At 68.5% G+C, this 55,162-nt stretch carries 59 protein-coding genes, 1 tRNA gene and 1 other RNA gene (2 of these 61 only partly in view); 40 read left to right on the forward strand and 21 right to left on the reverse strand.

Annotated elements, in window-relative coordinates; all coding sequences use genetic code 11:
• From rpsO to FSY98_RS14645, 3 genes are all read left to right on the forward strand, one after another.
• Positions 1–158, forward strand: the 3' portion of a protein-coding gene (gene rpsO, locus FSY98_RS14635) for a 30S ribosomal protein S15 (protein ID WP_144877366.1). Its footprint begins 112 nt before the window's first position; only the last 158 of its 270 coding nucleotides appear in the window; its start codon lies beyond the left edge, outside the window; it ends in the stop codon at positions 156–158.
• Between the two features lie 156 nt (positions 159–314).
• Positions 315–1,193, forward strand: coding sequence for a hypothetical protein (locus FSY98_RS14640; protein ID WP_144877367.1), 879 nt, complete (start codon positions 315–317; stop codon positions 1,191–1,193).
• Entirely contained in the window at positions 1,186–1,518 is a 333-nt protein-coding gene (locus tag FSY98_RS14645; RefSeq protein ID WP_144877368.1) for a transcriptional regulator, read from the forward strand. The genes FSY98_RS14640 and FSY98_RS14645 overlap by 8 nt, the downstream gene beginning before the upstream one ends.
• Positions 1,519–1,527: 9 nt before the next feature.
• Here the strand turns inward: FSY98_RS14645 and FSY98_RS14650 are convergent, their stop codons facing one another.
• Positions 1,528–2,532, reverse strand: a complete 1,005-nt coding sequence (locus FSY98_RS14650; protein WP_144877369.1) for an isopenicillin N synthase family oxygenase — start codon at positions 2,530–2,532, stop codon at positions 1,528–1,530.
• Between the two features lie 161 nt (positions 2,533–2,693).
• Between FSY98_RS14650 and efeU the strand changes: the two genes are divergently transcribed.
• Genes efeU through efeB form a run of 3 tightly spaced genes read left to right on the forward strand, consistent with a single transcriptional unit; the run spans position 2,694 to position 6,205 of the window.
• Positions 2,694–3,647 (forward strand): iron uptake transporter permease EfeU, encoded by a 954-nt coding sequence (gene efeU, locus FSY98_RS14655; RefSeq protein WP_144877370.1) that lies wholly within the window; start codon positions 2,694–2,696, stop codon positions 3,645–3,647.
• Positions 3,644–4,876, forward strand: a complete 1,233-nt coding sequence (efeO, locus tag FSY98_RS14660; RefSeq protein WP_144877371.1) for an iron uptake system protein EfeO — start codon at positions 3,644–3,646, stop codon at positions 4,874–4,876. Before efeU ends, efeO begins: the two co-directional genes overlap by 4 nt.
• Positions 4,877–4,897: 21 nt before the next feature.
• Complete coding sequence (gene efeB, locus FSY98_RS14665) at positions 4,898–6,205, forward strand: iron uptake transporter deferrochelatase/peroxidase subunit (protein WP_144877372.1); 1,308 nt, start codon at positions 4,898–4,900, stop codon at positions 6,203–6,205.
• A gap of 9 nt (positions 6,206–6,214) precedes the next feature.
• On the opposite strand, the gene FSY98_RS14670 is transcribed toward efeB, so the two are convergent.
• Together FSY98_RS14670 and FSY98_RS14675 are read right to left on the reverse strand one after the other, a co-directional pair.
• Complete coding sequence (locus tag FSY98_RS14670; RefSeq protein WP_144877373.1) at positions 6,215–7,078, reverse strand: serine hydrolase; 864 nt, start codon at positions 7,076–7,078, stop codon at positions 6,215–6,217.
• Entirely contained in the window at positions 7,075–8,223 is a 1,149-nt protein-coding gene (locus tag FSY98_RS14675) for an acyltransferase family protein (RefSeq protein WP_144877374.1), read from the reverse strand. The genes FSY98_RS14670 and FSY98_RS14675 overlap by 4 nt, the downstream gene beginning before the upstream one ends.
• A 110-nt stretch (positions 8,224–8,333) precedes the next feature.
• On the opposite strand from FSY98_RS14675, the gene FSY98_RS14680 reads away from it, so the two are divergent.
• Complete coding sequence (locus FSY98_RS14680) at positions 8,334–9,557, forward strand: LLM class flavin-dependent oxidoreductase (RefSeq protein ID WP_144877375.1); 1,224 nt, start codon at positions 8,334–8,336, stop codon at positions 9,555–9,557.
• A gap of 1 nt (position 9,558) precedes the next feature.
• Positions 9,559–10,203: an FMN reductase gene (locus FSY98_RS14685; protein ID WP_144877376.1), complete on the forward strand. Its 645-nt coding sequence runs from the start codon at positions 9,559–9,561 to the stop codon at positions 10,201–10,203.
• Positions 10,204–10,225: 22 nt separating this feature from the next.
• Here the strand turns inward: FSY98_RS14685 and FSY98_RS14690 are convergent, their stop codons facing one another.
• The gene (locus tag FSY98_RS14690; protein WP_144877761.1) at positions 10,226–10,918 is read right to left on the reverse strand and encodes a response regulator; all 693 of its coding nucleotides are present in this window, start codon (positions 10,916–10,918) and stop codon (positions 10,226–10,228) included.
• A complete protein-coding gene (locus FSY98_RS14695; RefSeq protein WP_144877377.1) occupies positions 10,915–12,192 on the reverse strand; it encodes an ATP-binding protein in 1,278 nt (425 codons plus the stop codon). Before FSY98_RS14695 ends, FSY98_RS14690 begins: the two co-directional genes overlap by 4 nt.
• Positions 12,193–12,351: 159 nt before the next feature.
• Here FSY98_RS14695 and FSY98_RS14700 point away from each other — a divergent pair, with 159 nt between their 5' ends.
• Positions 12,352–13,791, forward strand: a complete 1,440-nt coding sequence (locus FSY98_RS14700; protein ID WP_144877378.1) for a cation:dicarboxylate symporter family transporter — start codon at positions 12,352–12,354, stop codon at positions 13,789–13,791.
• Positions 13,792–13,844: 53 nt separating this feature from the next.
• On the opposite strand, the gene FSY98_RS16795 is transcribed toward FSY98_RS14700, so the two are convergent.
• Entirely contained in the window at positions 13,845–14,021 is a 177-nt protein-coding gene (locus FSY98_RS16795) for a DUF5302 domain-containing protein (protein WP_186307703.1), read from the reverse strand.
• A 210-nt stretch (positions 14,022–14,231) separates the two neighbouring features.
• Here FSY98_RS16795 and FSY98_RS14705 point away from each other — a divergent pair, with 210 nt between their 5' ends.
• From FSY98_RS14705 to FSY98_RS14730, 6 genes are all read left to right on the forward strand, one after another.
• Complete coding sequence (locus tag FSY98_RS14705; protein WP_260857461.1) at positions 14,232–16,157, forward strand: GDSL-type esterase/lipase family protein; 1,926 nt, start codon at positions 14,232–14,234, stop codon at positions 16,155–16,157.
• A gap of 301 nt (positions 16,158–16,458) precedes the next feature.
• Positions 16,459–18,735: a polyribonucleotide nucleotidyltransferase gene (locus tag FSY98_RS14710; protein WP_144877380.1), complete on the forward strand. Its 2,277-nt coding sequence runs from the start codon at positions 16,459–16,461 to the stop codon at positions 18,733–18,735.
• A gap of 216 nt (positions 18,736–18,951) precedes the next feature.
• Positions 18,952–19,977 (forward strand): aldo/keto reductase, encoded by a 1,026-nt coding sequence (locus FSY98_RS14715; protein WP_144877762.1) that lies wholly within the window; start codon positions 18,952–18,954, stop codon positions 19,975–19,977.
• Between the two features lie 80 nt (positions 19,978–20,057).
• Positions 20,058–20,660 (forward strand): histidine phosphatase family protein, encoded by a 603-nt coding sequence (locus FSY98_RS14720; protein ID WP_144877381.1) that lies wholly within the window; start codon positions 20,058–20,060, stop codon positions 20,658–20,660.
• Between the two features lie 58 nt (positions 20,661–20,718).
• Positions 20,719–21,459, forward strand: coding sequence for a 4-hydroxy-tetrahydrodipicolinate reductase (dapB, locus tag FSY98_RS14725; protein WP_144877382.1), 741 nt, complete (start codon positions 20,719–20,721; stop codon positions 21,457–21,459).
• Positions 21,459–21,893 (forward strand): hypothetical protein, encoded by a 435-nt coding sequence (locus tag FSY98_RS14730; RefSeq protein WP_144877383.1) that lies wholly within the window; start codon positions 21,459–21,461, stop codon positions 21,891–21,893. The genes dapB and FSY98_RS14730 overlap by 1 nt, the downstream gene beginning before the upstream one ends.
• 11 nt (positions 21,894–21,904) lie before the next feature.
• Here FSY98_RS14730 and FSY98_RS14735 read toward each other — a convergent pair whose 3' ends face one another.
• The 3 genes from FSY98_RS14735 to FSY98_RS14745 all read right to left on the reverse strand — a co-directional run bounded on the left by FSY98_RS14735 (position 21,905) and on the right by FSY98_RS14745 (position 23,368).
• On the reverse strand, positions 21,905–22,330 hold the full coding sequence (locus FSY98_RS14735) for an OsmC family peroxiredoxin (RefSeq protein WP_144877384.1): 426 nt from the start codon (positions 22,328–22,330) through the stop codon (positions 21,905–21,907).
• A 106-nt stretch (positions 22,331–22,436) separates the two neighbouring features.
• Positions 22,437–22,937, reverse strand: coding sequence for a DUF4395 domain-containing protein (locus tag FSY98_RS14740; protein WP_144877385.1), 501 nt, complete (start codon positions 22,935–22,937; stop codon positions 22,437–22,439).
• A gap of 20 nt (positions 22,938–22,957) precedes the next feature.
• Entirely contained in the window at positions 22,958–23,368 is a 411-nt protein-coding gene (locus FSY98_RS14745) for a thioredoxin family protein (protein WP_144877386.1), read from the reverse strand.
• A gap of 96 nt (positions 23,369–23,464) precedes the next feature.
• On the opposite strand from FSY98_RS14745, the gene FSY98_RS14750 reads away from it, so the two are divergent.
• Genes FSY98_RS14750 through FSY98_RS14760 form a run of 3 tightly spaced genes read left to right on the forward strand, consistent with a single transcriptional unit; the run spans position 23,465 to position 25,508 of the window.
• Positions 23,465–24,274: a thymidylate synthase gene (locus FSY98_RS14750; RefSeq protein WP_144877387.1), complete on the forward strand. Its 810-nt coding sequence runs from the start codon at positions 23,465–23,467 to the stop codon at positions 24,272–24,274.
• Positions 24,271–24,747: a dihydrofolate reductase gene (locus FSY98_RS14755; RefSeq protein ID WP_144877388.1), complete on the forward strand. Its 477-nt coding sequence runs from the start codon at positions 24,271–24,273 to the stop codon at positions 24,745–24,747. The genes FSY98_RS14750 and FSY98_RS14755 overlap by 4 nt, the downstream gene beginning before the upstream one ends.
• Entirely contained in the window at positions 24,747–25,508 is a 762-nt protein-coding gene (locus FSY98_RS14760; protein ID WP_144877389.1) for an SDR family oxidoreductase, read from the forward strand. The genes FSY98_RS14755 and FSY98_RS14760 overlap by 1 nt, the downstream gene beginning before the upstream one ends.
• Before the next feature lie 12 nt (positions 25,509–25,520).
• Here the strand turns inward: FSY98_RS14760 and FSY98_RS14765 are convergent, their stop codons facing one another.
• The gene (locus FSY98_RS14765; protein WP_144877390.1) at positions 25,521–26,063 is read right to left on the reverse strand and encodes an NUDIX hydrolase; all 543 of its coding nucleotides are present in this window, start codon (positions 26,061–26,063) and stop codon (positions 25,521–25,523) included.
• 36 nt (positions 26,064–26,099) lie between these two features.
• Here FSY98_RS14765 and FSY98_RS14770 point away from each other — a divergent pair, with 36 nt between their 5' ends.
• The 15 genes from FSY98_RS14770 (at position 26,100) to dapF (ending at position 40,646) form a co-directional block, all read left to right on the forward strand.
• Positions 26,100–26,519: an EF-Tu/IF-2/RF-3 family GTPase gene (locus tag FSY98_RS14770; protein ID WP_144877391.1), complete on the forward strand. Its 420-nt coding sequence runs from the start codon at positions 26,100–26,102 to the stop codon at positions 26,517–26,519.
• A 27-nt stretch (positions 26,520–26,546) separates the two neighbouring features.
• Positions 26,547–27,524, forward strand: a complete 978-nt coding sequence (gene dapA, locus FSY98_RS14775; protein WP_144877392.1) for a 4-hydroxy-tetrahydrodipicolinate synthase — start codon at positions 26,547–26,549, stop codon at positions 27,522–27,524.
• A 69-nt stretch (positions 27,525–27,593) separates the two neighbouring features.
• Positions 27,594–29,270: a ribonuclease J gene (locus FSY98_RS14780; protein ID WP_144877393.1), complete on the forward strand. Its 1,677-nt coding sequence runs from the start codon at positions 27,594–27,596 to the stop codon at positions 29,268–29,270.
• Between the two features lie 77 nt (positions 29,271–29,347).
• Entirely contained in the window at positions 29,348–32,086 is a 2,739-nt protein-coding gene (locus FSY98_RS14785; protein ID WP_144877394.1) for a DNA translocase FtsK, read from the forward strand.
• Positions 32,086–32,661 (forward strand): CDP-diacylglycerol--glycerol-3-phosphate 3-phosphatidyltransferase, encoded by a 576-nt coding sequence (pgsA, locus tag FSY98_RS14790; RefSeq protein ID WP_144877395.1) that lies wholly within the window; start codon positions 32,086–32,088, stop codon positions 32,659–32,661. Before FSY98_RS14785 ends, pgsA begins: the two co-directional genes overlap by 1 nt.
• Positions 32,658–33,137 (forward strand): CinA family protein, encoded by a 480-nt coding sequence (locus FSY98_RS14795; RefSeq protein WP_260857465.1) that lies wholly within the window; start codon positions 32,658–32,660, stop codon positions 33,135–33,137. Before pgsA ends, FSY98_RS14795 begins: the two co-directional genes overlap by 4 nt.
• A 141-nt stretch (positions 33,138–33,278) precedes the next feature.
• Entirely contained in the window at positions 33,279–33,587 is a 309-nt protein-coding gene (locus FSY98_RS14800) for a helix-turn-helix domain-containing protein (protein ID WP_144877397.1), read from the forward strand.
• Between the two features lie 20 nt (positions 33,588–33,607).
• Positions 33,608–33,832: a DUF3046 domain-containing protein gene (locus FSY98_RS14805; RefSeq protein WP_144877398.1), complete on the forward strand. Its 225-nt coding sequence runs from the start codon at positions 33,608–33,610 to the stop codon at positions 33,830–33,832.
• Positions 33,833–34,096: 264 nt separating this feature from the next.
• Entirely contained in the window at positions 34,097–35,143 is a 1,047-nt protein-coding gene (gene recA, locus FSY98_RS14810; RefSeq protein WP_144877399.1) for a recombinase RecA, read from the forward strand.
• Between the two features lie 542 nt (positions 35,144–35,685).
• Positions 35,686–36,126, forward strand: coding sequence for a regulatory protein RecX (locus FSY98_RS16965; protein WP_260857468.1), 441 nt, complete (start codon positions 35,686–35,688; stop codon positions 36,124–36,126).
• A gap of 95 nt (positions 36,127–36,221) precedes the next feature.
• Positions 36,222–37,769 (forward strand): tRNA (N6-isopentenyl adenosine(37)-C2)-methylthiotransferase MiaB, encoded by a 1,548-nt coding sequence (gene miaB / locus FSY98_RS14820; protein ID WP_144877401.1) that lies wholly within the window; start codon positions 36,222–36,224, stop codon positions 37,767–37,769.
• Positions 37,766–38,704: a tRNA (adenosine(37)-N6)-dimethylallyltransferase MiaA gene (gene miaA / locus FSY98_RS14825; protein ID WP_144877402.1), complete on the forward strand. Its 939-nt coding sequence runs from the start codon at positions 37,766–37,768 to the stop codon at positions 38,702–38,704. Before miaB ends, miaA begins: the two co-directional genes overlap by 4 nt.
• Before the next feature lie 54 nt (positions 38,705–38,758).
• Positions 38,759–39,301 carry a dihydrofolate reductase family protein gene (locus FSY98_RS14830; RefSeq protein ID WP_144877403.1) on the forward strand — a complete coding sequence of 181 codons (543 nt, stop codon included), beginning with the start codon at positions 38,759–38,761 and terminating at the stop codon, positions 39,299–39,301.
• A 9-nt stretch (positions 39,302–39,310) separates the two neighbouring features.
• Entirely contained in the window at positions 39,311–39,751 is a 441-nt protein-coding gene (locus tag FSY98_RS14835; protein WP_144877404.1) for a GNAT family acetyltransferase, read from the forward strand.
• Between the two features lie 22 nt (positions 39,752–39,773).
• On the forward strand, positions 39,774–40,646 hold the full coding sequence (gene dapF, locus FSY98_RS14840; protein ID WP_144877405.1) for a diaminopimelate epimerase: 873 nt from the start codon (positions 39,774–39,776) through the stop codon (positions 40,644–40,646).
• 23 nt (positions 40,647–40,669) lie between these two features.
• Here the strand turns inward: dapF and FSY98_RS14845 are convergent, their stop codons facing one another.
• Positions 40,670–41,323 (reverse strand): class I SAM-dependent methyltransferase, encoded by a 654-nt coding sequence (locus tag FSY98_RS14845; RefSeq protein WP_144877406.1) that lies wholly within the window; start codon positions 41,321–41,323, stop codon positions 40,670–40,672.
• Positions 41,324–41,391: 68 nt separating this feature from the next.
• On the opposite strand from FSY98_RS14845, the gene hflX reads away from it, so the two are divergent.
• Entirely contained in the window at positions 41,392–42,900 is a 1,509-nt protein-coding gene (gene hflX / locus FSY98_RS14850; protein WP_144877407.1) for a GTPase HflX, read from the forward strand.
• Positions 42,901–42,934: 34 nt separating this feature from the next.
• On the opposite strand, the gene FSY98_RS14855 is transcribed toward hflX, so the two are convergent.
• Positions 42,935–43,585, reverse strand: coding sequence for an SIMPL domain-containing protein (locus FSY98_RS14855; RefSeq protein ID WP_144877408.1), 651 nt, complete (start codon positions 43,583–43,585; stop codon positions 42,935–42,937).
• A gap of 141 nt (positions 43,586–43,726) precedes the next feature.
• Here FSY98_RS14855 and ssrA point away from each other — a divergent pair.
• Positions 43,727–44,096, forward strand: a transfer-messenger RNA (tmRNA) gene (gene ssrA, locus FSY98_RS14860).
• A 392-nt stretch (positions 44,097–44,488) separates the two neighbouring features.
• Here ssrA and FSY98_RS14865 read toward each other — a convergent pair.
• From FSY98_RS14865 to FSY98_RS14880, 4 genes are all read right to left on the reverse strand, one after another.
• Positions 44,489–45,352, reverse strand: a complete 864-nt coding sequence (locus FSY98_RS14865; protein WP_144877409.1) for a transposase — start codon at positions 45,350–45,352, stop codon at positions 44,489–44,491.
• Positions 45,353–45,362: 10 nt separating this feature from the next.
• Positions 45,363–45,710 carry an ATP-dependent DNA ligase gene (locus FSY98_RS14870; protein ID WP_144877410.1) on the reverse strand — a complete coding sequence of 116 codons (348 nt, stop codon included), beginning with the start codon at positions 45,708–45,710 and terminating at the stop codon, positions 45,363–45,365.
• Between the two features lie 179 nt (positions 45,711–45,889).
• Positions 45,890–46,459, reverse strand: coding sequence for a hypothetical protein (locus tag FSY98_RS14875; RefSeq protein WP_144877411.1), 570 nt, complete (start codon positions 46,457–46,459; stop codon positions 45,890–45,892).
• A 14-nt stretch (positions 46,460–46,473) separates the two neighbouring features.
• Positions 46,474–47,271 carry an inositol monophosphatase family protein gene (locus tag FSY98_RS14880; protein WP_144877412.1) on the reverse strand — a complete coding sequence of 266 codons (798 nt, stop codon included), beginning with the start codon at positions 47,269–47,271 and terminating at the stop codon, positions 46,474–46,476.
• A gap of 147 nt (positions 47,272–47,418) precedes the next feature.
• On the opposite strand from FSY98_RS14880, the gene FSY98_RS14885 reads away from it, so the two are divergent.
• Positions 47,419–47,491: transfer RNA gene (locus tag FSY98_RS14885), tRNA-Lys, on the forward strand.
• Between the two features lie 73 nt (positions 47,492–47,564).
• On the opposite strand, the gene FSY98_RS14890 is transcribed toward FSY98_RS14885, so the two are convergent.
• The 4 genes from FSY98_RS14890 to FSY98_RS14905 are packed head-to-tail and all read right to left on the reverse strand — an operon-like array spanning position 47,565 to position 50,562.
• Positions 47,565–48,038 carry a YbaK/EbsC family protein gene (locus tag FSY98_RS14890; protein ID WP_144877413.1) on the reverse strand — a complete coding sequence of 158 codons (474 nt, stop codon included), beginning with the start codon at positions 48,036–48,038 and terminating at the stop codon, positions 47,565–47,567.
• A gap of 34 nt (positions 48,039–48,072) precedes the next feature.
• Positions 48,073–49,302, reverse strand: coding sequence for an MFS transporter (locus FSY98_RS14895; protein WP_144877414.1), 1,230 nt, complete (start codon positions 49,300–49,302; stop codon positions 48,073–48,075).
• The gene (locus tag FSY98_RS14900; RefSeq protein ID WP_144877415.1) at positions 49,299–49,736 is read right to left on the reverse strand and encodes a MarR family winged helix-turn-helix transcriptional regulator; all 438 of its coding nucleotides are present in this window, start codon (positions 49,734–49,736) and stop codon (positions 49,299–49,301) included. The genes FSY98_RS14895 and FSY98_RS14900 overlap by 4 nt, the downstream gene beginning before the upstream one ends.
• Before the next feature lie 37 nt (positions 49,737–49,773).
• Positions 49,774–50,562: an IclR family transcriptional regulator gene (locus tag FSY98_RS14905; protein WP_144877416.1), complete on the reverse strand. Its 789-nt coding sequence runs from the start codon at positions 50,560–50,562 to the stop codon at positions 49,774–49,776.
• Positions 50,563–50,667: 105 nt separating this feature from the next.
• Between FSY98_RS14905 and FSY98_RS14910 the strand changes: the two genes are divergently transcribed.
• From FSY98_RS14910 to FSY98_RS14920, 3 genes are read left to right on the forward strand one after another with little or no spacing between them, the layout of a single operon-like run.
• On the forward strand, positions 50,668–51,441 hold the full coding sequence (locus FSY98_RS14910; RefSeq protein ID WP_144877417.1) for a CoA transferase subunit A: 774 nt from the start codon (positions 50,668–50,670) through the stop codon (positions 51,439–51,441).
• A gap of 1 nt (position 51,442) precedes the next feature.
• Positions 51,443–52,090 (forward strand): 3-oxoacid CoA-transferase subunit B, encoded by a 648-nt coding sequence (locus FSY98_RS14915; protein ID WP_186307704.1) that lies wholly within the window; start codon positions 51,443–51,445, stop codon positions 52,088–52,090.
• 39 nt (positions 52,091–52,129) lie between these two features.
• Complete coding sequence (locus FSY98_RS14920; protein WP_144877418.1) at positions 52,130–53,332, forward strand: acetyl-CoA C-acetyltransferase; 1,203 nt, start codon at positions 52,130–52,132, stop codon at positions 53,330–53,332.
• Positions 53,333–53,467: 135 nt separating this feature from the next.
• Here FSY98_RS14920 and FSY98_RS14925 read toward each other — a convergent pair whose 3' ends face one another.
• Positions 53,468–53,743 (reverse strand): hypothetical protein, encoded by a 276-nt coding sequence (locus FSY98_RS14925; protein ID WP_144877419.1) that lies wholly within the window; start codon positions 53,741–53,743, stop codon positions 53,468–53,470.
• A 222-nt stretch (positions 53,744–53,965) separates the two neighbouring features.
• Here FSY98_RS14925 and FSY98_RS14930 point away from each other — a divergent pair, with 222 nt between their 5' ends.
• Positions 53,966–55,162, forward strand: partial view of an MFS transporter gene (locus tag FSY98_RS14930; protein ID WP_144877420.1) — the 5' portion only. 72 nt of this gene lie beyond the right edge of the window; only the first 1,197 of its 1,269 coding nucleotides appear in the window; it begins with the start codon at positions 53,966–53,968; its stop codon lies off the right edge, out of view.

A 55,162-nucleotide genomic window follows, 5' to 3' on the forward strand; every position in this document is an offset into this window, starting at 1 on the left:
ACCTCACCGAGCACCTGAAGGAGCACAAGCACGACCACCACTCGCGTCGTGGTCTGTTCCTGCTCGTGGGTCAGCGCCGTCGTCTGCTCGGCTACCTCCAGGGTGTCGACATCGAGCGTTACCGCTCGCTGATCGCACGCCTTGGTCTTCGCCGATAAGGCACTACGGACCCAGCGTTCAATCGCGCAAAACATTCTTGAGAAGGCCGTCCCAGGTGTGGGGCGGCCTTCGTCATGTCCGGCTGACTTCGGGGCGGTCTGTCGACTTTCCTCATGGAAAGTCGTAGGCTTTCCAAAAGGAAAGCGAGATGCATCATGTCGGACATCCCTCAGAGAGCAGTCGACGGTCAGGAGCCGCTGAGCCCTCCTGACCCGGTCATGGCCCAGCGCTACCTCGACCACGTCGGCGAGGTGACCGATCGCCGGAATGGCGCGGTCGACAGGCGTGCCCAAGCGTGGCTGCAGATCGCGAACGCCGTCGCGACGGCGATCTACCTCCTCGTGTTCTCGTTCGTGATGCGCAGCGACGCGACCGTGGAAGCCCAGGCGCTGGTGTTCGTGTTCCTCATCTGGGCGCAGATCGTCGTGGGGATCACGCAACGGCACGGGATGCAGCGCAAGCTCGGTCGTGCGCAATGGCCGCTCATCGTGGGAGGGATCGTGCTGCTGGTCGCCACGGTGGTCTTCCTGCTCCTGAACGGCTTCGTGCCGGGTTTCCCCGTCATCGGCATGTTCGTACCGTCGGCGATCGCTCTCCTCGCTCTCGGCGGGTACGGGCTGTGGCTGTTGCGGCGTGCATCGGCGGACCCGCTGCCGTCACGGCTGCCGCGTGTGCGGCTCGACCGAGGCGCCCAGGTGGGGACCATCCTGGTCGGCACAGGTCTCGGCGTGATCGTGGCGCTCATGGGAGCGCCTGCCGGGGTCCTCCGCTCAGCCCTCCTGCTGATCGTCATCCTGGGGGTCGTCGTGTGGATGTTCGCGACGAACTCGGCATTCGGCCTGCCCGCTATCGGCGAGGCATGGAGGTGGCCGCACCTCGTCGCCTTCGCCCTGGGGGCAGCGATCCTCGTGGGAGTGGTGCTTCCCGGGTCCCCTCTGACGTCGCCGTCGGTCGTGCCGCCGCTGCTCGGACTCGGAATCCTCGCGGCATTCGTCGGCGCTTCTCTCGTCCCGGGGTACGTCCACCGTGGCTGAGGCGCAGCGTTCTCCGCATCCGCGGATCCGCCTCGACGACAACTTCGCGTCACCGATCCGATTCTCGCTCGTCGCCTCCCTGGGAGAAGGCATCGAGCTGGACTTCGCGACCCTGCGCGACATCCTCCAGTGCGGCGACTCCGCGCTCAGCAAAGCGCTCGCGCACCTCCAGGCCGCCGGCTACGTCAGGGCGAGGCGAGCGGCCGTCGGCGGACGCCAGCGGACGTGGGCCAGCTCCACTCCCGCAGGGCGGGTGGCCTTCGCGGGTCACCTGGACGCGCTGCGCGAGATCGTCGCCCTCGGCGGTGGCGCTGAATCGCTCTGACGACCGTCGTCAGGCCGGAGGGCCGACGAGGTCGGGGTGGTGGATCGCCGCCACGTCGGGGTGGGCCCGCAGGCGGGACTTCATCGCGTTCTCGCCGTAGGTCGCGTGGATCGGGTTCGTGGGGTCGTCGGTGATGCCGGTCGCCTCGGCGGCGAGGTCGGCGGGCAGCTCGAGGAGCGGCAGCTGCTGATCGAGGGCCGGATTGAAGAAGAACGGGATCGAGATGCGCTCCTCGGGAGCCTTCGGTGAGATGACGCGGTGGTTGGTCGCCTTGAGGTACCCGCCGGTCGCGTACTCCAGCAGTTCGCCGATGTTGACGACGAAGGCGCCGGGAACCGGGGGAGCGGACACCCATTCGCCGTCGCGCTCGACCTGGAGCCCGCCCTTGCCCGGCTCCACCCAGAGCAGCGTCAGCACGCCCGAGTCCTTGTGGGCGCCGACTCCCTGCTGCGGTTCGGGCTCGTTCGTACCGGGATAGCGGACGATCTTGATCAGAGTCGACGGATCGCGGAACGGCTCATCGAAGTACGTCTCCTCGGCGCCGAGCGTGAGCGCCCACGCGCGGAGGAGCTTGCGAGCGATCTCGGTGAGGGTGTCGTGCCACTCGGTGACGACCTCCTTCAGCTCGGGCTGAGCCGCAGGCCAGAGGTTGGGGCCCGTGAGGCGGTTGAAAGAGGGGCCGCCCTCGACGGGTTCGCGCTCCGGGCCGATGTCGATCTGCTCACGCCAGTCGACCTTGCCCTGCGTCCGCTCGCCCCCGATGCGGGTGTACCCGCGGAAGTGCGGACTCTTGACGTTCTCGATCGCGAGCTTGTCCTCTTCGGGCAGGGCGAAGAAGTCCAGTGCGGCGCGGTGCAGGCGTGACTCCAGCTCGGCGGAGATGCCGGTCCCCGTCAGGTAGAAGAACCCGACGTCATGGGTGGCGGCGCGCAGCTCGTCGCGGAACCGTGCTGCGGCCTCGGGGCCGGCGTCGAGCTGGGAGAGGTCGAGGATGGGGAGCGAGAGATCAGCCATCCCCCGAGCGTAAATCGCGGTGTCGGGGGTGCGGACCAGTATTGCGCAGAGTTACCCGAAGCCTGTCGTCGAGCATCCCGTCGAAACAATCGGCGTCGTGGTGCTAATGTCTCCTTCGGGTAAGGGATGCCTTACCTTTGTTTCGTCAGAGAGTTCTCTCCGTGCTCGCCACTTTCCTCATCGGCCTCCGCGAAGGCCTCGAGGCCGCGCTCGTCGTCGGCATCCTCGTCGCCTACCTCCGCCGACTCGGTCGCGCGGATGCGCTTCCCCGGATGTGGGCGGGAGTCGGCCTCGCGATCGCCCTCGCGCTGGGAATCGGCGCGATCCTGACCTTCGGCGCCTATTCACTGACGTTCGAGGCGCAGGAGCTCATCGGCGGACTCATGTCGCTGCTGGCCGTGGGCATGGTCACCTGGATGATCTTCTGGATGCAGAAGGCCGGGCGCACGATGAAGGCCACGCTCGAGGGCGGCCTCGATCGGGCGCTCACCCAGGGCGGTGTCTGGGCGCTCGTGGCGATCGGCTTCGTCTCGGTCGCACGCGAGGGCATCGAGACCACGCTGCTGCTGTGGTCGATGGTGCAGTCGTTCGGCGATGCGCCGACGGCGCTGCTCGGTGCCGTGCTCGGTCTCCTGGCCGCCGTCGTGATCGGGTGGCTCCTGGCCCGCGGCGCCGTCCGCCTCGACCTGCGACGGTTCTTCACCTGGACGAGCGGCTTCCTCGTGATCGTCGCCGCAGGCGTCCTCGCCTACGCGGTCATGGATCTGCAGGAGGCCGGAGCGCTCCCCGGGCCCTTCACGGCTCTGGCCCCGGTCGACTCGCTCACCGGCGCCGTCGCGACCGGCTGGGCGGCTTTCCCCTTCGGATGGGCGTTCGACGTGAGTGCCGCCGTCGCGCCGGGCGGCACGCTCGCCACGATCCTGCAGGCGACGGTCGGATTCATGCCACGCATGACCTGGATGCAGGTCGCGGCCTGGACCGTCTACCTCGTCGTCGTCGGGTTCCTCTTCGTCCGCGGGCTCCGCTCACGCCGACCGGCCACACCTCGTACGACACCATCGTCCGCAGATGCGGACGCACCGGAGCAGTCCCTCACCGATCAAGGAGCAGTATGACTACCACCCGCCGAGTCCTGGCATCCGTCGCCGCCGCCGGTGCGGCCGTCCTCGTGCTGAGCGGGTGCGTCGCGAAGAGCGACGCCGCCGCGGGTGCCGCGTTCGACGTCGCCTCCACCGACTCCGACTGCGCAGTGTCCGGTGCGACCGCGACGAGCGGCACCCTGACCTTCGACGTCACGAACGACAGCGGGCAGACGTCCGAGTTCTACCTGCTCGCCGAAGACGGTCTGCGCATCGTCGGCGAGGTCGAGAACATCGCCCCCGCCGCGTCGCGCACGCTCACCGTGGTCGCCCAGCCGGGGAAGTACTACACGCTCTGCAAGCCCGGGATGATCGGTGACGGCGTCGGGAAGGCCGAGTTCACGGTGACGGGTGACCGGGTCGCGGTCGCCGGCGAGGACTCGGAGCAGAAGCAGCAGGCGGTCGACCTCTACGCGGCGTTCGTCAAGGATCAGGTCGGCCAGCTCGTGCCTGCGGTGGAGGAGCTCGTCGCCGCGTACGAGTCGGGCGACGACGAGACCGCACGCACGGAGTTCCCGCAGACGCGTGCCTTCTACGAGCGCATCGAGCCGGTCGCCGAGGCACTGGGCACGCTCGACCCCCGCATCGACTACCGGGAGGTGGATGCCGTCGCCGAAGGCCTCGATTGGACGGGCTTCCACCGCATCGAGAAAGACCTCTGGGTTCCGGCTCAGGACGCCCTGAACGCCGACGGTGAGACGCCCGCGTGGCAGGACTGGGCGCCGTCGACGCCCGAGGAGCGCGCCGGCTACGGCGATCAGCTGCTCGCCGACGTCCAGGAGCTGTACGACTACGTGCACTCCGACGACTTCACGACCGCGCTGGAGGACCAGGGGATCGGCGGCATCTCGAACGGGGCGATCGCCCTGCTCGACGAGGTGGCGACGGGCAAGATCTCCGGTGAGGAGGACTGGTGGTCCGGCACCGACCTCTACGACTTCGCCGCCAACGTCGAGGGGTCGAAGATGGCGTTCTCGCTCGTGCAGGACTTCGCTGCGGCGCAGGGGGAGGACGGAGAGGCGCTCGTGGGCGAGATCGAAGTCGGCTACGCGGCTCTCGAGGCCTCACTCGCCGCCCACGGGTCGCTCGCCGACGGCTTCGTCGGCTACTCGGAGCTCACCGATGCCGACAAGCGCGAGTTCACCGACCTCATCAACGCGCTGGCCGAGCCGCTCTCGCAGCTCACCGGGACCGTTCTCGATTGATCGACGGGTACGATCACGCAGGTGAACGACAGCACTGACGACGCCGCCGCAGACGCCCAGGACGCGTCTGCGGCGGCATCCGTCCCCGCGGGACTCAGCCGCCGGGGACTCCTCGGTCTCGCACTCGGCGGCGGAGCGGCATCGCTCGCGGTCGGACTCGGCGCCGGTCTCGCGGGCGGCGTGGCCCTCGGGCGTGCGCGGGCGGCGGAGGACGCGGAGCACGCCTACTCGTTCTTCGGCGAGCACCAGGCCGGCATCACCACGCCGGTGCAGGAGCACCTGCACTTCGCGGCGTTCGACATGATGCCGCGGACCGACCGCGACGACCTCGTGACGCTGCTGCAGGATTGGAGCTATGCGGCATCCCGACTGACCCAGGGGCTCGACGTGAGTGCGACGGGTGCGGTGGGCGGCGACGCCGAGGTGCCGCCGGACGACACGGGGGAGGCCCTCGGTCTGCCGGCCGCCGGCCTCACCATCACGATCGGCTTCGGACCGACCCTCTTCGACGGCGAGGACGGCGACCGGTACGGCATCGCCGCGCAGCGCCCCGCCTCGCTCCAGCGGCTGCCCGCCTTCCTCGGAGACGACCTCGTGCCGCAGCTGTCCCACGGCGACCTCTGCATCCAGGCGTGCGCGGATGACCCGCAGGTCGCGGTGCACGCGATCCGCAACCTCAGCCGTATCGCCTTCGGTCGAGCGAAGCTGCGCTGGTCACAGCTGGGCTTCGGCAAGACCTCGCGCACGACGGCCGACCAGGCGACGCCGCGCAACCTGTTCGGCTTCAAGGACGGCACCGCCAACATCCTGGCCGACGACGGCCCCGCCCTGGAGAAGAACGTCTGGGTCGCGGCATCCGACGATCCGGAGTGGATGGCCGGCGGCTCGTACCTCGTCGCTCGGAAGATCGCGATGCTCATCGAGACGTGGGACCGGGTGCGTCTGTCGGAACAGGACACGATCATCGGACGTGACAAGGGACGCGGTGCTCCGCTCTCCGGCGGAGACGAGCTCACCACCCCTGACTTCTCGTCGCCCCGCATCGACGCGAACTCGCACGTGCGTCTCGCGCATCCGGAGCAGAACGACGGGATTCGCATCCTCCGCCGCGGCTTCAACTACGTGGACGGCAACAACGACCTCGGGCGCCTCGACGCCGGGCTGTTCTTCCTCTCCTATCAGCGGGATCCCGCGCAGTTCATCGCGCTGCAGCGGAAGCTGTCGACCGATCGCATGAACGAGTACATCCGGCACGTGGGGTCGGGGATCTGGGCGATACCAGCCGGGGCGCGGCAGGGGTCGTTCGTCGGAGCCGCGCTGTTCGACTGAGGCCGGATGTCAGGTCGAGACGAGGCGAACCGCTGCCGCGGCGAAGGCGTCGGCTCCGAGATGGTCGTCGGCGGAGACCGTGATGACGGCATCCCCGCGCAGGATGACGAGTTGCCCGTACGCGCCGTGCAGTCGCCACGCATCGCCGGGTCCGTCCCATACGCCGAGGCCGTAGCGCTGATATCCCTCGTTCGTCCCGGCGGACACCCAGTCCGTGTGCATGGCGTCGATGACGGATGCCGGCACCATCCGCTCTCCGTCCCACGCGCCGCGGTCGCGGAGAAGCCGCCCGATCCGCGCCATCTCCTCTGTCCGCAGCGACAGACCTTCGCCGGCGAGCACGTGCCCGAGCGGGCACCGTCGCCATTCGACGTCGTCGAGCCCGAGCGGAGCGAAGAGCCGAGGTCGCAGGTACTCCTCGATGTCGCCGACCACGCGTTCGAGGAGGCGCATGGCCGTGTACGTGCCGGCGTTGGAGTACTGGAACACCCGGCCGCGTGAATCGCGACTCAGGAACTCGGCGGCGAGGTCGGGCCAATCCGTCATCAGGGTCGGAGACCAGGGCAGATCGATGCCGCTCGACATGGAGAGCAGGCGGCGGAGCGTGACGCGGTCGACGTCGCGGCCGAGGGGCGTGTCACCTGTCAGGAGCGAGATCGGCTCGCCGAGTGACACGAGACCCTCGGCATCCGCGATACCCGCCGCGAGGACGCTCACGCCTTTCGCGACCGAGTGGATCTCCCGTCGCTCGTCAGCCGCCCAGCGGTGCTCCGCGGTGGCGTCGCCGATGCGCACATGCAGACCGTGGGCTCCGAAGCCGCTCGCCTCGACCTCCTCGACGAGGCGATCCGCGAGCTCCGCCGCCCGGGTCATCGGCGGATCCCGGGAATCGGTCGGGGTCGTCTCGAGCCCGTCGGGTCGCTGCGATGCCCCTGTCGACCGGCGAGCTCCGGATCGCTGAACAGCCACTTCGGGCGTGGCTCCACCAGTGGACGGAACACCCAGCGCACCGGCTTGGTGGCGAGGGCGAGAGCCAGCAGCACCGAGAGCAGCGTGACGAGCGGCAACCACACCCAGGTCGGATCCAGATCGCGCAGCACGCCGCTCTCGCGGAACGGGTACAGGGCGAACGAGTGCAGCAGGTACACGTACATCGTGTACTGGCCGAAACGCGTCCACCAGTACGTGCCGCGGGGGACCAGCACGAAGAAGGCGGCACTCAGCACCAGTGCCAGGACCATCAGCGCCAGCCGCACGCCGCCCGCCCACCACTGCTCGCCGCCGAGGTCGGCATAGGCGTCTTCGTAGAACAGCCACTGGCGCAGGTCGATCTTCTCCCAGAGGTCGACCCAGTGCCAGGCGGCGAAGCCCGCCGCCGCGAGGATCGCGACGGCGCCTGCCCTGAGCCACCAGGGGCGGGCATCGAGCAGGCGCAGTCGGGCGACGACGTCGCGGTCGCGCAGCCACCAGCCCAGGGTGAAGAAGGGCAGCAGACCGAGCGTCCGCGACAGCGAGAAGGTGCTGTCGACGTTGGGCAGGTAGCCGACTCCGACCGAGATCACGACGGTCCACAGCAGCGGCCAGCGGAGCAGGGCGAGATAGGGGAGCACGAGGCGGAAGATGCCCAGTGCGAGCAGGAACCACAGGGTCCACGACGGTTTGGTGAAGTTCGGCTCGGCCTGCCCCTCGACGAGCCACTTCGTGAGGGTCCACAGGAACTCGAAGATCACGTACGGCACGAGGATGTCGGTGATCACGCGCGCCATCTGCACCTTCGTGGGCGACCCCGACTTCGAGAAGTAGCCCGAGATGATCGCGAACGCGGGCATGTGGAAGGCGTACAGCGCGAGGTACGCCGCCAGAGCGATGTCGGAGTCGTAGGTGAGACGCTGGATGGCGTGCCCGAGGACGACGAGCACGATGCAGGCGTAGCGCGCGTTGTCCCAGAAGGGGACGCGGCGGCGGGGCTTCGGTACGGCCGAGGTGACGGGGTTCGGGTCGGCTCCGACACTGTTCATGATCCGAGGCTACCGCCGGGAATAAAGTTGGTTCGATCGCGTTGTCTCAGATACATTCAAATGAATAGAACCGGATGCAGGGCACCCGATTCGGAGAAGACGGAGCAATCATGAGCGAGCAGACAGGCACGCAGATGCAGTTCGGCATCATGTCGGTCAGCGACATCACCCGCGACCCGACGACCGGCATCACGCCCAGCGAGCAGGAGCGGATCAAGGCGACCCTCGCGATCGCCAAGCACAGCGAAGAGGTCGGCCTCGACGTCTTCGCGATCGGCGAGCACCACAACCCGCCGTTCTGGTCCTCCAGCCCGACCACGTTCCTCGCGGCCCTCGCCGCGCAGACCGAGCGTCTCGTCGTGTCCACATCGACCACGCTGATCACCACGAACGACCCCGTGCGCATCGCCGAGGAATACGCGATGCTGCAGCACGTCTCGGACGGGCGCATGGACCTGATGCTCGGGCGCGGCAACACCGGTCCCGTGTACCCGTGGTTCGGCAAGGACATCCGCCAGGGGCTGCCGCTCGCCATCGAGAACTATGCGCTGCTGCACGAGCTGTGGCGCGAGGACGTCGTCGACTTCGAGGGCAAGTTCCGCACCCCGTTGCAGGGCTTCACCTCGACGCCGCGCCCGCTCGACGGCATCGCTCCGTTCGTGTGGCACGGCTCGATCCGCACGCCCGAGATCGCCGAACAGGCCGCGTACTACGGCGACGGCTTCTTCGCGAACAACATCTTCTGGCCGAAGGAGCACTACCAGCGTCTCATCGAGCTGTACCGCCAGCGCTACGCGCACTACGGCCACGGCACGCCGGAGCAGGCGATCGTCGGCCTCGGCGGGCAGGTGTTCATGGCGGCCAAGTCGCAGGACGCCGTGACGCAGTTCCGTCCGTACTTCGACAACGCCCCGGTGTACGGGCACGGCCCCAGCATGGAGGACTTCACCGAGATGACACCGCTGACGGTGGGGTCGCCCCAGCAGGTGATCGACCGCTACGCCGGCATGCGCGAGCACTTCGGCGATTACCAGCGCCAGCTCTTCCTCATCGACCACGCGGGTCTGCCGCTCAAGACGGTTCTCGAGCAGCTCGACATCCTCGGCTCCGAGGTCGTGCCGGTGCTCCGCAAGGAACTCGCGAAGGATCGCCCCGAGACGGTTCCCGACGCCCCGACCCACGCCGCGCGCGTGCGGGCGGAGTACGGTGACGGGCCGACCCGTCAGGCGCGCCCCGGTGCGAACCGCGGCGACAACCTGACCGGCGATTCGCCCTACGCCGACACGCCGGCGCCCGCCGGTTCCGCGTTCGGTCTGGCCCGCAAGGGGGCGTGAGATGACCACTCGCCGCATCGCCGTGATCTCGGCTGGGCTGTCGAATCCGTCGTCGACCCGCATGCTCGCCGATCGCCTATCCACCGAAACGGTCAAAGCGCTCGCCGCGCGCGACATCGACGCCACGGTCGACGTGATCGAACTGCGCGACTACGCGCACGACATCACGAACAACCTGCTGACCGGCTTCGCCCCCGCAGCCCTCGAGACGGCCGTGAACACGGTCGTGTCGGCGGATGCGCTCATCGCGGTCACCCCGATCTTCTCCACGAGCTACTCGGGTCTCTTCAAGTCGTTCATCGACGTGCTCGACCCTGATTCGCTCACCGGGAAGCCGGTGCTGATCGGGGCGAACGCGGGTACCGCCCGGCACTCGCTCGCGATCGACTACGCGATCCGCCCGCTCTTCGCCTACCTGCACGCGGATGCCGTGTCGACGGGCGTGTTCGCCGCATCGAGCGATTGGGGCGGAGCCGGCGACGACGTCGCCCCGCTCGCTCGGCGGGTCGAGAAGGGAGCCAGGGAGCTCGCGGATGCGATCGCGCAGCGCGACGCGGCTACCGTCGCAGACCCGTTCGACCCGTCGACCTACCTCGGCGAGGGGCGCTCGTTCGGGCACATGCTCGGCGGTCTCGCGGGAGAGTGAATCGCCTGCCGTCCCTCCGGCGTCATCCGCCCGGGCGTGAACGCTGCCAGGAGTACTCGGTCTCGGGGCGCCCCCGCGCACCGTATCGAGCTGCTTTCGCAACGGCCCCCTCCGCGGCCAGATGCTCGAGGTAACGGCGCACCGACACACGTGACATGCCGAGGCGCTCAGCGGCCTCGGTGGCCGAGAGCGGACCTGCCGCGCGCAGCTCGTGCGTGACGGCCTCCAGTGTCGCGGCCGACAGACCTTTCGGCAGAGCGATCGTCCCGGTCGCCCTGCCCAGCAGCGCGTCGATCTCGGCTTGAGTCGTCTCCCCGTCGGTCTCGACCGCGCGTGCGCGATGCTCGCGGTACGCCGTGAGGCGTTCGCGGAAGACGGCGAACGGGAACGGCTTCACGAGGTATTGATAGACGCCGAGCGCCGCCATCTGCCGCACGGTCTCGGCGTCGCGCACACCGGTGATCGCGATGACGTCGATCGCAGCGGCACGGGCACGCAGCGTGCGGAGGACGTCGATGCCGGATCCGTCGGGCATGGTCACGTCGAGCAGCACGAGGTCGAAGCGGTCGGCGCTCTCCGCACCCAGCACGGCGTGAAGAGCGGCGCGAGCGCCTGTGCACTCCGCTCCGACGACGAAGCCGTCGATGCGCTCGAGGTAGGTGCGATGCAGCTCGAGGGTGAGAGCGTCGTCATCGACGATCAGCGTGCGGATCACCATGGCCTCCGTCCCCTCGGCGGCAGAGTCACAGAGAAAGTGGTCGGATCGGGCCGCACCTCGACCGTGCCGCCGGCGTCGAGCACGACAGACCGTACCAGCGCCAGCCCGATCCCGCGACCCTCCGCGCCGGTGGGCTTGGTCGAGAACCCCTGCTCGAAGATGCGTTCCCCGAGTTCGACAGGCACGCCGGCGCCGCTGTCCGAGACCTCGAGCAGGATCCCACCCTGTTCGGAAGGCTGGAGCACCACCTCCACCCATCGCTCGGCGGCGTCGGTCACGGCATCCATCGCGTTGTCGACGAGGTTGCCGAGCACCGCGACGCTGTCGACGGCCGACAGAGGTGAGGCCGGTGTGTCCGGCTCGATGCGGATGCGCCAGTCGATGCCCCGCTCCCGTGCTTGAGAGGCCTTGCCCAACAGCAGTGCAGCCACGGCGGGGTCGCCGGCGCGGCGGGCCGTGACCTGATCGACGAGCGACTGGCTCTGACGCGAGGTCTCGGTGAGGATATCGATCGCCTCATCGCTGCGCCCCAGTTCGAGCAGCGCCACCGCGGTGTGCATGCGGTTGCCGTGCTCATGGGTCTGCGCGCGGAGTGCGTCGCCGAGGGTGCGCAGCGACTCGTACGACGAGACCGCATCACGCAGCTGTCCGGGCGGCAGGTCGCCTGCGATCCTCCGCGTCGTCCTCCGAGCGACCCAGGCGCCCAGCGCCCCCAAGGCGGTGAGACCGACCGTGATGACCAGGGAGAGGGGCAGCCGACGCAGCAGCGTGTCGGAGATCGACTCGATCGTCACCCCGGCCGAGACCCAGCCGATGAGCTCGCCGCCTTCGGCGATGACGGGGACGATCGTGCGCACCGACGGTCCCAGCGTCCCGGTGAACACCTCGGTGAGCTGCGACGGACGGTCGGGGATCGTGCCGAGGTAGCGTCCGCCGAGCTGGTCGACGTCCGGGTGGGTGACGCGCACACCGGCGGGGGTCATGATCGTCACGAAGTCGAGGTCGGTGGCGGCGATGACGTCGAGCGCGTACGGCTCGAGCGTTCTGGTCGCCGCATCCGTGTCTCCCGATGCCAAAGCGACCGTCACGATCGGTGACGTCGCGAGCGTCACGGCCGTCGCCGCGGTCACCCGCTCCGCCTCGGCATGCGTCGCGCGCTGCGCCTCCACGACGAGGAACACGGCGACGAGTGCGCCGACGACGAGCGCGGCCGCGAGGACGACGAGGAAGACCGCGGAGGCGGTGCTTCGCGTTCCCCTGGCGTGTCGCATCGGTGCCTTCCGGTCGTCGGTGATCGTGAGGGTGGGATCTCGTCAGTGACCAATACGACCACAAATATCGGGGGAGCGGGAAGTCGGGAAGTGTGAACACACCGCGGGCGATGACGCCGGCGCAGACGGACGACGACGTTCACGATCAAGGAGGATGCCATGGCCATCACGACGGGGTTCACCCTTCCCGGATTCCACTGGCGGCGGGGCAAGCAGTCGTGGGACAGGCACACCTGGCTGTACGTGTCGGTGATCATCGCCGTCGTGCTCGGCGCTCTCGTCGGCCTCATCTGGCCCGAGGTCGGTCAGAGCCTCGAGCCCATCGGCAAGGGCTTCGTGTCGCTCATCAAGATGATGATCGCGCCGATCATCTTCTGCACGATCGTCGTCGGAGTCGGGTCCATCGCGAAGGCGGCCACGGTCGGCAAGATCGGCGGGCTCGCGCTGCTGTACTTCATGGTGATGTCGACCTTCGCCCTCGCGATCGGCCTCGTCGTCGGCAACATCATCCACCCCGGTGCGGGCCTCGACATGGCGTCGGCGAGCTATGACGCGACCGACACCGAGGCGAAGACGACGACGGAGTTCGTGCTGGGGATCATCCCGACCACCTTCTTCTCCGCCTTCACGGGGGAGAGCGTCCTGCAGGTGCTGTTCATCGCGCTGCTCGTCGGCTTCGCCCTGCAGGGTCTGGGCGAGAAGGGCGCGCCGATCATGGATGCCGTGAAGAATCTGCAGAAGCTCGTCTTCCGCATCCTCGGCATGATCCTGTGGCTGGCACCGCTCGGCGCCTTCGGCGCGATCGCGGCCGTCGTGGGCAAGACCGGGATCGCGGCCATCTGGAGCCTCGGCATCCTCATGATCGCCTTCTACATCACCTGCATCGTCTTCATCGTGGTGGTGCTGGGCGTGATGCTGTACGCAGTGACGCGGGTCAACATCTTCAGCCTCATCAAGTACCTCGGTCGCGAGTATCTGCTGATCGTCGGAACGTCGTCGTCGGAGTCGGCTCTGCCGCGTCTCATCGCGAAGATGGAGCACGTCGGCGTCTCGAAGCCGGTCGTCGGCATCACGGTCCCGACGGGGTACTCGTTCAACCTCGACGGCACCGCGATCTACCTGACGATGGCGTCCCTCTTCATCGCCACCGGCATGGGGCAGCCGATGTCGATCGGCGAGCAGATCGGTCTGCTCGTGTTCATGATCATCGCCAGCAAGGGCGCGGCCGGGGTGACGGGTGCCGGCCTGGCCACGCTCGCGGGTGGTCTGCAGGCGTACCGGCCCGACCTCGTCGACGGCGTCGGCGTCATCGTGGGCATCGACCGCTTCATGTCGGAGGGGCGCGCGCTGACGAACTTCACCGGCAACGCCGTGGCGACGCTGCTGATCGGAACCTGGACGCGTCAGATCGACCGTGACCGGGTGCGGCGCGTGCTGAGCGGTGAGGTGCCGTTCGACGAGTCGGTGCTCGACGGCGTCGACGACCACGGGATGGCGGACGAACGCGAGGCCGTCGATGTGCAGGGACTCAAGGAGTCCGCCCTCGATGAGATGTCTGCGAAGCAGGAGCGTGCACGCGCGCGGGCCGCGCAGAACTGAGCCGAGGAGAGGGATGCGGGAGTCGACCACCGTCGACTCCCGCATCCGCGCGGTCAGCCGCTCTTGCGTCGGAACTCGCGCCGGGTCTGCGGGGCAGGCGTGCCGTGGACGGCTGAGTCGCCGTCCAGATGAGCCTGGCCCTCACGGTGGTGCGCGTTCTTCTTCTCGAGCGCTTCCTTGAACTTGCGCTTCATGTCCTCGGTCGAGGACGCGCCTTCTTCGGTGCTCATGCCCGTCAGCCTATGCCACCGCTCGTCCGGACGGCGGGTCACCTGCGCACGCGTGACGCGGTCGCCTGCTCGGCGAACGCGGACGGGAACCACAACGGGCACAGCCGGTGACCGGCGATCCAGCATCCGGTGAACTTCTGGTGCCGAACGCGGAATCCGCGGCCCAGCGACACCGACGGGCTGCATCCTGAGCGTGTGAGAGTCGCGATCGTGACAGAGTCCTTCCTTCCGCACATGAACGGTGTCACCGGATCCGTGCTGCAGATCCTGAGGCACCTCGAACGCACAGGACATGAGGCCCACGTCCTCGCGCCGGATGCCGTTGGCATCCCGACCGAGATGTCAGGCGCTCCCGTGCACGCCATGCCGAGCGTTCCGCTCCCGGGGTACCCCACGGTCCGGGTCGGGACCTCCCCGGCCCACCGAGTCGCGGCATCCTTGCGCCGCTTCCAGCCCGACGTGGTGCACCTCGCCTCGCCGTTCGCCCTGGGCTGGCGGGGAGCGCTCGCCGCCGAGCGCCTCGACATCGCGGCAGTCGCCGCCTACCAGACGGACGTCGCCGCGTACACCGAGCGATACGGAATTCCGGGGACCATCGGCATCGCACAGACCCACATCGCCCGGCTGCACCGCCGAACGACTCTCACGCTCGCCCCCTCGGCCGAGTCCGCACAGCAGTTGGCGGCTCTGGGGGTCGACAGGGTGCGGCGGTGGGGGCGCGGCGTGGACGCGGAGCGCTTCCACCCGTCGCGACGATCCGAGGCGCTGCGAGCCTCGTGGGGAGCGGAGCGTGTGATCGGCTACATCGGTCGCCTCGCGCCCGAGAAGCAGGTCGAGGATCTGGCGGTGCTCGACGGCATCCCCGGCACGAGGGTGGTCATCGTGGGCGACGGTCCCAGTCGCGCGCGGCTCGAAGCGCTGATGCCGCGCGCGCTCTTCCTCGGCCACCTGAGCGGAGAAGCGCTCGCCGCGGCCATCGCCTCATTCGACGTGTTCGTGCACCCCGGCGAGAGCGAGACGTTCGGACAGACGCTCCAGGAGGCGCACGCGAGTGGCGTGCCCATCGTCGCCACCGGGCGCGGAGGTCCGCGGGATCTCGTGCGCATGGGCATCGACGGATGGCTCTACCGACCGGGGGACTCGGACGACCTCCGCATGAGGGTGCAGGATCTGACGGGCGACGAGCGCAAACGCCGTGCATTCGGAGCGGCGGGGTGGCGGGCCGTGCAGGGACGCAGCTGGGAGACCGTCTGCGACCAGCTGCTCGGTCATCTCGACGAGGCGATCGATCTGCGACGGGTGGATTCCGCCCTGCGCGCTCGCCGCATGACCCGGCCCGAGGCCCCCGCGGCGGTGACGGCCCGACCGTGGAACCGCTACGTGGCTCTCGGCGACTCTCTTACCGAGGGGCTGTGCGATCCTGCGCCCGACGGATCGCTCCGCGGGTGGGCAGACCGTCTCGCTCTTCTGCTCGCCGCGCGGGGCGGTCTGCACTACGCCAATCTCGCGGTCCGGTCGAAGCGCGTGCAGGACGTATGCACCACCCAGCTCGATCGCGCTCTCGAGCTGCGTCCCGACCTGGTGTCGATCCTCATCGGTGCCAACGATCTCGTCGGCCGCACCGTCGATGTGCAGTCGATCGCCGCCCGACTGGAGGAAGCAGTCGTACGGCTGCGAGCCGCCGGTGCCGACGTGCTGCTCGTCACGCCGTTCCTGCCGCGTCGGCGCGCCGCCCGTATCTACGTCAGGCGCTTCTCGGCGTTCGCCACGGCGATGGCCGGGGTCGCGGCCCGCACCGGCGCCATCCTCATCGACACCGACATGCATCCGACGCTCCCCGACCGGTCGAACTGGGGGGAGGATCTGGTGCACCTCAGCAGCAGAGGGCACCGCTTCCTCGCGTATCGCGCGGGGGAGGTGCTCGGCGTGCCGCACGCCGATGCGCTCGGCGCCCTGGACGCGGCTCTGCATGACAACGAGACGCTCGGGGCGGGATTGTGGTGGCGCCGGCACGCCCTGCCCTGGGTCTGGCGTCGCCTGCAGGGCAGGACCGCAGGCGACGGCCGCGTCGCGAAGCACGACCGCTACGTGTACCTCGGCCGGTCTGCCGCACAACGCGACATTCCCGTCGCCTGATGCCGACGTCGTCGTGGCCCGCGACGGGGTTTACGGGCGATCACGGGGTGCGCTGATAGGCTGTCACCGGTCGACGTCTGTCGACACCACAACTTCATATCGACTCATGGAGCGATCGGCGGAGAAGCTGGTCCCCTGTGGTGGGTTCCTCGGCGGTCGTCGGGTGGCTTTCTACTGGTGGCCAGCGCAGGCGATGTTCGCGGGAGTGCCCGCGCGCCCGAACCCCATCGATTCCGCTCCTTCATGAACACGCTCGCGCGTCACACGGATCCGCGAGTCTAAACAAAGAAGGAGAGACCTCTTGGAAGGTCCTGAAATCACCGCCACCGAGGCCGTTCTCGACAACGGCCGCTTCGGCACCCGTACCATCCGCTTCGAGACCGGCCGCCTCGCGCAGCAGGCTCAGGGCGCAGTCGCCGCCTACCTCGACGGCGAGACCATGCTCCTCTCGGCCACCAGCGCCGGCAAGCACCCGCGCGAAGGATTCGACTTCTTCCCGCTGACCGTCGACGTCGAGGAGCGCTCGTACGCCGCAGGCAAGATCCCCGGCTCGTTCTTCCGTCGTGAGGGCCGCCCCTCCACCGAGGCGATCCTGGTCTGCCGCCTGATCGACCGCCCCCTGCGCCCGTCGTTCGTCGACGGCCTGCGCAACGAGGTCCAGGTCGTCATCACCGTCATGTCGATCGCTCCGGGCGAGTTCTACGACGCTCTCGCGATCAACGCGGCCTCCGCGTCGACGCAGATCTCCGGTCTGCCCTTCTCCGGCCCGGTCGCCGGTGTGCGCCTGGCGTTCGTGCCCGGTCACGGCGAGCACGCCGACCAGTGGGTCGCGTTCCCGACGGCCGCGCAGGTCGACGAGGCCGTGTTCGACCTCGTCGTCGCCGGCCGTGTCGTCACGAAGGGTGACGGCACCGAAGATGTCGCGATCATGATGGTCGAGGCCGAGGCCACCGAGAACAGCTGGAACCTCATCAAGGCCGGCGCCACCAAGCCGAGCGAAGATGTCGTCGCCGCCGGTCTCGAGGCCGCGAAGCCGTTCATCGCCCAGCTCGTCAAGGCTCAGGCCGACCTCGCCGCCAGCGCGTCGAAGGAGCCGGGTGTCTACCCCGTCTTCCCGGCGTACAGCCAGGAGGTCTACGACTTCGTCGCCGGTCGCTCGTACGACGACCTCGTCGGTGTCTACCAGATCGCCGACAAGACCGAGCGTCAGACCGCCGACGACGCGATCAAGGACCGCGTCAAGGCCGAGCTGATCGAGGCGACCGAGGCGGGCGATCTGCCCGCTGCCGCCCCGCTGGAGTTCTCCGCGGCGTACAAGTCCGTCACGAAGAAGATCGTCCGCGGCCGCATCCTCACAGAGGGTTCGCGCATCGACGGTCGCGGCCTCGCCGACATCCGTCCGCTCGACGCCGAGGTGCAGGTCATCCCGCGCGTCCACGGCTCGGCGATCTTCCAGCGCGGCGAGACCCAGATCCTGGGTGTCACCACGCTGAACATGCTCAAGATGGAGCAGCAGATCGACTCGCTGTCGCCCACGACGAGCAAGCGCTACATGCACCACTACAACTTCCCGCCCTACTCGACCGGTGAGACCGGCCGTGTCGGTTCGCCGAAGCGTCGCGAGATCGGGCACGGCTTCCTGGCCGAGCGCGCCCTCGTGCCGGTGCTGCCGAGCCGCGAGGAGTTCCCGTACGCGATCCGTCAGGTCTCCGAGGCGCTGAGCTCCAACGGCTCGACGTCGATGGGCTCCGTCTGCGCGTCGACCCTGTCGCTGCTGAACGCCGGTGTGCCGCTGCGCGCTCCCGTCGCCGGCATCGCCATGGGCCTGGTGTCCGACGAGGTCGACGGTGAGACCCGCTACGCGGCCCTGACCGACATCCTGGGTGCGGAGGACGCACTCGGCGACATGGACTTCAAGGTCGCCGGTACCAGCGAGTTCGTCACGGCGATCCAGCTCGACACGAAGCTCGACGGCATCCCGTCGTCGGTGCTCGCCGGCGCGCTGACGCAGGCGCGCGACGCACGTCTGACGATCCTCAACGTCCTGAACGCCGCCATCGACGCTCCTGACGAGATGGCGCCCACGGCGCCTCGCGTCATCAGCGTGCAGATCCCGGTCGACAAGATCGGCGAGCTGATCGGCCCGAAGGGCAAGACGATCAACGCGATCCAGGACGAGACCGGCGCGCAGATCTCCATCGAGGAGGACGGCACCGTCTACATCGGCGCGACCGACGGCCCCTCGGCCGAGGCCGCCCGCGCCCAGGTCAACGCGATCGCCAACCCGACCAACCCCGAGGTCGGCGAGCAGTTCCTCGGAACCGTCGTGAAGATCGCCACGTTCGGCGCCTTCATTTCGCTGCTCCCCGGCAAGGACGGTCTGCTGCACGTCACCGAGGTGCGCAAGCTCGCCGGTGGCAAGCGCGTGGAGAACGTCGACGACGTGCTCTCCGTCGGCCAGAAGATCCTCGTGAAGATCACGAAGATCGACGACCGCGGCAAGCTGTCGCTCGAGCCCGTGCTCGATGACGCCCCCGCCGAGGGTTCGGCCCCCGCTGAGGAGTCCGCCGCCGAGTAAGCGTCGCTGCTGAGACATCGAACCCGGGTCCGTCGTGCTGACGGACCCGGGTTTCGTCGTTCCGAGGTGTGACCAAACCGTTATGGGAAGTTTCCCCGCCGTTCCCGGTATTGGCGGCCGGGTCAGCGGTCATCGCATACTCTCGAAGTACGCACCGGGGGGTGCAATCGGGCAGTGACGGAGATCGGAGAACCGGTCGACGCGGGGGTGAGGAAGATGCGGATGTTCAGCGTAGGTGCAGGCGCCTCCGAGGAGCGCGCCTCGCACGATGCAGAGCATCCCTCCGCTCCCATCCCGATCGTCGGCCCCGGCGTGGGGGAGTCGATCAGAGTCCCTCTCGGAGAGACCGGCTTCGACACGTTCCCGCTGATGCTCGGTGCGGCCGAGTTCGGGTGGAACGTCGATCTCGAGACCAGCCACGGCATCCTCGACCGCTACGTGGAGTTCGGTGGCAACGCCATCCACACCGCCGACGGGTTCTCCGGCGGCCGCAGCGAGCACATCATCGGACAATGGCTGCGGTCTCGCGGCCGTCGCGACCGCACGCTCCTCAGCGTGCGGATCGGTGCGCATGCCGACAACCCCGGGCTCGGATCGGTGAACCTGGTGCGTGCTGTGGAGGGCTCGCTCACGCGCCTCGGCGTCGAGCGGATCGACGTGCTGTACCTCGACGCGACTCTCGACCGCACGACCAACCTCGAAGACACCCTCGCCACCGTCGAGTGGCTCACCGATGCGGGCAAGATCGGTGCGCTCGGCGCCTTCGGGCTGGCCCCCGAGCGTCTCGTCGAGGCCCGCATCCTCGCATCGGCCGGGTACCCGCGGATCGAGGTCATCGACTCTCCGTACAACCTCGTACGTCGTCAGCCGTTCGAGGGTGATCTGCGGCTCGTCGCCGGCGCTCAGAATCTCGCCGTCACGCCCTCGCACGCGCTCGAGCACGGCTTCCTCTCCGGGCGCCACCGCAGCAAGGCGCTGACCTCGCGCGGTGTTCGGGGCGAGCAACTGCGTGGGCACCTGAACCGTCGAGGCACCAAGATCCTCAAGGCGCTCGACCAGGTCGCCGCCGAGCTCGACGTACCGGTCGCAGCCGTCTCGATCGCCTGGCTGCTCGCGCAGCGCACGGTGGCTGCGCCCATCGTCAACACCTTCGCGACCGAACACGTCGACGAGCTCATGCAGGGTGCCGGCGTGAGCCTGTCGCGCGTGCAGGTCGCCGACCTGACTCGCGCCGGCAACTGAGCGTCCTCCCGACTCTCGCGCAGACCTGACATAGGCTGAGTGGGAGCCATACGGATGCTGTCGATGAAGCGAGCGATTTTGTGACGCACTACATTTACCTGGTCAGGCACGGTGAACATCAGGATGCCGAGCATGGTCTCGCCGATGGTCCGCTGTCGCCCCGCGGGGCGCGTCAGGCCGAGCTCATCGCCGACCGGCTGTCCGGTCTTCCTCTCGACGCGGTATGGCACTCGCCGCTCCTGCGGGCGAACGAGACAGCCCGTGCCATCGCTGCGCGCCTGCCCTCGGTCGACCCCGCGCCGACCGCCCTGCTCTTCGACTGCGTCCCGACCGGGATGACGGAGGAGACGCCCGCCGTGTTCGAGCCGTTCTTCGGATCGATCACCGACGCCGAGATCGAGGCGGGGCGCGCGCAGATGGCGGATGCCGTCAACGAGTTCCTCGTGCGGAAGCCGGGCGACGTGCACGAAGTGCTCATCACTCACAACTTCGTCATCTCGTGGTTCGTCAGAGAGGTCCTCGGCGCGCCGGAGTGGCGGTGGATGACTCTGAACCAGTCGCATTGCGGGTTGACGGTCATCGCTCAGAAACAGGGCCGTCCGTGGACGCTCCTCACGCACAACGACACCGGCCACCTGCCGGTCGAGCTCCGCACCGGGATCCCCGACACGATGCCGGTCTGATCCCGCCGGCCCCGGCCAGCCGCCGGAGGACCCGGCGCCCGGGAAATAGAGTGGGAGCATGACCACGCAGGTAGCTCTCGTCGGCGGTACCGGAAAGCTCGGGTCGATCATCCGCGCGGTGATCGGCGAGCTGGACGGATTCGAGGTGGGACGCGTGCTCACGTCGTCGAGTGATCTCGCCGAGATCGCGGGGGTCGACCTCGTCGTCGACGCCACGACCCCGCAGGTGAGCATCGACGTGGTCCGTGCAGCGGTCGAGCGAGGCATCAACGTGCTGGTCGCGACGTCCGGCTGGTCGGCCGAGCGGATCGCGCTCGTTCGTCCCCTCGTGGACGACGCGGGCAACGGCGTGGTCTTCATCCCCAACTTCTCGCTGGGTTCCGTGCTGGGTTCGGCCCTCGCGGCCGCCGCGGCCCCGTATTTCCCTTCGGCCGAGATCGTCGAGGCCCACCACGAGCGCAAGGTCGACTCACCCAGCGGCACCGCCGTCCGGACGGCGGAACTCATCGCCGCCGCCCGCTCCGAGCGGGGTCCGGTGAGCGCGCCGCACGCCGATCAGAGGGCACGTGGCCAGCAGGTGGCGACGGTTCCCGTGCACTCGCTCCGCCGCCCAGGGGTGATCGCGAAGCAGGAGGTCGTCCTCTCCGGGCCGGGGGAGTCCCTCTCGTTCGTGCACGACACCGTGGACCCTGCTCTCGCCTACGCGCCGGGCATCCGGCTCGCCGTGCCGTTCGCGGCGCAGGCCTCCGGCGTCGTCGTGGGGCTCGAGAGCATGATCGACATCGGCATCCGCTCGTGATGTCCCGCATCGGGGTGGCCTTGATGGCCGCGTCTCTGCTGGTCTACCTCGCGGTGTCCGTCTGGCTCGCCGTGATGTTCTTCGCCGTCGGCACCGGCGTGTCGATCGGCATGGGGATCGCGCTCATCGTGTTCGCCCCGCTCGGTGCCTGGGCGCTTGTGCGTGAGATGCAGTTCGGTTTCGCGGCCGATCGGCTCGGTCGCACGCTCGACGCAGAGGGTGGGATGCCGGAGGCCGAGACGGAGCTCACCCCGAGCGGCCGCCTCCGCAGCGAGGACGCGGCCCCGCTGATCGCTCGGTACGAGGCCGAGGCCGACGCCGCCCCGGAGGACTGGCGCGCGCGATATCGCCTCGGAGTCGTGCAGGACGCATCGGGACATCGGAAGGACGCGCGGGCGAGCATCCGCTCGGCGATCAGGCTCGCCCGGCGCTGAGCCCCTCGCACTCAGGCGAGCGTGGCCTCGAGTGTGATGTCGATGCCGGCGAGCGCCTGCGACACGGGGCAACCGGTCTTGGCGCCGTCGGCGATCTCCTGGAACGCCCCTGGCGAGAGACCCGGCACCACGGCGTTCACGTTCAGGTGGCTGCCGGTGATGCCGACGCCAGGCTTGAAGGTCACGGATGCGCTGGTGTTCACGCGCTCGGGCGGGGTGCCGTTCTCCGCCAGCGCGTGAGAGAGAGCCATGCTGAAGCAGGAGGCATGCGCCGCGGCGATGAGCTCCTCGGGAGTGGTCGTGGTGTCGCTGCCCTCGCTGCGCGCCTTCCAGTCGATGGGGAAGGTGCCGAGGTTCGACGACGAGAAGGCGACGGTGCCCGAGCCCTCCGCGAGGGATCCGGTCCAGGTGGTGGTGGCTTCGCTGGTGACGGGCATGATTCCTCCGGATTCTCGCGATGCGCGGTATGCGGGTCGCGTGTCCGGTCAGCCTACCGATGGTCCTTCCGCAAAGGAACCGGCGGTCGTGGGGAGGGGTCGGACGTCAGGCGGTCGAGGCGGGGCGCCCCAGCACGCCGGCGCGCTGCAGGAGGAGGTAGAGCTGGCACCCGAGGCAGAGCGAGAAGACCGCGTTGAGGAAGGCGGCCACGAAGGCCGCGGCAGTGGCGGTCGGAAGAGCCCACGTCACACCGACCAGATGGAGGACGAGGCCCGCCGAGACCACGAACAGGCCGACGCCTTGAGCGAAGCGTGGGGGCCGAGGATCTTCGAGCTCGGACGGAGGGCTCAGCCGAGGCCTCACGAACCGGCGGAAGATCGCACCCCAGGGCGCGGTCGCGGGGGAGGCGACGCTCCACAGGAACAGGGCGGCGATGACGACGGCGAGAAGGAAGCCCGGGTCGAGGGCCCGCTCCGCGAGCGTCGCGGCAGCCGCGGCGGGAGAAGTTCCGACGAGGCCGAGGAAGGTCGCCACGAGAAGCAATGCTGTCGTGATCGTGGCGGCGAAGCGCGGTCCGCGGGGGTCGATGCCGGCGGGAGTGCTCATATCTGCTCCAGTCTTCCGCGTCAGAGCGCGGCGAGTGCCTCGGTGAGGGCGGCCGGGCGGGGCACGCCATGGAATCGTGCGCGCACGGCACCCGATCGGTCGACGACGAAAGTCGTGGGGGTCTGCAGAACGCGGTAGCGGGACGCCAGGTCGGGACGATGCGTGAGGTCGACCTCGACGTGGTCGACGGAGTCGTCCTGATCCGCGTACGAGGTCAGCAGACGCCGCACCTGCGGGCAGCGCGTGCAGAACTCGGTGCTGAACTGCACGAGTGTGGCGCGCTCTGCGAGCGGGGCGCCTCCGTCGGAGGGATCGAAGCGAAGACCACCTGCCCCGCTGCGGCGACCGTCTCGCGCGCGCACGACGAGCCCCGCGACGACCGCGAGGACGACGAGTGCGCCGGCGATGGTGAGCGCGAGTCCCGGTGACATGGGTCGAGCGTAGACCTGCCTCGGGCGGTGTGGACGCGATGTGTCCGACCGTGACGGACGGTTCCGATGCCGCCCGCGGCGGGTAGTCTGGCTGTCATGAGCGCAGCCGTCCCGACGCCGTATGAAGACCTGCTCCGCGACGTGCTGGAGCACGGCACGCACAAGTCCGACCGCACGGGTACCGGCACGACCAGCGTGTTCGGTCGTCAGGTCCGATTCGACCTCTCCGAGGGGTTCCCGCTCATCACCACCAAGCGGGTGCACTTCAAGTCGATCGCATACGAGCTGCTGTGGTTCCTCCGCGGCGACTCGAACGTCCGCTGGCTGCAGGATCACGGCGTGACGATCTGGGACGAATGGGCGGATGCCGAGGGCGACCTCGGGCCGGTCTACGGAGTGCAGTGGCGCTCGTGGCCGACGCCCGACGGCGAGAGCATCGACCAGCTGTCTCAGGTGATCGAGCAGATCCGCCAGACGCCCGACTCCCGTCGTCTCATCGTCTCGGCGTGGAATCCCGCGGACATCCCCGACATGGCGCTGGCTCCGTGCCACGCGCTGTTCCAGTTCTACGTGGCGGACGGACGCCTGTCCTGCCAGCTCTATCAGCGCAGCGCCGACCTCTTCCTCGGGGTGCCGTTCAACATCGCCTCGTACGCGCTGCTCACGATGATGATCGCGCAGCAGGTGGGCCTCGAACCGGGGGACTTCGTCTGGACGGGCGGCGACTGCCACATCTACGACAATCACCTCGATCAGGTCCGCGAGCAGCTGACTCGGGAGCCCTTCCCGTACCCGACGCTGCGCTTCGCCCGCACGCCTGACTCGGCGTTCGAGTACGAGTACGACGACTTCGTCGTCGAGGACTATCAGCATCACGCTCCGATCCGCGCGGCGGTGGCGGTATGACCTGGGTCGGGCTGGTCTGGGCCCAGGCGGCGGGCGGCGTGATCGGCGCCGACGGAGGCATGCCGTGGAGCGTCCCTGAAGACCTCGCGCACTTCAAAGAGGTGACGATGGGCGCCCCCGTGATCATGGGGCGCAAGACCTGGGATTCGCTCCCCGAGCGCTTCCGACCGCTGCCGGGCCGCGAGAACGTCGTCATCACCCGCCGGCAGGACTGGTCGGCGGATGGCGCGCAGCGCGCGGCGACGGTGACGGATGCCGTGCGCGGCCACGACCGCGTCTGGATCATCGGGGGTGCCGAGATCTTCCGCCAGGTGATCGGCGACGCCGACCGCCTGGAGGTCACCGAGCTCGATCTCGAGGTCGCGGGCGATGCTTTCGCTCCTCCCACCGACGGCTGGCGCATCGTCGACGAGGGGGAGTGGCAGACCTCCCGCACCGGCATCGGCTACCGCTTCCTGGGTTACGAGCGCTGATGCCCACCGCGCTGATCACCGGTGCGAGCGCCGGCCTGGGCGAGGAATTCGCCCGTCAGCTCGCGCGTCGCCGCGCCGACCTCGTGCTCGTGGCGCGCTCGGCAGAGGCGCTCGGAGAACTCGCAGCCGACCTGCGCAGCGAGCACGGTGTCGCGGTCGAGCTGCTGGTCGCCGATCTGGCCGACGAGGCAGGGGTCGAGAGCGTCGCGGCGCGGCTGCGCGACGCCGGCGACCCGGTCGACCTGCTGGTGAACAACGCCGGATTCGGGCTGCCGCTGCAATTCGCCGACAACGACATCGACGACGAGGTGCGGCATCTGCGCGTGCACGTCGAGGCGTCGATGCGCCTCATGCATGCGGCACTGCAGACCATGCGTGGCCGAGGCGGACGGATCATCAACGTCGCATCGGTAGCCGGGTTCATCTCCCGCTCGACCTATTCGGCATGCAAAAGCTGGCTCATCGGCTTCAGCCGCTGGGCGAACGCCGAGTACGCGCCCGAGGGCGTCAGCGTGACCGCGGTGTGCCCGGGTTTCACGCATACCTCCTTCCACGAGCGGATGGGGCTGCCTCCCGGCCAGGAGGGGGTGCCGACCTTCATGTGGCTCGACGCCCGCAGCGTCGTGCGCGAGGGATTGCGCGACGCCGCTCGAGGCAGGTCCGTGTCGGTCCCGTCCCTCCGCTACAAGGTCATCGTGGCGGTGGCGCGCGTCCTTCCCGCGTCGCTCACGTCGCGCGTCGCCCGCCGCGGTCGCGTCTGAGGCGCCCGCCGCTCAGCGGAAGCGGCCGAGCCTGATCCCCGCCATGGCGATCGCCGCGACGGTCTCTCCGTCGGTGATACGCCCGTCTGCGATCATGGCCAGTGCCTCCGCGAACGGCACCCAGGCGACCGCGTCGATCCCCTCCTCCTCCTGCGCCTCCGCGCCGGCGTGAGCGGCGGCACGGAGGTCGCGCGCGAGGAAGACGTGCTCGGGGGCGTCGGCGATGCCGTTGAGGGCGTTCATCGTCCCGATACGCTCCCAGGTCTCCGCCTCGAATCCCGTCTCCTCCGCCAGCTCGCGTCGTGCGGCCGTCAGCGGATCCTCTCCGTCGCTGCCACCCGCGGGGACCTCGATCGAACGGCCCGTGGTGTAGCGCTCGAGTGTGACCAGGCAGAGGCGGTGTTCGTCGTCCACCGCCACGACGAACACTGCGGGGTTGCGCATCGTCACGACACCGTAGATCCCGTCGCCGCCCGGCCCGGTCACGCGATCCTCCCGCACCGAGATCCAGGGATTCTCGTAGACCGTCGAAGACTCGTGCGTGACCCATCTCATGCGTCAGAGCCTAGGGGCCTCCGTAGTATCGGACGCATGGGATGGTTGTTCGGCAGACGACGTGAGACGCAGGATGCGAACGAGATGCTGCGGCAGTACAACGAGACGGAGGCCGCGCGGCTGGCGCCGATGACTGCGGACGGAGCCGCCGTGCGCGCGGCCGGCGACCTCTCGACGGCGCGGACGTCGACGGAATTCGTCGTGGAGGACGTGTTCACCATCACCGGCCGCGGCCGAATCGCCACCGGGACGGTGCGCAGCGGCATCCTCCGAGTCGACGACGCCATCGAGATCGTCCGCCAGGGTGCGGTGGAAGCAGCGACGAGCATCACGGGCATCGAGATGTTCCGGAAACGGGCGAGCGAGGCCACCGTGGGCGAGCTCGCGGGCATCCTGCTGCGCGATGCCGTCGACGTGCGCCGGGGAGACATCATCCGGCCCGCAGCGTCGGCGTGAAGCCCGACCGACCGATACGCTGGGAGCATGACGCACTCGGGCAACCCTTTCGGACAGGTTCTCGTCGCGCTGGTCACCCCCATGACCGCCGACGGCGAAGTCGACTGGCCCGCCGTCGAGAAGCACATCGATGACGTGATCACCGCAGGAGCGGACGGCATCGTCGTGACGGGAACGACCGGCGAGACCTCGACCCTGACGGACCCCGAGAAGCTCAAGCTGGTCGAGGTCGGCAAGTCCGTCTCGGCCGGTCGGGCGAAGATCATCACCGGCGGCGGCTCGAACGAGACCGCCCACGCGATCGAGCTCTACAAGGCCAGCGAGAAGGCCGGTGCCGACGGCATCATGATCGTCACGCCGTACTACAACAAGCCGACTCAGGCCGGCATCCTCACGCACTTCCGGCTCGTCGCGGATGCGACCGATCTCCCCGTGATCCTGTATGACATCCCCGGACGCACCGGCGTGCCGATCAAGTACGAGACGATCCTCCGCCTCGCGAAGCATCCGAACATCCTCGCGGTGAAGGACGCCAAGGGCGACTTCTCCGAGGTGAGCCGTGTGCTCAACCAGACCGATCTCCTGTACTTCTCCGGTGACGACGCCAACGTGCTGCCGCATCTCGCGATCGGTGCGACGGGCATGATAGGTGTGACGGCGAACATCGCCGCGACCCCGTATCGCACGATCGTGGATGCCGTGAACCGCGGCGACCTGGCCGCGGCGACCGCCGAGCACAAGCGTCTCGAGCCGCTCGTCCGCGCCGTCATGACGCACGTGCCGGGCACGGTGGCGGCGAAGTACATCCTGCACGGACTCGGCCGCATCTCGAGCCCGCGCGTCCGCCTGCCCCTCGTCGGTCCCGAGGAATGGGAGGCCGCCCTGATCGAGGACGAACTCGACCTCGTCCAGGACGTCCCCGGTGCCGACTTCTCGAACTTCCGCCCCGACCGCAATGCCGCCGCCGGCGGCGCGCTGCCGAAGGTGCACGGAACGACACGCTGAAAAACGGCCGCGGTGCGCCGCGCCACGACGAACGACCGGACGCGTGGAGCGTCCGACTGAGGAGGCACCATGTCCATCCCGCTTGCAGATCCCGCCGCTCTCGAAGAGGGGACGCTGCGCGTCACACCGCTCGGAGGCCTCGGCGAGATCGGTCGCAACATGACCATCTTCGAGTTCGACGGGAAGATCCTCATCGTCGATTGCGGCGTGCTGTTCCCCGAGGAGCACCAGCCCGGCGTCGACCTCATCCTGCCGGACTTCGAGCCGATCAAGGACCGACTCGACGACATCGTCGGCGTGGTCCTGACGCACGGCCATGAGGACCACATCGGGGCCGTGCCGTACCTGCTCCGCCTCAAGAACGACATCCCGCTGATCGGTTCTGGCCTCACCCTCGCGCTCGTCGAGGCGAAGCTCAAGGAGCACCGGATCAAGGCCTTCACTCTCACCGTGAAGGAGGGGCAGGAGGAGCAGGTCGGTCCCTTCGATCTCGAGTTCGTGGCTGTGAACCACTCGATCCCCGATGCTCTGGCCGTCGCGATCCACACTCCGGCGGGCACGGCGCTCGCGACCGGCGACTTCAAGATGGATCAGCTCCCGCTCGACGGTCGCATCACCGACCTGCGTGCGTTCGCCCGCCTCGGCGAGGAGGGAGTCGACCTCTTCCTCGTCGACTCGACGAACGCCGACGTCCCCGGCTTCACACCCACCGAACGTTCCATCGGACCCGTTCTCGACCAGGTCATCGCGAAAGCCCCGCGCCGGGTCATCGTCGCGAGCTTCTCGAGTCACGTGCACCGTGTGCAGCAGGTCATCGACGCGGCGCACGCGAACGGACGCCGGGTGGCCTTCCTCGGCCGCAGCATGGTGCGCAACATGACGATCGCGGAGCAGCTCGGCTACCTCAAGGTGCCGGACGGCGTGCTGATCGACTACAAGAAGGCGCGCGACCTCCCCGACGACCGGATCGTCTACATGTCCACCGGCTCGCAGGGCGAGCCGATGGCCGTGCTCAGTCGGATGGTCAACATGGACCACGCAATCGAGATCGGCGAGGGCGACACCGTCATCCTCGCGTCCAGCCTCATCCCCGGCAACGAGAACGCGGTCTACCGCATCATCGACGGACTCACCAAGCTGGGTGCGAACGTCGTCCACAAGGCGAACGCCCGCGTGCACGTCTCCGGGCACGCGGCAGCCGGCGAGCTCATCTACTGCTACAACATCCTCAAGCCGCGGAACGTGCTGCCCGTGCACGGCGAGTACCGACACCTCGTCGCCAATGCGAAGCTCGCGCAGGACACCGGCATCCCGGCCGAGCGGACCATCATCGCCTCGAATGGTACCGTGATCGACCTCAAAGACGGTGATGCGCGCATCGCCGGGCAACTCGACCTGGGCTTCGTGTACGTCGACGGCTCGACGGTGGGCGCGATCACGGATGCCGACCTCAAGGATCGCCGCATCCTCGCCGAAGAGGGCTTCGTCTCGGTGATCGTGGTGGTGGATGCCGCGACGGGGCGCATCATCTCCGGCCCGGAGATCCACGCCAGGGGAATCGCCGAGGACGACTCCGTCTTCGACGACGTCGCTCCAAAGATCGTGGCTGCTCTCAAAGAGGCGTCCGGCAACGGTGTCCGCGACACCCACGCGCTGTCGCAGGTGGTCCGCCGCACGATCGGCCGATGGGTCAATCAGAAGCTCCGCCGGCGTCCGATGATCGTGCCGCTGGTCATCGAGGCCTGAGCCGCCGACACCCCCGATCGGCCCGGATTGCCGCGTCATTACGGGCCGATGTCGGTTGCTGGTCGTAACGTGAGACCATGGCCAGGAGCACCACGAAGTCAGCGCGCGCGTCCGAGAGCGCCTCGCCTCGCCCCAAGAGGCAGGCCGCTCCGAAGGCTCAGGCCGCACCCAAGAAGTACATCGACGAGGCCGAGAAGCCTCCGGTGGTCGTCCGTGCGTGGGGCGGCCTCGCGCACGGTGTGGGTGGCCTCTTCCGAGCCTTCGGACCGGAGACACTCGAGAAGGACGACCGTCGAGACGGCTTCCCTCTCCTTCTCGTGATGCTGGCGGTCGCCGGCGCGGTGAACGAGTGGTTCTTCATCGGCAACGAGGTCGCCGCGAACATCAGCGCCTACTCCGTGGGCGCACTGGTCGGTCGCGTCGCATTCGTGATGCCCGTGCTGCTGCTGTTCCTCGCCGGGTGGTTGTTCCGACACCCCTCGTCTGTGCACGACAACGGCCGCATCGGGATCGGGTTCGGTCTCTTCGTCCTGTCCCTGGCGGGTTTCTGTCACGTCGCGAGCGGCCACGCCGACTCCGCCGGTCTGCTCGTCCGCGCCCAGCCGAAAGAGGGGATGCTGGCGCTCAGCGAGGCCGGCGGACTGTTCGGGTGGATGATCGGTGAGCCACTCTCGTACCTCACGCCGATCGGCGCCTACATCGTCCTCGCACTGCTCGCCGTGCTCAGCGTGCTGATCCTGACCAAGACGCCGCCGAACCGCATCGGGCAGCGCCTGGGCGACCTGTACGCCTGGATGTTCGACGCCGAGCGCGCCGAGAAGCCCGCGAAGGACGCCGCGGCGATCGACGACGCGGACAAGGTCGACGATCCCGACGTGCTGCCGTGGTGGCGCCGCAACAAGACCGGCCGCGAAGAGGATCCGGACGAGGGGACGCTCGGCTCCGACGACATCACGGCTCTCCTCGGAACCCAGGAGGCGACGCCCGCCTACGATCAGGCGGTCACGGTCGCCAACCCGTACGACGCGGCCACCGAAGTCCTCTCCGATGTGCGGTCGGTCACCGACGCACTCGCAGAGCAGCAGACGACGGCCCTGCTCGACGACGAATCCGATACCGGGGAGATGCCCGAGCTGCCGGGCCTCGACGGATTCGGCACCGAGGGGCCAGGGGACGGCGCGCCGCAGGCTCCGGTCGCACCCTACATCCTCCCCTCGCCGGGAGTTCTCGCGGAAGGGCCGCCCTCGGTCGCGCGTTCGGAGGCCAACGACCGCATCGTCGAGCAGATCACGAGCGTGCTGTCGCAGTTCAACGTCGATGCGAAGGTCACGGGGTTCTCGCGCGGCCCGACGGTCACCCAGTACGAGGTGGAGGTCGGGCACGGCGTGAAGGTCGAGAAGATCCTTCAGCTCAGCAACAACTTCGCGTACGCCGTCGCATCGAACGATGTGCGGATCCTCTCCCCGATCCCCGGAAAGAGCGCGATCGGCATCGAGATCCCCAACACCGACCGCGAGACCGTCGCGCTGGGAGATGTGCTCCGCTCGCAGGCCGCCCACAAGAGCACGCATCCGCTGACCATCGGGGTCGGGAAGGACGTGGGCGGCAACTTCGTGGTGGCCAACCTCGCGAAGATGCCGCACCTCCTGGTCGCCGGTTCGACAGGTTCCGGTAAGTCGAGTTTCGTGAACTCGATGATCACGAGCCTGCTCATGCGGGCACGTCCGGCCGACGTCCGGATGGTCCTGATCGACCCCAAACGCGTCGAGCTCACCAGCTATGCCGGTGTCCCGCACCTGATCACCCCCATCATCACCAATCCGAAGAAGGCCGCCGAGGCGCTGCAGTGGGTCGTCAAGGAGATGGACATGCGGTACGACGACCTCGCGTCGTTCGGCTTCCGCCACATCGACGACTTCAACAGGGCCGTCCGCGCCGGCGAGGTCGAAGTGCCGGTCGGCAGCGAGCGTGTGCTCAAGCCGTATCCCTATCTGCTCGTGGTGGTCGACGAGCTCGCCGACCTGATGATGGTGGCGCCGCGCGACGTCGAGGACTCGATCGTCCGCATCACCCAGCTCGCGCGTGCGTCCGGCATCCACCTCGTGCTCGCCACTCAGCGCCCGAGCGTCGACGTCGTGACCGGTCTGATCAAGGCCAACGTTCCTTCGCGTCTCGCGTTCGCCGTCACCAGCGTCACCGACAGCCGCGTCATCCTCGACAGCCCGGGAGCCGACAAGCTGATCGGTCAGGGTGACGCCCTGTTCTCGCCGATGGGCTCGTCGAAGCCGTTCCGGCTTCAGGGCGCCTGGGTCGACGAGAAGGAGATCGACGCGGTCGTCAAGCACGTCACCCGCCAGGCACGTCCCGAGTACCGTCCGGACGTGCAGGAGGCCATGGAGCCGGCGAAGAAGAAGGAGGTCGACGAGGACATCGGGGACGACCTCGAGCTCCTCCTCGCCGCCGCCGAGCTCATCGTGTCCTCGCAGTTCGGCTCGACGTCTATGCTGCAGCGAAAGCTGCGGGTGGGCTTCGCGAAGGCGGGCCGCCTCATGGATCTGCTCGAATCGCGCGAGATCGTCGGCCCATCCGAGGGTTCCAAGGCGCGCGACGTCCTCGCGACTCCGGAGCAGCTGCCCCAGGTCATGGCGAAACTTCGCGGTGAGGACGTTCCCGCGCCCGCGGGCGCGGCACCCGCGGCGGCGGCGCCGATGGCGCCGGCGGCTCCGCGGGACCCGGTGGAGGCGCAGTTCGAAGGGCTGCCTGAGGTCGAGGCCGAGGGCGATGAAGACGCCTGGGGCCTGACGGGGCGCGATTGATGGCGATCCCTCGGCAGCTGCCCAATGCGATCACCGTCGCGCGGATTCCGCTCGCGATCGTCTTCTTCATACTTCTTCTCGTCGGAGGCACCTATGGGCTGAGCGACCTGACCGTGCGGTGGATCGCGGGCGCACTCTTCATCGTCGCGATCTCCACCGACTGGGTCGACGGGTATCTGGCGCGTCGATACGACATCGTCAGCGATTTCGGGAAACTGTGGGATCCCATCGCCGACAAGCTGCTCACCGGAGCCGGATTCATCGGCCTCGCGATCCTGGCAGAGCTGAACTGGTGGGTCGTCATCGTGATCCTCGTGCGCGAGTGGGGCATCACCGTCCATCGACTGATCGTCGCCAAAGAGCACGTCGTCGCGGCGGCGTGGATGGGCAAGCTCAAGACGGCGGTGCAGGCCGTCGCCCTCGGGTGGGCACTGCTGCCGCTGCATGTGGTGATCGGTCTCGGTCCATGGGTGGTCATCACGGCGGTACTGATGATCATCGTGCTGATCCTCACCGTCGTGAGCGGCATCGACTACATCGTCGCTCAACTGCGAGGCTCCCGGCGGTCGGCGTGACGGTTGCGGCCGACGCGGTGAGGTCACTCATCACTCGGGGCTGGACGCTCGGCGTCGCGGAATCGTTGACGGGCGGCGCTGTCGCTGCCGAGCTGGTGAGCGTGCCCGGAGCATCTGCAACTCTGTGGGGCGCAGTGGTCGCCTACGCGACTCCGGTCAAACACTCGCTGCTTGGTGTGGACGAGGCGCTGCTGGATGCACACGGACCCGTCCATCCCCGCGTGGCGCTGCAGATGGCCGATGGGGTGAGACGCGCGGTCGGGGTCGGTCGCGCAGCAGACGTGGGGGTGGCGACGACCGGTATCGCCGGGCCCGACTCTCCCGATGGGCAGCCTGTCGGCACGGTGCATGTCGCGGTCGTCACGCCTGAGAGCTCGGTGACTGAGTCGTTCCGCTTCTTCGGCGACCGCTCGGCGATACGCGCTCAGTCGGTGGATGCCGTGGTGTCCCTGCTGTCTCGGATGAGCCGGGAATAGCCGGGCGGACGCCTCCGTTGTCATAAACGTGCTCACATCCAAAGCACAGCGTGCAAGGGTAGATTCTGTGACAGTCGATACGGCTAGACTGACGATTCCATCGGGGGAGACCTCGAGTAGGCGATCTGGGAGGAGGTTCCGATGATTCTCGTACGGCAGGAAATCGGCGATGTTCTGAGGGACTTCCGTCTTCAGAAGGGACGCACGCTCCGCCAGGTCGCGAGCAAGGCGTCCGTCGCCCTCGGTTATCTCAGTGAAGTCGAGCGTGGCCAGAAAGAGGCATCGAGCGAGATCCTCGCATCCGTGGCCGATGCGCTCGATGTCCCCATCTCGACGATCATGCGCGAGGTCGGCGACCGTATCTCCGTGCTCGAAGGCATCCAGGTGTTCCCGGATGTCGTCCCCGACGATCTCGTCGCGGCGGTCGAGCCCGAGCTCTCGCTCCACTGACGTCGGTCTGCGCGCTCTGCATGCGTCGTAGTGAGTTCCTCCGCGCGGTGGAGGCAGAATTCGGCGGGCGCTCGTCGTCGCTCGTCAACGATCTCGTTCTCACGCAGCTGTCGAGCCGCACGGCTGCGGATGCGTTGGAGGCAGGAGTGCCCCCGCGCGACATCTGGCTCGCGCTGTGCGCGGAGACGGACGTGCCGACGGAGCGCCGCCACGGGGCCGGTCGTCTGGAGCCGCGTCAGCACTGACTCCTCGTGGTCGTTGACCAGCGAGTGCTGCGGTCGCATTTGCGGCGTGTCGTCGAAGATGTGTTCGAAACCGGCGTAACGTTCTGCACAAGTGGTTCGGAGATCACGTTCTCCCCGTTAGCTGGTCCGCATGACGCAATGTCGGTGGTCCCTCTTACGGTGATAACAGCCGAAGAGCCATACGCCTTGTCGGAGAGTTCGCCCCGATCCCGGGACGACCGCGACAGCCTACAGGCGGCACCACGCGACTATAAGGAGCACGTCATGCCATCACCCGCAGACCGCGAGAAGTCCCTCGAGACCGCACTCGCCCAGATCGACCGCCAGTTCGGGAAGGGCTCGGTCATGCGGCTGGGCAGTGACGAGCGTGCACCCGTCGCGGTGATCCCGACCGGGTCCATCGCCCTCGACGTCGCGCTCGGTGTCGGCGGCCTCCCGCGTGGCCGCATCGTCGAGATCTACGGACCGGAGTCCTCGGGTAAGACCACACTGACCCTGCACGCGATCGCCAACGCCCAGCGCTCCGGCGGCATCGCGGCGTTCATCGACGCTGAGCACGCCCTCGACCCCGACTACGCCGCCAAGCTCGGCGTCGACATCGACGCCCTCCTGGTCTCGCAGCCCGACACCGGTGAGCAGGCGCTCGAGATCGCTGACATGCTCGTGCGTTCCGGGGCGATCGACCTTATCGTGATCGACTCTGTCGCGGCGCTGGTGCCCCGCGCCGAGATCGAGGGCGAGATGGGCGACTCGCATGTCGGTCTTCAGGCGCGTCTGATGTCGCAGGCGCTCCGCAAGCTGACCGGTGGCCTCAACCAGACCAATACGACGATGATCTTCATCAACCAGCTCCGAGAGAAGATCGGTGTCTTCTTCGGATCCCCGGAGACCACCGCCGGAGGAAAGGCGCTGAAGTTCTACGCGTCTGTCCGTATGGACATCCGTCGCATCGAGACGCTCAAAGACGGGACCGATGCTGTCGGTAACCGCACCAGGGTGAAGGTCGTGAAGAACAAGATGGCTCCGCCCTTCAAGCAGGCGGAGTTCGACATCCTCTACGGAGTCGGAATCTCGCGCGAAGGCAGTCTCATCGACTTCGGCGTCGACCACGGCATCGTGAAGAAGTCGGGGTCGTGGTACACCTACGACGGAGATCAGCTCGGACAGGGTAAGGAGAATGCCCGCAACTTCCTGATCAAGAACCCCGACATCGCTCTGACGATCGAAACGCAGATCAAGCAGAAGCTCGGCATCGGCGGTGCGTCCGCCGCTGCTCCGGCCGATGAGCTCGCTGAGCGGCGCCCGGCGTAACAGTCATGTATCGCCAGTTCGGCTGTCGAAAGGGAGCGCTCCGATGACCGGGATGAGCGATGAGTGAACACGGGGGCGAGTCCGAACGGCTCGCCCCCGTGACCCCGTTGTTCGGTCCGAGGCGAGGTGCGGAGGCGGATGCCGCGGGCGATCGCGATGACGCCGCTCGGCACCGGCGTGTGCCGGATCCGTCGGTCAAGCTGCCCGGCAGGGCGGACCGGGAGGCAGGCGCCACCGCGCCTCCGCGGACCAATGAGTCGGCTTCGTGGAGATCGACGTGGAGTGATGGACTCGGCAATGCGGTCGACGATGACGAGGAGCCCTCCGGTTCGCCGAGCGCGAGGCACCCGGCCCGTGGTGCCGCGGGCCGTGGTTTCCGTCTGCGGCCGCTCAATACGACGGCCGATCGATTCGATTGCGTCGCGCAGAACGATCCGACGGAGTTTCGTCGACGGGACGACGAAGAGGTGCGCGCGGGCGCCGCAGAGTTGCTCGTACGCAAGCTCCGGACGCGGTCGCTGTCGGTCTCGGAGGCGCGTCTCGTGCTGAGAGGTTACGAGAGTGACGGACGCCGTCTCGAGGTCCACCAGATCGACGACGTCATCGCCGAGTTCGAACGCCGCGGATATCTCGACGATGCGATGCTCGCGGGGCAACTGGTCACGGCAGGCGTCGAACGGAAGGGTCAGGGTCGCGTGGCTCTCACCCGTGCGCTCGCTCAGCGAGGGATACCCAGGGACATCATCGATTCTGCTCTCGATGAACTGCCCGACGACGACGCAGAGCGCGCGCTCGAGTACGCGCGCTCGAAGGCGAGGTCGTTGACCAGGTTGGACTCCGAGACAGCGCTCCGGCGTCTTGTCGGGCAGCTTGCGCGCCGTGGCTACAACGGCGGGATCGCGATGAGCGCAGCAAAGGCGGCATTGGCTGAGGCGTCCTCCGGGCGCGGCGCGAGCGGTGTACGGTTCGTCGACTCCGACTGAGGCGTCAGGGGATGGGCCGAGTCGGAACGGGTGGAGCCGAGCTGATCCGAAGCCCCGACGGAGTCGCGGCGACACGCTCGTAGAATGGTGTGATCATGACTATCCCGCGCAGTGAGCCGACGATCATCTCCTCGTCGTCGGCGGCGATCGACCCCGACGGCAGGCAGCGCTCGTACGAAGTCCGCACCTTCGGCTGCCAGATGAACGTGCACGATTCCGAACGGCTGTCCGGGTCTCTGGAGAGTGCTGGGTACGTCCGCGCCGAAGTAGGGGACGAAGCCGACGTCGTCATCATCAACACCTGCGCTGTGCGCGACAATGCCGCGGGCAAGCTGTACGGCACCCTCGGCCAGCTCGCAGCCGTCAAGAGGCGCAAGGGCGGGATGCAGATCGCGGTCGGCGGATGCCTCGCCCAGATGGACAAGCAAGCCGTTCTCGACAAGGCTCCGTGGGTCGACGTGGTCTTCGGCACCCACAACATGGGGTCGCTGCCCGGTCTGCTCGAACGCGCTCGTCACAATGGTGAGGCCGAACTCGAGATCCTCGAATCCCTCGAGATCTTCCCGTCCACGCTCCCGACCAAGCGCGACTCCGCACACAGCGGCTGGGTGTCGATCTCGGTCGGATGCAACAACACCTGTACGTTCTGCATCGTCCCGAGCCTCCGGGGCAAGGAGAAGGACCGCCGACCGGGCGACATCCTCAACGAGATCCGACTGCTCGTCGAAGACGGCGCGATCGAGGTGACCCTGCTCGGACAGAACGTCAACTCGTACGGCGTCGAATTCGGTGACCGGCAGGCATTCGGAAAGCTGCTCCGCGCCGCAGGCGAGATCCCCGGCCTCGAGCGCGTGCGCTTCACGAGTCCGCATCCCGCCGCTTTCACTGACGACGTGATCGACGCCATGGCGGAGACCCCGAACGTGATGCCGCAACTGCACATGCCTCTGCAGTCCGGAAGCGACCGCATTCTGAAGGCCATGCGGCGGTCCTACCGGAGCGAGAAGTTCCTCGGCATCCTCGAGCGGGTGCGTGACCGCATCCCGCACGCCGCGATCACGACCGACATAATCGTCGGGTTCCCCGGTGAGACCGAGGAGGACTTCGCGGACACCATGCGGGTCGTCGAACAGTCCCGATTCTCCAGCGCTTTCACATTCCAGTACTCCATTCGCGAGGGGACGCCGGCGGCCACCATGGACGACCAGGTTCCCAAGGCGGTCGTCCAGGAGCGGTACAACCGTCTCATCGCCCTGCAGGAGCGCATCTCGCTGGAAGAGAATCAGAAACAGGTCGGTCGCGAGGCCGAGGTGCTGGTCTCGACGGGCGAAGGCAAAAAGGATGCAGAGACCCACCGCCTCACAGGTCGAGGGCAGGACAACCGCCTCGTGCACTTCGAGGTGACCCCGGGGTCGGATCTGCCGCGGCCCGGCGACGTGGTGACCGTCACGATCAGCCACGCTGCGCCGTTCCACCTTCTCGCCGACGATCCAGCGGGTGCGCCGCTGCGCATCCGGCGCACGCGTGGTGGTGACGCGTGGGATCGCGCTCAGGCAGAGTCCTGCGCCGTGCCTGCCCCTGCATCGGCCGGAGGCACCGGCGCGGTGTCGCTCGGCCTGCCATCGCTCCGCGTGGGCGTGTGACAGACGGCAGAACCACCCCGGCATCCGACCGCGCCAGGCTGTGGGCGGTCGTAGGCGCCACGGGGACGGGGAAGAGCGACCTGGCGCTCGACCTCGCCGAGGAGCTGCGCGCCCGCGGCAACCCGGCGGAGATCATCAATGCCGACGCCATGCAGCTGTATCGCGGGATGGACATCGGCACGGCGAAGCTCTCCGTCGTCGAGCGTCGCGGCATCCCGCACCACATGCTCGACGTGCGCGACGTCGACGAGGAAGCGGCAGTGGCGTGGTATCAGCCGGCCGCGCGAGCGGTGGTCGCCGACATCCAGTCGCGCGGGGGAGACGCGATCCTCGTGGGGGGATCAGGTCTCTACGTCTCGAGCGTCATCTTCGACTTCGCCTTCCCGCCACGCGACACGTTGCTCCGCGATCGTCTGCAGCGAGAACTCGACGCCCACGGCCTCGACGCCCTGCTGACGAGACTGCGGCGACTCGACCCCGCGACCGCCGAGCGCATCGACCCGAAGAACGCCAGACGTGTGATGCGCGCACTCGAAGTGCTCGAACAGGGGAGTGCGACGCACGGAGCCGTTCTGCCCCCGCAACCCGCGCTCTGGCAATCGGGCACACGTATCGTCGGCCTGCATGTCGACCGTCCGGATCTGGTCAGAAGGCTCGACGAACGAGTCGAGCGCATGTGGCAGTCGGGCCTGCTCGCTGAGGTCACCGAGCTGCGCAGCAGAGGGCTCGAGCGGGGCGTGACCGCCCGACGTGCGATCGGCTATGCGCAGGCCCTCGCGCAGCTGGACGGTGAACTCTCCGAGCGGGAGGCGATCGAGCATACCCAAGCGCTCACGCGCCGGTACGCGCGCCGGCAGGTGTCGTGGTTCAAGCGCTACGCGGACCTGGAATGGTACGACGCACCGACTTCGGCGGTGTCGCTGCTCGCGCGCTGAACTTGCGCGCCCGCTGGAGACGCGGATGTCCGAGGTCGATGGGAGTCTGGCGACATGGCGACCCATTTCTACACGGCATCCAGCCTCGACGGCTTCATCGCGACCGACGACCACTCGCTGGACTGGTTGCTCTCGCAGGACATCGATCAGGACGGCCCGATGGCCTACCAGGGGTTCGAGCGCGGCATCGGGGCCCTGGCGATGGGTGCCTCGACGTACGAGTGGGTGATGCGGCACGAGCACGGCGCATGGGGGTACGCGCAGCCGACCTGGGTCTTCACGCACCGCGACCTCGAGCGTCCGGAGGTCGGCGACGTCCGCTTCGTGCAGGGCGAGGTCGCCGCGGCACACGCGACGATGATCGACGCCGCGGCCGACAAGGACGTCTGGGTGGTCGGAGGCGGCGAACTCGCCGGGCAGTTCGCCGACGCCGGGCTCCTCGACGAGGTCTGGGTGCAGTTCGCGCCGTTGACGCTCGGCTCGGGGGCGCCACTGCTCCCGCGCGCGCTCGCGCTCGAGTTGTTGGAGGTCGCGCGCAACAGATCGTTCCTCTGCGGTCGATACCGGGTCGTCAAAGACGGAGATTTCCGAGCCTAGACTCGGGGGATGGGTTGGAGCATCCGTGCGTTCGAGGACAGCGACACCGAGGCGGTCGTCGCACTGTGGGAGGAGGCCGGCCTCACCCGGCCGTGGAACGATCCGCATCGTGACATCGAGCGCAAGCTGCGGGTGCAACCGGAGCTGTTCCTCGTCGCCGTCGATCAGGATTCTCCAGGTGGGGCGACCGTCGTCGGATCGGTGATGGCGGGCTACGACGGGCACCGGGGATGGCTGTACTACCTGGCGACGGCTTCGACGCACCGCAAGCGCGGCGTCGCGCGCGCGGTGGTCGGCGAGGCCGAGAGGCTCCTCCTCGAAATGGGGTGCGCGAAGATCCAGCTGATGGTCCGGGAAGGCAATGAATCGGTGCTGGGGTTCTACGACAGCCTCGGATACGAACGCTTCTCGGTGAGCAACACCGGCAAGCGGCTGATCGCCGACGCATAGACGGCTTCCCTAGACTGGTCGCATGGTCGCATTCACCAAGGGGCACGGCACGGGCAACGATTTCGTCATCATCGCCGACCCCGACGGCACACTCGAGCTGACCTCGGAACAGGTCGCAGCGCTCTGCGACCGGCACTTCGGCATCGGCGCCGACGGCATCCTGCGCGTGGTCCGCTCCGCCGCGATAACGGAGGGGCGGGCGACTCTGGCCGAAGAGCCGGCCGCCGAGTGGTTCATGGACTACCGCAACGCCGACGGCTCGATCGCGGAGATGTGCGGGAACGGCATCCGCGTCTTCGCCCATTATCTGCTCCGGTCCGGTCTCGCGGAACTCGAGCCGGGATCGACCCTCGCGATCGGCACCCGGGCCGGGGTGCGCGACATCACTCGCAGCGACACCGGGTACCAGGTCGACCTCGGCGTCTGGCGACTCTCGGGCGACGACCCGCTGGTCACAGCCGAGGGGCTGGCGGTCACCCGCCCCGGACTCGGCGTCGATGTCGGCAATCCGCACGTCGTCGTCGCTCTTGCCGAGGATGCCGAGCTCGCGTCGCTCGAACTGCACCGTGCGCCCGAACTCGACCCCGCGCTGCCGCAGGGCGCGAACGTGGAATTCGTCGTTCCCGCTGAGCCCCTCGTGCGAGACGGCGTCGGGCACGTTCGAATGCGCGTGTCGGAGCGTGGTGTCGGCGAGACCCTGAGCTGCGGCACAGGCGTTGCGGCGACCGCACTCGCAGTGCGGCACTGGGCCGGCGCGCAGGCTCCGGATCACTGGCGTGTCGAGGTGCCGGGAGGCGTCCTCGGCGTACGGATGTTCCCCGCCGAAGACGGCGAGCATGTCGGACTATCGGGACCCGCGCAGCTCGTGTTCAGCGGCGAGGTCGAGCTGATCTGACCGCGTCCGCGGTCGAGAGCGCTTCAGTCCCCGGATGCCGTGAGCGGGATGGGCTCCGTCGGAGGGGTGCCGTGCTTGCGCACTTTCAGCACCCGGTATCCCTTGGCCGTAGCGGTGCGGTAGACGCTGAAGCCGGGGGTGAAAGTCGCCCCGATCCAGCGCTGCAGCGAGTCGGCGCCGAGGTTGCGCTGCACGACCAGCCATGCGTCGCTGCGCTCGTCGAGGCGGGGAATCCACTTCTCGAGCAGTCCGTGCAGTTCGTTCTTCCCCACGCGGATCGGCGGGTTCGACCGGATCGTGCGGAACATCACGTCGGAGGGAACATCCTCCGGCCGCACGGCGTTGACATTGGTGAGGCCGACGGAAGCAGCGTTGCGGCGGACGAGATCGAGAGCCCGCTCATTGACATCGACCGCCCAGACGGTCGCGTGCGGTGCGGCGGTGGCCATAGACAACGAGATCGGACCCCACCCGCTGCCGAGGTCGAGAAGATGACCACCCGGCGGAACGGGAGGCATGTTGGCGAGAAGCACCGCAGTTCCGGCATCCAACCGATCCGGGCTGAAGACACCACCCGCGGTGGTGACCTCCAGCTCACGGCCTGCAAGCGATACACGGATCGTGCGCAGGTTCTCGGGACTCGCCGGGGCCGCGGTGAAGTAATGGTCGGACCCCATACCGTGAGCGTAGCGGACAGCGCGGGCTAAGGTTAAGGCTCGCAACCAAACCCAGAGAACAGGACCGGATGACGGATACCACGACACACTCGACCGGCGACGACGCACTCGAACGAGTGCTCGCGAACGCCGAACGGCGCACCGAGACTCGCGTCTTCGGCGCTGCGCAGGCGCTGCAGGACCGCGACACCGCGGCGCACGCGACATCGGACGGCGATCAGTGGGATCTCGAGGATCGACATGCGCTCCGCCGCGTGGCCGGACTCTCCACCGAGCTCGAGGATGTCACCGAGGTCGAGTACCGGCAGCTGCGCCTCGAGAACGTCGTGCTCGCCGGTGTCTATCCTCAGGGCGCGCAAGAGGATGCCGAGAACTCGCTCCGAGAGCTCGCGGCTCTCGCCGAGACCGCAGGCGCCGTCGTCCTCGACGGCGTGCTGCAGCGTCGCCCGCACCCGGATACCGCGACCTACCTCGGGCGGGGCAAGGCGCAGGAGCTGAAGGACATCGTCGCGGCCGTCGGCGCCGACACCGTGATCGCCGACACCGAGCTCGCGCCGAGCCAGCGCCGCGCCCTCGAAGACGTGGTGAAGGTCAAGGTCATCGACCGCACGACGGTCATCCTCGACATCTTCAGCCAGCACGCGAAGAGCCGTGAGGGCAAGGCCCAGGTCGAGCTCGCCCAACTGGAGTACCTCCTGCCGCGTCTCCGCGGATGGGGTGACTCGATGAGCCGGCAGGCCGGTGGGCAGGTCGGCGCGGGTGGTGCCGGAATGGGCTCGCGTGGACCGGGTGAGACGAAGATCGAACTCGACCGTCGCCGCATCCGCACGAAGATGGCTCTGCTCCGTCGTCAGATCCGTGATTTCGCCCCGGCTCGTGAAGCCAAGCGCGCTGAGCGCAAGCGCAACACGATTCCGTCCGTCGCGATCGCCGGGTACACCAACGCGGGGAAGTCGAGCCTGCTCAACGCCCTCACGAGCGCCGGTGTGCTCGTCGAGAACGCCCTGTTCGCCACGCTCGATGCGACCGTGCGCCGGTCCGAGACCTCGGATGGTCGGGTCTACACCCTGACCGACACGGTCGGGTTCGTACGGAACCTCCCGCACCAGCTGGTCGAAGCCTTCCGGTCGACGCTGGAGGAGGTCGGCGACGCCGACGTCGTCCTGCACGTGGTCGACGGCTCGCACCCCGACCCGGCCGGTCAGCTGCAGACCGTGCGCGACGTGATGGGCGACGTCGGCGTGCGCGACATGCCGGAGCTCGTCGTCTTCAACAAGGCCGACCTCATCGACCCGGACGAGCGCCTCGTGCTCCAGGGACTCGAGCCGAAGGCGCACTTCGTGTCGTCGCGCTCGGGGGAGGGCATCGTCGAGCTGCGCTCGGCGATCGAGGAGGCACTGCCGAAGCCGGCCGTCGAGATCCGTGCCGTCGTGCCCTACGACCGCGGTGACCTCGTCGCCGCCATCCACGAGACGGGCATGCTGCTCTCGGTCGACCACCGCGCGGACGGGACCGCTGTGCACGCACGGGTTTCCGAGCGTCTGGCCGCCGATCTCCAGCCCTTCGCCGAGAGCTGACCGCGCTCGGCGCTCAGCGAGCGAGGAAGCGCGCCTAGACCGTGGCGGAGATGACGATGTCCTCCGGCTCGTACTCCATCCCGGCGCCCCCGTCCGCGGCGAAAGCCGTGCTTCGTTGCGCCTTCATCATCATCGGAGCGGCGGATGACGGCTGCGCGCTGGACATCAGGCCGACGTCGGCGATCTCTCGCGGCGTGATCCGGCCGAGACCGAGCGCACCGGCGTAGGCCTCAGCGCGAGCGACCGCGACAGCGACCGCCTGCGATGCGACCGCCCGCTCGGTCGCCGCGCGAGTGTCAGCCGTGAGGTGCCAGTCGACCCCGCCCACCTCCACGCCCTCCCACGGCGAAACCTCCGAGACCCACTCCGACAGCTCCGAAGCCTCGGTGAACGTGGCCGTGAGGTCGACGCTCGCGTAGTAGACCGCTGCGAGTCGTCTGCCCTCGGTGTTCCACGGGCGCTCCGCGCGCACCGACAGCCGTTTGCTCGTCCACTCGACGACCGTTGCCGCATCGGCTCTCGCGATGAGGGAGTCGCGCACCGGCGCGGTCAGACGCATCACACTTTCGACGACAGTCGCGCGGTCCGGCCCGTCGACGCGCACACCGACGTGGATCGTCGCGCGCTCCGGCGCGAGGCGCGACTCGTGTTCGCCGCGGACTGTGATCGTGACGTCTTCGCTCATGATCGCGACTCTACGCCAGCACGTCGAGAGACGACGGAATGGCAGAGACCACGCAGACGTTGTAGTCTGTGATGCCCGGCACCTTCGGTTCCGGCTGATAAATCCACAGAGTGACAGCGGCTCCTTCGAGAGAAGGACCACGGGGCTGATCGGTTTCGACAGCGCCTGTGAATCCACGAGAAGCGGGCCGAGGATGCAGAGTTATCTCGTAAACGCCCTCTGCAAAACAATAGTTGCCGAAACCAAGCGCAACGACTTCGCCCTCGCTGCCTAAGCGAGCCCGATAGTCCGTCAGACCGTATGTGATTCCGATACGGATCCTGGCGTCATCTAGGAATCTTGCTGCGTGACGGCGTCTGGACGTCACGTGGGACTCTTCCCAGGCTGGGCTCGTCGACTTAGGTGTCTGTGACAAAGGTCGGAGCCGAGCAGAACGCTTCCACAGACTGCGCCCGGAGAAGGCGTGGAGACTCAGCGTTGGACGGGGGTTCGATTCCCCCCAGCTCCACCATGTCGCTGTCACGAACACGAAGGCCCGCCTCCCTGGTGATCACCAGGGAGGCGGGCCTTCGTGCGTGCGAGTGAGGCGTCGGGCGGCGAGAGAAGCAAACTGCCGTGTCGTCCAGCGAGATCCGGCTTCCCCGCCCCCCCGACGGGGAAGCCGGATCTCCCCAGGCCGTCGAAGTGCGTGCTGCCCCAGAAACCAGAGAGCTTCCCCACGCGCAACCACGATCGGCCGGTGCGGCCCGACACCGGTATCAGACCGCTCAGTCATCGTAATTCGCGCGCCACAGGCAGTTACCAATCCGTGACCCGCCATTGCTCACCATCGTCGGGCGTGATACAGCCCTGGCCGCGATCGCAGCGCCGACCGTGTGCGGCAGCCTTCTGCCCGGGAGCGCGTCAGCCGGACCGCCCGAGAGCCTCCAGAGCGCTTCGGGCCGAGGCGACGGCATCCTCCGCCTCCTGAACCGCCTTCGTCGCCTCTGCACGGCGTTCTGCCGCGTCCGCGGCCGCAGTCTCGGCGCGCGCCGACTCCCGTCGGGCGGTCACCAGTTCCTTCTCGAGTTCGGCGACGCGCGCGTGGAGATCATCGACGAGGCTCACAGCCGTCGCCTCGAGGTCCGCGGCTCTTGCTGCCTCTCGCGCAGCGCGCTCGTGTGCCTGCTCCGCGTCCCGTACCCCACGCTCCGCATCGCGACGTGCGCGACGCGCCTTGAGTTCGTCAGGCGGTGCCGAGGGCTCGGCTGCGGCGGACGGGATGCCGCCGGCCACGATCGTGTCCATGGCGTCCGCGAACGTCCCGGAGGGTTCGAGCTCACGCACGAGGCGGCCGGAGGCGACGGCGGCCGCGGCATCCGGATCGAAGAACGCCGCGGAGATGGTCTGCTGCACGGCATCCCGCGTGGAGGGACTCACCCGTTCGCCTCGTGTCTCCGCCAGCTCTGCGGCTGCCGTGGCGAGGCGCGCTGTGAGGGCTCGTCGGTCGCGTCCCAGTTGAGCCAGAGCCTTCGCATCCAGGTCCTCCTGTGCCTCGCGCAGCTCCGCGGCGAGCTGCAGCGCCTCACCGAGCTGAGACGCCCGTTCGCGGGCGAAGACGTTCACGACCCAGGCGGCGACAGACGGCTTGCGAAGCGCGCGGATGCCTGCGGCCAGCGCCGTGTCGTCGGTGTCGGCCGCACGCGCGTTGCGCCCGGCGATGAAATCGGCGAGCGGCTGCGTGTAGAGCTCGGCTGCGATCTCGGAGAGGGAGGGGTCCGCGCTCATGCACGCGACGTTACACCGAGGCGCCCTCCGTCGACTCGCCGATCCGATCGACGGCGGACGTCTCGGTCGGCTCCGGCACCAGGTACATCCCGGTCGGTGAGTTCGCCGTGAAGGCCAGCGCCTCGACCCAGGTGCGGTTGACGGCAGGGGAGCGGCTCCCGAAGTACTTGAACACGATCGCGCTGCCGGGGTGTATCCAGACCGTGGTGCGGCCACCACCGACGCTCGAGTCCTCACGCCATGAGAACGGGAAGGGCTCACCGCGCCGCAGCTTCGCTGTCATGACCAGCTGGATGTGCGTGAGAGCCCGATCCTCGATCTCGACCTTCGGTCCGCCCTCGTAGATGAACTTGCCCATGCTCGGCCCTTCCGTTGCAGCACCTCAGTGCCATGTCACGCGATCCTGCCGTAGCGGATCGAGTGCGTGGGAGGTGATATCGCCACTCTCGCATGAGCGAAGGCCGCCGCCATCCCGGGCGTAGCGGGCAGCTGCGTGCTGTTCGCCCGGTGTACTCATCGGTGCGCGGATTGTGCTCGTCAGCCGGCCCAGTCGATGAGGATGAGTCCCTGACGCGTGTCGGCGAACTTCACCCAGCCGTCGCCGAAGAGGTAGGTCATGCCGTAGCCGTCTTCGTCGGTGCCCATCGCGCGCTGCGGATCCTCGGTGAAGTAGATCCCGTCGGTGCCGTCCTCCCGGGTCCAGCCTTCGCTCAGCAGCGCGGTCTGCGCGCGCGATGCGTCGTCAGGGCTGATCGTCGACCATCCGTACAGCTGGCCGTGGTCGGAGGGGACGCTGTAATCCGCCCAGAAGCACAGCAGTCCATCCGGAAGGGAGACGTCGCCGATCAGGAACTCCTTCTCCTCGAACGTCCATCCCTGCTGACTGAGCGCATCGACAGTGCCGGGGGAGATGATGGTGTCGCACGCCGGCTCGGCGGCGTCGGCGGTGGGGGTGGGCGTCGCGGCGGGCTCCGCCGACGCGCTCGACGTCGGCGTCGGAGCATCAGGAGTCGGCGAAGACCCGCCGTCGGGAGTGCCTCCGCACGCGGTGAGCGTGACGGCCAGGAGCAGGGCTCCGAGGGCGGCGGCAGAGGTGCGAGGCGTCATCACTGGCTTCCGGGTCAGTCGTGCAGGAGGTCGAGGAAGGCATCGTGGAGGATGCCGTTGGTCGCGAGTGTCGACAGGTCGGAGATCGTCTCGGATCCGTCGAAACCGGTCATGCGTCCCCCCGCCTCGCGCACGATCGGCACGGCGGCGGCGATGTCGTACTCCTTGACATCGAACTCGGCGACCATGTCGATTCGCCCCTCGGCGAGCAGCATGTAGGCGTAGACATCCCCGTAGGCACGGTCGCGCCACACGCGGTCGGCGAGGCGCAGCAGCTGATCGCGATGGCCGTACCGGGTCCACTGCGCGATGCTCTGGAAGCTGACGCTCGCCTCATCGAGCGAGTCCACCGTCGACACCTCGATGCGTCGGGGGTCGTGATCGGTCGCGGTCCACGCGCCCAGACCGGCAGCGCCCCACCAGCGCCGTCCGAGCGCCGGCATGCTCACGACGCCGACCTGAGGGACGCCGTCGACCGCGAGCGCGATCATCGTGCCCCAGAGCGGCACTCCCCGCAGGAAATTGGCGGTTCCGTCGATCGGATCGATGATCCACTGCCGATGGGTGTCGCCCTCGGAGCCGTACTCCTCGCCGAAGACGCCGTCGGCGGGGCGCTCGGTGGAGAGGATCTCGCGGATCGCGCGCTCGGTGGCGAGATCAGCGTCCGTCACGTGCGAGTTGTCGGCCTTCGTCGACACCGTGAGGTCCGCCGCGTCGAAGCGAGGCAGCGACTGCAGGTCGGCGGCGTCGGCCAGTCTGAGGGCGAGCTCGAGGTCGTGGGAGAGGTCGGCGGCAGCGGGGGAGGCGGTCACGCCTCAAGGATAACCGGCACGGTTCACGCCGCCGAGGAAGGTCGGACATGCGGCGACACGCGCGGGTGGAAAGGACGTGCGTCCCGATTTCGCCCAGCGGTCGTCGACTGGTAATGTAATTCCTCGGCCGGGGGAAACCCGGGCCACGCACCTCTAGCTCAATCGGCAGAGCAACTGACTCTTAATCAGTGGGTTCTGGGTTCAAGTCCCAGGGGGTGCACGGATCAGCCTCGGAATCTCTCGCCAGATTCCGGGGCTTTTTCGCTTCCTGCCGTCGCCGAGGGACGAATGCCTCACGCCACGGCGACGACCGTCCCGTCGGTGACGCGCTGCAGGCTGTCGAACGTCAGCGGCATCACGGTGTGCGGGTGGCCGGCCGCCGCCCAGATGACGTCATGGCCCTGCAGCGCCTCGTCGATGAACGTGCGCAAGGGCGACGGGTGTCCCACGGGAGCGACACCGCCGATCGCCTGCCCGGTGGCTTCACGTACCACGGCAGGCGCCGCCATCGCCACACTGCGCGCACCGATCGACCGCGCGAGCACGCCCAGGTCTACCCGGTGGCCACCGCTGGTCATGACGAGGATCGGCGAGCCGTCGGCTGCAAGAACCAGGCTGTTCGCGATCGAGGCGACGTGGCATCCGATTGCGGCGGCCGCGTCGCGGGCAGTGCGCGCGGAATCGGGAAGCACGCGGATCTCGCTCTCGACACCGGCACGGGCGAGATGCTGCTGAACGATGATGCTGCGCTCGGGGAGATCGGTCATGGCCCCACCGTACCGAGACGGTGGGGCCGGCCGGTCACGCTGCGTCGCCGATGAGTATCGCCGCGGCATCCTCTGTCTCGGCGTCGGCGGGCTCGTCGTCGATGTGCGCGAGGACCTTGCGTCCGAGGAAGACGGTCAGGGCGGCGACCAGGACGGCCAGAGCGGCGACCAGGTACGGGACGGTGGCATTCAGCGCGTGCCACAGGGCTGCGGCGAGCGGCGGTGCCATGGCTCCACCGAGGAACCGCACGGCCGAATACGCCGACGAGGCGACGGAACGCGGCAGGTCGGTGGCCTCCATGACGGCCTCCGTGAGCACGGTGTTCATGATGCCCAGCAGCAGACCGCCGATGACGATGCAGGTCACGAGGGCCGCGGCGGACGACACCAGCAGGCCCGCCACGACGAGGTCGACGGCCAGGAGGGGGAGGACCAGGAGGATGACGCGGGTGCGCCGCATCCTGCGCATGAGGAATGGCGCTACCCACACGCTCGTCACCGCGAGGGCGACGCCCCATCCGAAGAAGGTGAAGCCGATGCCCATCGCGCCGAAGCCGAGGGGGAAGGGCGAGAAGGCGAGGAGGATGAAGAATCCGATGTTGTAGAACAGTGCCGCGATCGCGAGGATCGCCAGAGCCGGCCGCTTCAGCGCCGCGAAGGGTGCGGAGAACGGCACGGGCGTGCGCTTCTCCTGCGCACCGCGCAGCAGCACGAGCACCGCCACGAAGGCGATCGCCATGAGCACGACCACTCCGAAGAAGGGGGCGCGCCAGCTCTGCTCGCCGAGGATGCCGCCGAGCAGCGGGCCGATCGCGATGCCGAGCCCGAGCGCCGCCTCGTAGAGCACGATGGCCGCTGAGCTGCCGCCCGACGCCGCACCCACGATCGTGGCAAGGGCGGTGGAGATGAAGAGCGCATTGCCGAGGCCCCAGCCAGCGCGGAAGCCGATGACGGCGTCGACGCTGCCGCTGAGAGCGCAGAACAGCGCGAAGACGACGATGAGGGCGAGGCCGATCAGCAGCGTGAGCTTCGCGCCGATCCGACTCGATATCCAGCTCGTCACGAGCATCGCGACGCCTGTCACGGCGAGGTAGCTGGTGAACAGCAGCTCCGTCTCGAACGGGCTCGCCTGCAGCGACTCGGCGATCGCCGGGAGGATGGGATCGACCAGGCCGATTCCCATGAAGGCGACGACGCAGGCGAAGGCGACCGCCCATACCTGTGCCGGCTGCTTCCACACGGATGTGGTGGTGCTGCTGCTCACTGCGATGCTCCTGTCGTGTCGGTAGTGGTGTGCGCGGCGAGGATCTCAGCGGCCCGCTCGAGGGCACGCCAGTCGTCGTCGTCGAGATCGGTGAATCGTGGTGCAAGGGTGTCGCGGAACTCCTCCCGCCACGCGCGCAGCGCTCGCGACCCCGCCGGGGTGATCGCGACGGCGATGGCGCGGGAGTCCTCCGGGACGGGGGAGCGGAGCACGAGGCCTTCGCGCTCCAATGCGCCGATGAGACGTGTCATCCCCGGTTGCGTGGTGCGGGCGGCCGTCGCCAGCTCTCCCACGCGCGTCGCGCCGGTCTTCTCCAGGAGGGTGAGCACGCGCCACTGTGCGGCGGGCGCCTCGTTGCCGGCATCCTGCGCGGCGATCCGGGCCAGTGCGTACGAGGAGAGGACGAGGGAGGGGATGACGTCCTGACGATTCATACCAGTGAGTATATACCCTTTGGTATGTACGTGCGGGTCAGCGCCGGTTTCCGGCGATCCGCGCCGACAGCTGGTGCGCATGCGCGAGAAGGATGCGGCCGAGCTCCTGCGTGCGGTCTGGGCCGAACCGGAACTCCACGCCCGTGAGGCTCAGTGCCCACTCGGGGCGTCCCTGGCGATCGAAGACCGCCGCGCCGAGGCCCCAGCTGCCCTCGACGATGAGCCCTGGATTCACGGAGTAGCCGCGCTCCTTCGTCTCCGCAAGGCGCGCGCGCAGAGCAGCCTCACCGTGCGTGCGGCCCCAGCCCTCGGCGAGTTCGGGGTGCCGGTCGAGATAAGCATCCACATCGTGGTCGGGGAGGAAGGCGAGGATGGCGAGGCCGGCGCTCGCGACACCGAGCGGGAATCGCACCCCCTCGCTGAGCACGAACGAGCGGATGGGGAACGATCCCTCTTCGCGCACTAGGCAGACCGTCTCATCAGCGCGTCGCACGGAGAGGAACGCGCTCTCCTCGGTCTTGACGGCCAGGGAGCGCACGATGTCGCGAGCGAGGGAGGTGATGTCATACCGTGCGGCTGCCACAGTGCCCATGAGGAAGAGTTCGGGGCCGGGCATCCACCTCCCCGTGTCCTCTGAGCGGTCGACGAGTCCCTCCGCCCGGAGCGCGGAGAGAAGGCGGTGCGCAGTGGACCGCGAGAGCTCTGACTCCCGCGCGAGCGACTGCAGCGTCGCGCCCCCTGTGCCGCCGGCGGTGACGAGTCTCAGGAGAGACGCCGCCCTCGCGATGGCCTGGGCGCCGGGGATGCCTGGGGCACGCTGTTCCATAATGTGGACGCTAGGCGAAGGAGCGGCCACATGGCAAGAGCGCGCTTCCGTCGAGGACCGGCCAGGCCTCACGCTGGACGAAAGCACGTCTTCGAAGGGGCACACGTGATCGACAAGGAATGGGCGTCCGCCACGGACGCGGTCGCCGACATCCGCGACGGAGCATCTCTCGCCGTCGGCGGCTTCGGACTTTCCGGCAACCCGATAGCGCTGATCGAGGCGCTGCTCGCACAGGGTACGACCGACCTCAGCATCGTCAGCAACAACTGCGGTGTGGACGACTGGGGGCTCGGCGTTCTCCTGCGAGCGCAGCGCATCCGCAAGATGACCTCGTCGTACGTGGGGGAGAACAAGGAGTTCGAGCGGCAGTTCCTCTCGGGTGAGCTCGAACTCGAGCTCACGCCGCAGGGCACGCTCGCCGAGAAGCTCCGCGCCGGCGGTTCGGGCATCGCCGCCTTCTACACGCAGACCGGCGTCGGTACGCAGGTCGCCGAAGGCGGGCTCCCGCGTCGCTATCACCCGGACGGAACGGTGGACGTGGCCTCGCCTGCCAAGGACGTGCGGACGTTCGACACGGCTGGTACGCCGGGTGAGTACGTCCTCGAGGAGGCGATCACGACCGACTACGCCCTCGTGCACGCGCTGGTCGGCGACCGCCACGGCAACCTGATCTTCAACAAGGCAGCCCGCAACTTCAACCCTCTCGCCGCGATGGCGGGTCGGGTGTGCATCGCTCAGGTCGAACGCCTCGTCGAGCCGGGCGAACTCGACCCGGACACCATTCATCTGCCGGGGGTCTTCGTCCACCGGGTCGTCGAGGTCGGCACCGACATCCCCAAGCGCATCGAGCGGCGCACCGTCGCCGCGGAAGGAGCCTGACATGCCGCTCACCCGTGACGAGATGGCCGCGCGTGCTGCGGCCGAGCTCGAGGACGGCTCCTACGTCAACCTCGGCATCGGGCTGCCGACGCTCGTACCGAACCACGTGCCGCCCGACGTCACGGTCGTGCTGCAGTCGGAGAACGGCATTCTCGGCGTCGGGCCCTATCCGCATGAGGATGTCGTCGACCCGGACCTCATCAACGCGGGCAAGGAGACTGTGACCGTGCTCGCGGGATCTGCCTTCTTCGATTCGGCGACGAGCTTCGGGATGATCCGCGGCGGGAAGATCGACGCGGCGATCCTCGGAGCGATGCAGGTGTCCGCGACCGGCGACCTCGCGAACTGGATGATCCCGGGCAAGATGGTCAAGGGGCCAGGCGGAGCGATGGATCTCGTGCACGGAGCAGCGCGGGTGATCGTGCTCATGGAGCACGTCGCGAAGGACGGCTCCGCGAAGATCGTGAACACGTGCAGCCTGCCTCTCACGGGCCGCGGGGTGGTGGATCGGATCATCACCGACATCGCGGTCATCGATGTGACGGAAGAAGGCCTCGCCCTCGTCGAGACGGCGCCGGGGGTGACGGTGCAGCAAGTGGTGGACGCCACGGAGCCGCCGCTCATCATCGGCCCCGGACTCGCACACTGACCGCAGACCGATCGCAGAGATCTGAAGAAGGATGCCGACATGACAGACCACAGCGCCACCCGCGACGACGACGTCGTGATCGTCGCCGCAGCACGCACGCCCCAGGGCCGCCTGAAGGGGCAGCTCGCCCGTTTCTCCGCCCCCGAGCTCGGTGCCCTCGCGATCCGCGGAGCCCTCGAGCGCGGCGGGGTGGCGGCCGCCGACGTTGATGCCGTGATCGTCGGCCAGGTGCTCGCCGCCGGCTCAGGGCAGAACGCCGCCCGTCAGGCCGCGATCGGTGCGGGCATCGGCTGGGATGTCCCCGCCCATTCCGTGAACAAGGTGTGCCTCTCCGGGCTCACGGCGGTCATCGACGCCGCGCGCATGATCCGCACCGGCGATGCCGACGTCGTCGTGGCCGCCGGGATGGAGTCGATGACGCGCGCGCCGCACCTGCTCATGGGGTCGCGCGACGGGTGGGCATACGGCTCGGTGGAGGTGCTCGACCATATGGCGTACGACGGTCTCACCGACGCCTTCGATCGCGAGAGCATGGGGGCGTCGACCGAACGTCACAACGAGCGCTACGAGGTCACGCGGGAGGCGCAGGACACCGTCGCCGCACTCTCTCATCAGCGGGCGGCCGCCGCCCAGCAGGCCGGGGTGTTCGAGGCCGAGATCGTGCCGGTCGAGGTTCCGCAGCGCAAGGGTGAGCCCGTCGTGGTGGCGGCGGACGAGGGTGTGCGCCCCGACACGACGGTCGAGTCGCTCGCGGGTCTCCGTGCCGCGTTCGCCGCCGGGGGCTCGCTGACGGCGGGCAATTCGTCGCAGATCTCCGACGGCGCGTCCGCCGTCGTGGTGACGACGCGGGGCACCGCGGCGGCGAAGGGCTGGGACGTCTTGGCCACGGTCGGTGCAAGCGGGCAGACCGCCGGACCGGACAACTCGCTGCACGCGCAACCAGCGCGAGCGATCGAGCAGGCGTGCGAGAAACAGGGGATCTCGCCGAGCGACTTGGATCTCGTCGAGATCAACGAGGCCTTCGGCGCGGTCGTCGCCCGGTCGCAGACCGAGCTGGGCCTGGACAGCCGGATCGTGAACGTTCACGGCGGCGGCATCGCGATCGGTCATCCGATCGGCGCGTCGGGCAACCGTCTCGTCGTGCACGCTGTTCACGAGCTCGCCAGGCGCGGCAGCGGCGTCGCGGCCGTCGGACTCTGCGGCGGCGGAGGTCAGGGCGAGGCGCTCATTCTCACCAGGTAGGCGGCATGCGCATCAGGTAGAGGACATTCGCGTCAGGTTCGGGGCGTCCGCACCCGGTGCGGGGCGTCCGCATCGGGGTCGGGGCATCCGCATCAGGTGCGGCCGGATCGTTCCAGATGTGGGCGGCCGCGAGGTTCAGCGCGAGCGCTTCAGCTCCTTCGCGAGGTGCTTCTCCTGCTTCTGACGATCCTTCTGCTGCTTGGAATACACGGGGGAGTCCTTCGAGACCGGCCTGCCCTGCCTCGCCCGCCGCGTGTCGATGACGGCGCCGATCGCGAGCGCGAAGCTGATGCCCCAGCTCAGCCACGCGAGCGCTGCGCGCCAGGTGATCTTCGTCTCGCGAGAACCGCGGAGCAGGGAGACGCCCGACATGATCGCGCCGAGGAGTCCGGTGCTGGTGAGGTAGTTCATGCCCTCACGCTACCCGGCGCAGGGCCTCACCTGCCCCGCCTTGACAACCTGCCGTGCGTCCTGCCACCGGACGCATCCGATGCCCAGGCGCGGCGTAACGGAGCGCGATACCATTGAGGGGTCGCGGCCGGTCCGCGGCCGCACCCGTGTATCTACCGGCCGTCGGCTCCCCGGCGGACAGCGGCGGCACCCGACCCCCGCGTCCGCGGACGCGCGAGAGCCATGACACACGCCTCCCCATCGACATCCTCCGCCTCCACGTCGACCGCAGCAGCCCCCAGCCTCCTCCGCACGGCGGGCTTCTCGTACTTCCTCATCGCCTTCATCGCCCGTCTGCCTTTCGCGATGATGGTGGTCGGAGTCCTCACCGTCGTCGTCTCGGCCCGCGGTTCCCTCTCGCTCGGAGGGCTCACCTCCGCTGCCGTGGGACTCGGCACCGCATGCTTCGGTCCGCTGCTCGGCGCAGCCGCCGACCGCTTCGGTCAGCGCTCGGTACTCCTCGCCCTGGCGATCGCGAACGGCGCGATGCTCGTGCTGTTCACACTGGTGGTCTACGGCGACACGGTCGACGCCCTCGTGCTCCTCGCCGCGTTCGGCATCGGTGCGACCGCTCCGCAGGTGGCCCCGATGTCGAGGTCGCGACTCGTGACGATGATCTCGGAACGGATGCCGGAAGCGGTGCGTCCTCGTACGCTGTCGGGCACCATGGCCTACGAGTCCGCCGCCGATGAGACGGTCTTCGTCTTCGGCCCGTTCCTCGTCGGCATCCTCGCCTCGGCGATCGCCCCCTGGGCGCCCCTGGCGGGTGCGGCCGCGCTGACCGTGCTGTTCGTCGGGGGCTTCGCTCTGCACCCGAGCGCCAGGGTCGTGTCGATGCACCGCGGCGACGACGGCAAGGCACCGTCGTCGGCATCCGAGCTCGTCGATCCGCGACTCCTGGTGGTGGTCCTCGGCATCCTCGGTGTGGGGATGTTCTTCGGGACGATGCTCACCTCTCTGACATCGTTCATGGCCGATCGCGGCGCCGCGGAGCAGGCCGGTCTGCTCTACGGCGTCATGGGAGTCGGCTCCGCGCTGCTCGCACTCGGCGTCGCATGGTTGCCCGCGAGGTTCGCGCTGCGCGCCCGGTGGCTCGTCTTCTCAGGCATCCTGCTCGGCGGCTCACTGCTGCTGCTCGTGGTCGACACCCCGGCCACCATGATGGTCGCGCTGGCGATCATGGGGGTCGGCATCGGCCCGACGCTGGTCACGCAGTACAGCCTGGGAGCCGCCCGCAGCCCCCTCGGCCGGTCCGCGACCGTGATGACCATGCTCGGGTCGGCGGTGATCGTCGGCCAGTCGATCGGGGCGGCGGTCGCCGGCGAACTCGCCGAGAACACCGGAACGGGTGCCGCGCTCCTGCTCCCGATCGCCGCGGCC

Source organism: Microbacterium sp. 1.5R (assembly GCF_007667425.1).
Lineage (GTDB): Bacteria > Actinomycetota > Actinomycetes > Actinomycetales > Microbacteriaceae > Microbacterium.

Bases quoted from the DNA above. Each gene is read 5' to 3' on its own strand.
- FSY98_RS14640 (WP_144877367.1), top strand. From the start codon at position 315: ATGTCGGACATCCCTCAGAGAGCAGTCGACGGTCAGGAGCCGCTGAGC.
- FSY98_RS14650 (WP_144877369.1), bottom strand. From the start codon at position 2,532: ATGGCTGATCTCTCGCTCCCCATCCTCGACCTCTCCCAGCTCGACGCC.
- efeO (WP_144877371.1), top strand. From the start codon at position 3,644: ATGACTACCACCCGCCGAGTCCTGGCATCCGTCGCCGCCGCCGGTGCG.
- FSY98_RS14670 (WP_144877373.1), bottom strand. From the start codon at position 7,078: ATGACCCGGGCGGCGGAGCTCGCGGATCGCCTCGTCGAGGAGGTCGAG.
- FSY98_RS14675 (WP_144877374.1), bottom strand. From the start codon at position 8,223: ATGAACAGTGTCGGAGCCGACCCGAACCCCGTCACCTCGGCCGTACCG.
- FSY98_RS14680 (WP_144877375.1), top strand. From the start codon at position 8,334: ATGAGCGAGCAGACAGGCACGCAGATGCAGTTCGGCATCATGTCGGTC.
- FSY98_RS14685 (WP_144877376.1), top strand. From the start codon at position 9,559: ATGACCACTCGCCGCATCGCCGTGATCTCGGCTGGGCTGTCGAATCCG.
- FSY98_RS14695 (WP_144877377.1), bottom strand. From the start codon at position 12,192: ATGCGACACGCCAGGGGAACGCGAAGCACCGCCTCCGCGGTCTTCCTC.
- FSY98_RS14700 (WP_144877378.1), top strand. From the start codon at position 12,352: ATGGCCATCACGACGGGGTTCACCCTTCCCGGATTCCACTGGCGGCGG.
- FSY98_RS16795 (WP_186307703.1), bottom strand. From the start codon at position 14,021: ATGAGCACCGAAGAAGGCGCGTCCTCGACCGAGGACATGAAGCGCAAG.
- FSY98_RS14715 (WP_144877762.1), top strand. From the start codon at position 18,952: ATGCGGATGTTCAGCGTAGGTGCAGGCGCCTCCGAGGAGCGCGCCTCG.
- dapB (WP_144877382.1), top strand. From the start codon at position 20,719: ATGACCACGCAGGTAGCTCTCGTCGGCGGTACCGGAAAGCTCGGGTCG.
- FSY98_RS14730 (WP_144877383.1), top strand. From the start codon at position 21,459: ATGTCCCGCATCGGGGTGGCCTTGATGGCCGCGTCTCTGCTGGTCTAC.
- FSY98_RS14735 (WP_144877384.1), bottom strand. From the start codon at position 22,330: ATGCCCGTCACCAGCGAAGCCACCACCACCTGGACCGGATCCCTCGCG.
- FSY98_RS14740 (WP_144877385.1), bottom strand. From the start codon at position 22,937: ATGAGCACTCCCGCCGGCATCGACCCCCGCGGACCGCGCTTCGCCGCC.
- FSY98_RS14745 (WP_144877386.1), bottom strand. From the start codon at position 23,368: ATGTCACCGGGACTCGCGCTCACCATCGCCGGCGCACTCGTCGTCCTC.
- FSY98_RS14750 (WP_144877387.1), top strand. From the start codon at position 23,465: ATGAGCGCAGCCGTCCCGACGCCGTATGAAGACCTGCTCCGCGACGTG.
- FSY98_RS14755 (WP_144877388.1), top strand. From the start codon at position 24,271: ATGACCTGGGTCGGGCTGGTCTGGGCCCAGGCGGCGGGCGGCGTGATC.
- FSY98_RS14760 (WP_144877389.1), top strand. From the start codon at position 24,747: ATGCCCACCGCGCTGATCACCGGTGCGAGCGCCGGCCTGGGCGAGGAA.
- FSY98_RS14765 (WP_144877390.1), bottom strand. From the start codon at position 26,063: ATGAGATGGGTCACGCACGAGTCTTCGACGGTCTACGAGAATCCCTGG.
- FSY98_RS14770 (WP_144877391.1), top strand. From the start codon at position 26,100: ATGGGATGGTTGTTCGGCAGACGACGTGAGACGCAGGATGCGAACGAG.
- dapA (WP_144877392.1), top strand. From the start codon at position 26,547: ATGACGCACTCGGGCAACCCTTTCGGACAGGTTCTCGTCGCGCTGGTC.
- FSY98_RS14780 (WP_144877393.1), top strand. From the start codon at position 27,594: ATGTCCATCCCGCTTGCAGATCCCGCCGCTCTCGAAGAGGGGACGCTG.
- FSY98_RS14785 (WP_144877394.1), top strand. From the start codon at position 29,348: ATGGCCAGGAGCACCACGAAGTCAGCGCGCGCGTCCGAGAGCGCCTCG.
- pgsA (WP_144877395.1), top strand. From the start codon at position 32,086: ATGGCGATCCCTCGGCAGCTGCCCAATGCGATCACCGTCGCGCGGATT.
- FSY98_RS14800 (WP_144877397.1), top strand. From the start codon at position 33,279: ATGATTCTCGTACGGCAGGAAATCGGCGATGTTCTGAGGGACTTCCGT.
- FSY98_RS14805 (WP_144877398.1), top strand. From the start codon at position 33,608: ATGCGTCGTAGTGAGTTCCTCCGCGCGGTGGAGGCAGAATTCGGCGGG.
- recA (WP_144877399.1), top strand. From the start codon at position 34,097: ATGCCATCACCCGCAGACCGCGAGAAGTCCCTCGAGACCGCACTCGCC.
- miaB (WP_144877401.1), top strand. From the start codon at position 36,222: ATGACTATCCCGCGCAGTGAGCCGACGATCATCTCCTCGTCGTCGGCG.
- FSY98_RS14830 (WP_144877403.1), top strand. From the start codon at position 38,759: ATGGCGACCCATTTCTACACGGCATCCAGCCTCGACGGCTTCATCGCG.
- FSY98_RS14835 (WP_144877404.1), top strand. From the start codon at position 39,311: ATGGGTTGGAGCATCCGTGCGTTCGAGGACAGCGACACCGAGGCGGTC.
- dapF (WP_144877405.1), top strand. From the start codon at position 39,774: ATGGTCGCATTCACCAAGGGGCACGGCACGGGCAACGATTTCGTCATC.
- FSY98_RS14845 (WP_144877406.1), bottom strand. From the start codon at position 41,323: ATGGGGTCCGACCATTACTTCACCGCGGCCCCGGCGAGTCCCGAGAAC.
- hflX (WP_144877407.1), top strand. From the start codon at position 41,392: ATGACGGATACCACGACACACTCGACCGGCGACGACGCACTCGAACGA.
- FSY98_RS14855 (WP_144877408.1), bottom strand. From the start codon at position 43,585: ATGAGCGAAGACGTCACGATCACAGTCCGCGGCGAACACGAGTCGCGC.
- FSY98_RS14865 (WP_144877409.1), bottom strand. From the start codon at position 45,352: ATGAGCGCGGACCCCTCCCTCTCCGAGATCGCAGCCGAGCTCTACACG.
- FSY98_RS14870 (WP_144877410.1), bottom strand. From the start codon at position 45,710: ATGGGCAAGTTCATCTACGAGGGCGGACCGAAGGTCGAGATCGAGGAT.
- FSY98_RS14875 (WP_144877411.1), bottom strand. From the start codon at position 46,459: ATGACGCCTCGCACCTCTGCCGCCGCCCTCGGAGCCCTGCTCCTGGCC.
- FSY98_RS14890 (WP_144877413.1), bottom strand. From the start codon at position 48,038: ATGACCGATCTCCCCGAGCGCAGCATCATCGTTCAGCAGCATCTCGCC.
- FSY98_RS14900 (WP_144877415.1), bottom strand. From the start codon at position 49,736: ATGAATCGTCAGGACGTCATCCCCTCCCTCGTCCTCTCCTCGTACGCA.
- FSY98_RS14905 (WP_144877416.1), bottom strand. From the start codon at position 50,562: ATGGAACAGCGTGCCCCAGGCATCCCCGGCGCCCAGGCCATCGCGAGG.
- FSY98_RS14915 (WP_186307704.1), top strand. From the start codon at position 51,443: ATGCCGCTCACCCGTGACGAGATGGCCGCGCGTGCTGCGGCCGAGCTC.
- FSY98_RS14920 (WP_144877418.1), top strand. From the start codon at position 52,130: ATGACAGACCACAGCGCCACCCGCGACGACGACGTCGTGATCGTCGCC.
- FSY98_RS14925 (WP_144877419.1), bottom strand. From the start codon at position 53,743: ATGAACTACCTCACCAGCACCGGACTCCTCGGCGCGATCATGTCGGGC.